Below are 56,627 nucleotides of genomic sequence, written 5' to 3' on the forward strand. Positions count from 1 at the left end.
CCCGGCACCTGAGGTGCCGGGCGACGCCGTTGGTGCCGGGTCAGTCGTCGCGGTGGGCCGCCCACCAGGCCTGGCCGGACTCGGGCAGGGTGTCGATCGGGTCGTAGTAGGCGTAACGCTTGTTGAGCGCTTCGAGGTCGGCGGACTCGATCGAGGTGCGGTAGTTCTTGGTCCAGTAGGAGATGCCGCGGTCGCGGTCGTAGTCGGTGAGCATGTGCACCCAGCGCTTGCCGACGAACGGGACGTCGCAGACGATCCGCGGGGTGGCGTAGCCGGGCAGGTAGCCCATGATGTCGTGCTGGAGCTGCTGGGCGTGCCAGACGGGGACCCGCCAGTGCTCGGCGTTGGGGATCATGTCGCACATGTAGAAGTAGTACGGCAGGATGCCGGCCTCGCCCTGCAGCGCGAAGCAGAGGTCGAGCAGGTCGGCGCTGGTGGCGTTGACCCCGCGCATGAGCACGCCCTGGTTGCGTACGTCGCGGACGCCCACGTCGAGGGCCGTCTGGGCGGCCTTGGCGACCAGCGGGGTCAGCGACTGGGCGTGGTTGACGTGGGTGTGGATGGCCAGGTTGACGCCGCGGCGGGCGGCGGTGCGGGCGACGCGTTCGAGGCCCTCGACGACGTCGGGCTGGAGCCAGTGCTGCGGCAGGCCCATGAGGGCCTTGGTGGCGAGCCGGATGTCGCGGATGGTTTCGATCTCCAGCAGGCGCATCAGGTAGGACTCGAGGTTGCGCCACGGCACGTTGGCGACGTCGCCGCCGGAGACGACCACGTCGCGGACGCCGGGGTGGGCCTTGAGGTAGCTGATGTGGGCGTCGTAGCGGTCGACCGGCTTGAGGGAGAGTTTGAGCTTGTCGACCGCGGGGGTGGAGTTGCCGACGAGGTCCATCCGGGTGCAGTGGCCGCAGTACTGCGGGCAGGTGGAGAGCAGTTCGGCGAGGACCTTGGTGGGGTAGCGGTGGGTGAGGCCTTCGGCGACCCACATGTCGTGCTCGTGCAGGCTGTCGCGGCTGGCGTAGGGGTGGGAGGGCCAGTCGGTGCGCCGGTCGGAGGCGACGGGGATCATGTAGCGGCGGATCGGGTCGGCGAGGAAGGCCTCGGTGCTCATCGGCTGGTGCGGGACCATGGTGTTGAGCATCTGCGGCGGCACCAGCATGGACATGGTGGCCAGGGCCTTCTGGTCGGCCTCGAGGTCGGCGTAGAAGCGCTCGTCGACGGTGTCGCCGAGCACGGTGCGCAGCTGCTTGATGTTCTTGACGCAGTTGACCCGCTGCCACTGGGCGCTCTCCCACTGGTCCCGGGTGACGTGGCGCCAGCCGGGGAAGCGGGTCCAGTCGGGTTCGACCAGGGGGCTGCGGCGGTATTCGTACGGCTGCCCGGCGGTCGGAACGGCGACCGGGGCGTGACGGGGTTGAGGGATGGTCTCAACCGGTTGGGTCTGGGTCACGGCCCCTCCTGAGGTGCTGCGGATGATCAACGATCTCGAAGGCTACTGGAAAATATCCGGTGAAGAAATTAGTCTGCCGTAAGTTTTCCCGCGACGCGAGCCCAGACCGGGGTTTCGAGCGGCTGAACATAGGGGGTCGGCGTGACGTCACCGGTGGGTCTGCACCGAGTCGTGGAACCGGCGGGGGTGCTGCCGCAGGCGGCGTGGCGGCTGGACGCCTCCCCGCGGATCGCCGCCAACGAGGTGCGGATCCGGGTGGAGCGGCTGAACCTGGACGCGGCGAGCTTCCGGCAGCTGTCGGAGAAGCACGGCGGGGACGGGGAGAAGGTCCGCGCCGAGGTGCTGGAGATCATCTCGACCCGGGGGAAGATGCAGAACCCGGTGACCGGCTCCGGCGGCATGCTCATCGGCACCGTGGAGGAGGCCGGGAAGCGGTCCCCGCTGGGGCTTCGCCAGGGCGACCGGGTAGCCACCCTGGTGTCGCTGACGCTGACCCCGCTGACGATCCTGGACGGGTTGGCGGCCTGGGACGGGCGCAGCGAGCAGGTGCCGTGCGACGGGTACGCGATCCTGTTCGCCCGGTCGATCGCCGCGGTGCTCCCGGACGACCTGCACCCGGAGCTGTCGCTGGCGGTGCTCGACGTGTGCGGGGCGCCCGCGCTGACCGCCCGGGTGGTCGCCGAGCAGGTGGCGCGGCGCCGCCGCGAGGGGGACGCCCGGCCGGTGAGCGTGGCGGTGATCGGCGGCGCCGGCAAGAGCGGCTCGCTGTCGCTGGCCGCCGCGCGGCGGGCCGGCGCCAGCCGTACGGTCGGGGTGGTGCCGGTGGCGGCGGAGCGTGACGCGCTGGAGGCGGCCGGCCTGGCGGATGTGGTGGCGCTGGCCGACGCGCGGGATCCGGTGGGGTTGTCCACGGCGGTGACCGGGGCGCTGAACGCCCCCGCGGACGTCACGGTGGTCTGCGTGGACGTGCCGGGCTGCGAGCACGGGGCGGTGCTCGCCACCGAGGACGGCGGCACGGTGATCTTCTTCTCGATGGCGACGAGTTTCGCGGCGGCCGCGTTGGGTGCGGAGGGTCTGGCGGCGGACGTGACGATGCTGGTCGGCAACGGGTACGTGCCGGGGCACGCCGCCCTGGCGCTGGACCTGCTGCGCGGCGAGCCGGGGGTGCGTCGGCTGTTCGAGGCCCGGCTGGCGGCAGACTGAGCGTCATGACGAATCCCTCGACCCTGTACCGCGGCGGAGTGCTGCACTGTCCGGCCGACCCGAGCGCGACGGCGTTGCTGGTGCGTGACGGGCGGATCGCCTGGTTGGGCGCCGACGCCGACGCGCCGGCCGCCGATCGGGTGGTGGAGCTGGGCGGGGCGCTGGTGACGCCGGCGTTCGTGGACGCGCACGTGCACGCCACGGACACCGGGTTGGCCCTGTCGGGGCTGGACCTGTCGGCGGTGCGGTCCGCGGCCGAGCTGCTGGAGGCGGTGGCGGCGTTCGCGGCCGGCCTGCCGTCGGACGCGGTGGTGTTGGGACACGGCTGGGACGAGTCGTCCTGGCCGCAGCCGGCGCTGCCTGACGCGGCCGCGTTGGACCGGGCGGCGGGGGGCCGACGGGTGTACCTGTCGCAGGCGTCGATCCACTCGGCGCTGGTGTCGGCGGCGTTGTTGGCGGCCTGTCCGGACGCGGCGGGCGCCGCCGGCTACGACCCGTCGGGCTGGCTGCGCCGCGAGGCCCACCACGTGGTGCGGGCGGCGGCGTTGGGCTCGGTGACCACGGCGCAGCGGGTGGCCGCCCAGCGCGCCGCGCTGCGGCACGCGGCGGCGTTGGGCATCGCGGCGGTGCACGAGTGCGGCGGCCCGGGTACCTCCGACGAGAGCGACTTCACCGGCCTGTTGGCGATCTCCGGCGACGGCGTGCCCGAGGTGTACGGGTACTGGGGTGAGCTGCTGGGTGCGGCGAAGGCCCGGGAGTTGGGCGCGGTCGGTGCCGGCGGTGACCTGTACGCCGACGGGGCGTTGGGTTCCCGCACGGCGCACGTGTCGGCGGCCTACCTGGACGGAGAGCCCGGGGCCTGCGGGCACGGCTACGTCAGCGCCGAGCAGGTGCGTGACCACCTGCTGGACTGCGCGGCTCATGGGCTGCAGGGCGGTTTCCACGCGATCGGTGACGCGGCCATCGGCACGGTGCTCGACGGGTTCGCGCAGGCCGCGCGGACGGTGGGTGTGGACCGGCTGCGGGCGGCCCGGCACCGGGTGGAGCACGCGGAGATCATGAGCAAGCCGCTCATCGCCGGGTTCGTGGAGTACGGGATCGTGGCGTCGATGCAGCCGGCGTTCGACCGGCTGTGGGGCGGGGCTGGGCGGATGTACGAGTCGCGGTTGGGGTTGGCGCGGTCGTTGGAGTCCAACCCGATGGGGGCGATGCACGCGGTGGGGGTGGCGTTGGCGTTCGGGTCGGACTCGCCGGTGACGCCGTTGGATCCGTGGGGGTCGGTGCGGGCGGCGGTGGCGCATCACAGTCCGGCGCAGCGGATGACGGTGCGGTCGGCGTTCGCGGCGCACACCCGGGGCGGGTGGCGGGCCGTGCACCTGGACAACGAGGGGGTGCTCGCGCTGGGCGCGCCGGCGACGTTCGCGGTGTGGGACACCCCGGCGGGGGTGGAGCGGGGTCTGCCGGTGTTGCAGGCCGAGGATCCGGAGGCGCGGGGGGCGGACGATCCGACGCCGCTGCCGGTGTGCCGGGCCACGGTGTTGCGCGGTGACGTGATCTATCAGGAAGGCGTTTCGTGAGCGAGCGGGCGAGCGGACGATCGGCACGGGGTGGCGCCGGCACGGCGTCGCCGAGCGGAGCGAGGGTGACGGCGTGACGGGCAAGCTTGGGTTGGATCCGGCGCTGGTGGCGCGGGCGCGGGAGTTGGCGCGCCGCGCCGGGCAGCCGGTGGTGGATCTGGCGCGCAGCCACACCACGGTGTCGGTGGAGCGGGCGGTGCTGCGGCTGGCCGGGGTGAGCGGCGCCGACCCCGACGGCATCCCGTGGGTGAACCGGCTCGTCGACGCGGTCGTGGCCGACGTCGGTCTCGGGCACGGGGTGGCCGCGCCGGTGTTCGACGCTCTGGCTCGGGAGCAGATCGGCGACGTGACGTTGTTGGCGCAGAAGGCGGCCGCCGGGTCGGTGCGGTTCGCCCAGCCCACCGGCAGGGCGGCCACCGCGGCCCGCCGGGCGGCCCGGAGGGCGGTCGGCGCGGGGGTGCGGCAGGTCGACCGGCGCCGCGCCGAGCGGGACCGGTTGGTGAAGCGGTACGGGGATCCGAAGCAGCGGCCGTGGATCTACCTGATCGTGGCGACGGGCGACATCTATGAGGACATTCCGCAGGCGCAGGCCGCTGCCCGGGCCGGGGCGGATGTCATCGCGGTGATCCGGTCCACGGGGCAGTCGTTGCTGGACTACGTGCCGGAGGGGGCGACCCGGGAGGGTTTCGCGGGCACGTACGCGACGCAGGAGAACTTCCGGTTGATGCGGGCGGCGTTGGACGTGTCGTCGAAGGAGTTGGGCCGGTACGTGCGGTTGACGAATTACGCGTCGGGGTTGTGCATGCCGGAGATGGCCACGCTGGCGGGGCTGGAGCGGCTGGACATGATGCTCAACGACTCGATGTACGGGATCCTGTTCCGCGACATCAACCCGATCCGCACGTTCGTGGACCAGCGGTTCTCGCGGCAGGTGCACGCGCGGGCGGGGATCATCATCAACACCGGTGAGGACAACTACCTGACCACCGCGGACGCGGTGGACGAGGCGCACACGGTGACGGTGTCGCAGCTGCTCAACGAGTATTTCGCGCACGAGGCGGGGTTGGCGGACTGGCAGTTGGGGTTGGGGCACGCATTCGAGATCAACCCGGATCTGCCGGAGTCGTTCCGGTTGGAGTTGGCGCACGCGTTGCTGGCGCGGGAGTTGTTCCCGGACGCGCCGTTGAAGTGGATGCCGCCGACGAAGCACATGACCGGGGACGTGTTCCGGGGCAACCTGCTCGACGGGTTCTTCAATCTGGTGGGCGCCATGACCGGGCAGGGCATCCTGCTGGTGGGGATGATGACCGAGGCGGTGGTGACGCCGTGGCTGTCGGACCGGGACATCGCGTTGCAGAACGTGCGGTACGTGTTGGGCGCGGCCGGGGGGTTGCACGAGGACTTCGTGCCGGCGCCGGGCGGGTTCATCCAGCAGCGGGCGCACCGGGTGCTGGGTGAGGCGGTGGACCTGTTGGCGCGCATCGGGGACCAGTCGTTGCTGACGGCGATCGCCGAGGGGACCTTCGGGATCATGAAGCGGCCCGCGGATCGGGGCAAGGGCCTCGACGGTGTCGCGCGGCACGAGGCCGACTACTACAACCCGGCCACGGAGATCCTGGAAGGGGACCGGGCGTGACGGCGTCGGGGGAGAAGAAGATCGTCCGGCCGTACGGGGACACCACCGGTGACGGCATGGTGCAGGTGTCGTTCACGCTGCCGGTGCCGTTGGACAAGCGCGCCGAGGGCGCGGCGGTGCAGTTGGCCAACAAGATGGGCATCGACCCGGCGATGCTGGTGCACGGCAAGCAGATGGGTGACGGGTTCAGCTTCTTCGTGGTCTACGGCCGGGTGAATCACCTGGTGGACCTGTCGGCGGTGCAGGTGGTGGAGCGGGACTTTCCGCTGCTGTCGGCCAAGGAGGTCAACGCGGTGGTGAAGCAGCGGCTGCGGCGCAAGTTGTCGGTGGTGGGGGCGTGCATCGGCACCGACGCGCACACCGTCGGCATCGACGCGATCCTCAACGTCAAGGGCATCGCCGGGGAGAAGGGCCTGGAGTACTACCGGGAGTTGAAGGTGACGAACCTGGGCGCGCAGGTGAGTGTGCCGGAGTTGGTGGAGGCGGCGCGGCGGGAGCGGGCCGACGCGGTGCTGGTGTCGCAGGTGGTGACCCAGCGCGACGCGCACCTGCACAACACCCGGGAGATGTCGGCGGCGTTCCGGGAGGCGATGCCGGCCGGGCGGCGGCCCCTGCTGATCGTGGGTGGGCCGCGTTTCGACGAGTCGATGACCGGGGAGCTGGGGGTGGACCGGATCTTCGGTCGGGGCACCACGCCGGGTGAGGTGGCGTCGTATCTGGTCCATGCGCTGATCACGGAGAAGAAGGCGGGAGCATGAGCGACGCGCGGCTGGGTGTGACGGTCACCCATCGACGGTATGTGCCGTACTCGCACGCCCACTACGCGGGCAACCTGGTCGACGGGGCGTACGCGTTGGGTCTGTTCGGGGATGTGGCCACGGAGGTGTGTATCCGTACCGACGGCGACGAGGGGTTGTTCGCCTCCTATTCGGACGTGCAGTTCCGGGCGCCGATGAAGGCCGGGGACGTGCTGGAGGTGGTGGCCACGGTCACCCGGGTCGGCACGCGTAGCCGCACCCTGGACTTCGAGGCGCGGGTGGTGTGCCGGGGCCGACCGGAGCGGGGTGAGTCGGCCGCGGAGGTACTGGCGGAGCCGGTCGTGGCGGTCACCGCGACCGGCACGGTGGTCGTGCCGCCGGCGGCGTGAACGTCGCGGTCTGCGCCGACGTCGGGTCGACGTACACCAAGGCCGCGGTGGTGGACCTCGACGGCGGCCGGCTGGTCGCGGCGGCGTCGGCGCCGACGACGGTGGGCAGCGACGTGCTGCACGGCCTGGACGCCGCCGTCGCGGCGGCCACCGCCGGGCTGGGTGTGCGCGACGTGCCGTGGTACGTCTGCTCGTCGGCGGGCGGCGGTCTGCGCCTGGCGGTGGTGGGCTACGAGCCGCTGGTCACCGCGCAGGCGGGCCGGCGGGTGGGCCTGTCGGCGGGGGCGAACGTGGTGCATGTGGCCGGTGGGCGGCTCGGGCGGGCCGAGCTGGCCGCGCTGCGCGCCGCCCGCCCGGACGTGGTGCTGCTGGTCGGGGGCACCGACGGCGGTGACGCGGAGACGCTGACGCACAACGCCACCCGGTTGGCCCGGGCCCGGTTCCGGGTGCCGGTGGTGCTCGCCGGCAACGCCGACGCCCGCGACGGGCTGCAGGCCGTGCTCGCGGCGGCGGGGGTGCCGGTCACGGTCGCGGACAACGTGTTGCCCCGCATCGGGGTGCTGGCCCCGGCGCCGGCCCGGGCGGCGATCCGGGAGGTGTTCCTGCGGCACGTCATCGGCGGCAAGAAGCTGTCCCGGGGTGCACGGTTCGCCCGCCTGGTGCGGGCCGCCACCCCGGACGCGGTGCTCACCGGGGTGGAGGTGCTGGCCGACGCGCTCGGCGGTGACCTGGCCGTGGTGGACGTCGGTGGGGCGACCACCGACGTGTACTCGGTGCTGACCCCCGACGAGCGGGACAGCGGCCCCGGCCAGGAGGTGGCGGGCACGCTGTGGCGGGCCCGCACCGTGGAGGGCGATCTCGGCATGCGGTGGAGCGCCCCCGGGGTGGTCCGCGCCGCCGCCGAGGAGCGCCTGCTGGCGCCGGGGGAGCAGGACGGGTTGGCGGCCGCGGCGGCGGTGCGGGCCGCGGATCCGGCGTTCCTGCCCGCCGACGCGGCCGAGCGGGCCGCGGAGCGGCGCATCGCCGCGCTGGCCGCGACGGTGGCGCTGCGCCGGCACGCCCGGGGCGTCGCCACCGGGGAACGCGCCGGTCGGGACCTGCGGGACGTGCGGCTGATGGTGGGTTCGGGTGGGGTGCTGCGGCACGCCGACCCGGGGGATGCCGCCGGTGTGCTGGGCGCGGTGCTCGCCGACCACGCCGGCGGGTGGCCGCTGCCGCGCGCCGCCCGCCCGGTCGTCGACGTCGACTACGTGCTGGCCGCCGGGGGGCTGCTCGCGGCGGATCATCCGGGGGCGGCGGCGGCGTTGTTGCGCCGTCACCTCGGCGGCTGAGCCGCCGGCGCGGCCACGCATCGAGACGCGCCGACGCGACACGCCGTGGTGCAACACACGACAGGCCCGGGTGGGTTGACAGCGGCGGGGGTCGACGCCGTACCGTCCTTGAGTCCTACTACGGGAAGCGGCTGTTGTTCGCTTCGTCCCTTCGCCTGCTGGCCGAGTGACCGGAAGGTTGCGGCGGCCAGGTCCAGCGGGCGGGGGTCGGCGGGGCGGCGCGGACCGGCCGCGGTTACCGGTGTACGGGCAGGATGAGCGGCACGGCCAGTAGACAACGGCCAGGCGGGGGCAGCCAGTCCACGTCGGGTCGGTCCGAAGGTCGCGGTCGCTTTTCCTCGCCCCACCGGCCGGGAAGGGCCTGGGAGCATCGGGGCGCGGCGCGAGCCGCGCCCCGATTTCCGTTCCGGCCCGTTGTTGCGCGCGCTGCCCCGGCCGGCACCGGGGTGACGGTCACGCCGGTGGGCCGGTGAGTTTGGCGGCCACGGCGTCGAGGACCCAGTCCAGACCGGTCGCGAAGGACGCGTCGGGGTCGACGTCCGTGCCGTCGTGCACGGCCTTGCTCAGGGTCGGGTAGCGGCCGGTGGCCAACATTCTCGTCACGTGCGGGCCGTGGGCGCGCTGCCAGTCGCGTTCGGACAGGCCGGTGGCCCGCTCGGCCCGCAGGTTCGCGATCTCGCGCCGGATCGCGCCGGTGAAGTAGGCGGCCACCGTCTCGACCGCGCGCAGCACGGTGTCGATGTCGGCCAGGCCGTCGAGGGCGGCCAGGGTGGCCTCGGTCACGGCGAGGCCGTGCGGGCCCAGGGCCGGGCGGCCGCCGAGCAGGTCGGCCAGCCAGTGGTGGCGCAGCGCGGCCTGCCGGGTGCGGTGGGCCAGCACGCACAGCGCCGCCCGCCAGTCACCGGGCTGCTCCTCGGGGAGGATCTCGGCCTGGACCTCGTCGAGCATGAGGTCGAACAACTCCTGCTTGGTGGCGATGTGGCCGTACAGGCGCATCGGGCCGGCGTGGAGCCGAGCGGCGACCTTGCGCACCGACACCGCCGCCAGGCCGCCCTCGTCGGCCAGCGCGACGGCGGCGGCGACGATCCGCTGCCGGTCCAGCGGCACGGGAGGAGCCGGCGGCTCCGGCCGGTCCCAGACAGTCACGGTCACCCCTCTTCTTGGCCGCACCCCAACCCAACCAATACAGTGTATCGGCATGAGACACCGTATCGCCGTGGTGGGTTGCGGCCCCGCCGGCCTCACCTTCGCCCGGGTCCTGCACCGCCACGGCCACCCCGTCACCGTCCTCGAACGCGACCACGCCCCCGACGCCCGCCCGCCGGGCGGCACCCTGGACCTGCACGAAGGCCTGGGCCAGCGGGCGCTGGACAAGGCCGGGCTGCTGGCCGCCTTCCAGGCGCTGGCGCGTCCCGAGGGGCAGGCCATGCGCATCCTGGACCCGGACGGGACCGTGCTGCGCGACTGGCGACCCGGCCCCGACGAGCGGGCCAATCCCGAAATCGACCGCGGGCAGCTGCGGGACCTGCTGCTCGGCCCCCTCGACGTCCAGTGGGGGCGGGCCGTCACGCGGGTCGTGCCGGGAACACCGGACGGCGTCCTGGTCCACGTCGCCGACGGGCGAGCCGAGACGTTCGACCTGGTCGTCGGCGCGGACGGCGCCTGGTCCCGGATCCGCCCGGCGGTCTCCCCGGCGACCCCGCACTACACCGGCGTCACCTCCGTCGAGACCTCCCTCGACGACGTCGACACCCGCCACCCGGAGCTGGCCCGGTTGATCGGCGACGGTTCGGTGGCCGTGTACGGGGTGAACCGGTCGCTGGTCGCCCAGCGCAACAGCGGCGGCCACGTCAAGGTGTACGCCCGGTTCCGCGCGCCGCTGGACTGGCACACCGACCTGGACCTGGCCGACGTCGAGGCCGTGCGGTCGCACCTGACGGCGCTGTTCCCCGGCTGGGCCGCGCCCGCCCTCGACCTGCTGCGCCACGGCACCGCGTTCGCGCACCGGCCCCTCTACGTCCTGCCCGTGGGCCACACCTGGCCGCACGTGCCCGGGGTGACGCTGCTGGGCGACGCCGCCCATCTGATGCCCCCACTGGGGGTGGGCGCGAACCTGGCGATGCTGGAGGGCGCCGAACTCGCCGAGGCCATCGCCGCCGGCCCCGCGGACCTCGACGAGGTGGTGCGCGCCTTCGAGGAACAGATGTGCGCGCGGGCCGGCAGGTGGGCGCAGCTCACGGCGGCCGGCCTGGAACGCCTGGTGAGCCCGGACCCCGCCGACGCCCTCGCCGTCTTCGACCAGGTCCAGCCGACCTGACCGGCCGGTTCGCGGGGATCGACCCGGCGGCGGCGCCGGGGCGAGTTGTGCGGTGGGCCCGGCACATCCGTTACCCTCATCCGCATCACCGGGGTCTCGATCCACAACGCGGTCGCCGGCCCCCGGTCAGTCGGCGACGAGAGGCAGAGAACAGCATGGCGGCGGTGTCAGGCCAGCGGCGGGCCGCCGCGGATCCGGCCGCTGCCCGGCACGGGGCGGAGGAGGATCTGCGGGCCCTGTTCGGGCAGTCCACCGCCGTGTTCGCGTCGCTGACCGGGCCGACGCACCGGGTGGAGACCGCGAACCCGGCGTTCTTCGCCACGATCGGCGAGGAACGGGCCCGCACCGGAGTCGCCCTCGCCGAACTGATGCCCGAACTGTCCGACCAGGGCTTCATCGCGCTGCTCGACGAGGTCTACCGCACCGGCGAGCCCTACACCGGCCGCGACGTCCGGGTCGTGCTCGGCACCGGCCTGCGCGCCCGGGAGGCGTACTTCGACTTCACCTACGAGCCGCGCCGCGACGCCGACGGCACGGTCTCCGGGATCCGGGTGATCGGGGTGGAGACCACCCAGGTCAAGCAGGCCCAACGGCTGATGGCCGAGCACCGCGCCCTGGTCGAGCAGATCGCCCGGCAGGCGCCGCTGGCCGAGGTGCTCGACGGCATGGCCCGCTGCATCGAGAAGCTCGCCCCGCACCAGGTGCTCGTCTCGGTGCTGCTGGCCGACCCCGACGGCCGGCACCTGCGCCACGGCGCCGCGCCCAGCCTGCCCGACTTCTACAACGAGGCCATCGACGGCATCGCCACCGGCGAGGGCGTCGGCTCCTGCGGCACCGCGGCGCACCGCCGGGAACCGGTCATCGTCACCGACATCGCCACCGACCCGTTCTGGGACGACTTCCGGGACCTCGCCCAGCAGGCCGGGGTGGCGGCCTGCTGGTCGACGCCGATCCTGGCCCGCGACGGCAGCCTGCTGGGCACCTTCGCCATGTACCACCGCACCCCCCGGGTACCGCAGGACGCGGACCTCGCCCTCGCCCGGGTCTTCGCCGGCACCGCGGCGCTGGCCATCGAACGCCACCACATCGAACAGGCGAAGGCGGCCGCCGACGCCCGGGCCCGAGCCGCCCACGACGAACTGGCCAGGGTGGTACGCGCCGAGCGGGAGTTGCGCGCCGAGGCCGAGCAGCGGGCCGCCGCCGCCGCGGAACTCACCGCGCGGATGCGCGCCGCCGCCGCCGCGCAGGCCGCCCGGCCCCGCCCCGAGCAGTGTCAGCTCGGCGGCGCCGCCGGCTGCACCGCACCGGCCGAAATCAAGATCGCCGACTCGTGGGGCGACTCGGCGTGGGGCTGCCCCATCCACGTCGAGGAAGCCATCATCAACGTGCGGTCGGCGTTCATCGCCAACGAGGACCTCGGCGGCCTCGGCGCCTACCTCAACCGCTGACCCGCACCCGCAACCCGCCGCCGCGTCAGCCCTCGCGCGCCCGGACCCGCCGCCGCGCCCGTCAGCGACCGTGGCGGCCCACCCACCGGCGGCCCGCGCGGCACCCGCCCAGGCCCCCCACCAGCCCACCGCGGGCGGACGCGCCGACCGGCCGGGTAGCCTTCGGCGCGTGATCGTGGTGAGGTGCCGGTGACGACGCTCGACCGGGAACAGCCCCGTGCCACCGCCGGGGCACGCGACGGCGCGGACCCGCGCCCGCTGCCGCTGGCCGCGGCCCTGCCGATGGCCCTCGCGGCCGGCGTGGCGCTGCTGGCCGCGTTCCCCCCGTACGGCAGGTGGGCGCTCGCGCCGGTCGGGGTGGCGCTGCTGGCCGCCGCGACGCACCGGCGGCGGCTGCGCGCCGGCGCCGGGCTGGGTTTCCTGGCCGGGGTGACGCTGTTCGCGCCACTGCTGGAGTGGACCAACCTGCACACCGGCTACCTGCCGTGGCTGCTGTTGTCGCTGTTGCAGGCGGGCTACCTGGCGCTGCTAGGCGCGGCCGGGGCCTGGGTGTCGCCGCTGGCCGACCGGTGGCGGTGGGGCTGGCCGGCGCTGACCGGGCTGCTCTGGGTGGGGCAGGAGGCGCTGCGCGACCGCACCCCGTTCGGCGGCTTCCCGTGGGGGCGGCTGGCGTTCAGCCAGGACACCTCCCCGCTGCTGCGGCTGGCCGCCCTGGGCGGCGCCCCGCTGGTCACCTTCGCCGTGGCGTTCACCGGTGGGCTGCTGCTCACCGCCGCCTGGCGGGACTGGCGGCGCCCCGCCGGGCAGTGGCGGCCGGTGGCCGCCCTGGCCGCCGCGCTCGCCGCGCTGCTGGCCGCCGCCGGCGGCGTGCCCACCGGGGTCCGCGGCGGCGGCGACACCGTCACCGTGGCCATCGTGCAGGGCAACGTGCCCCGCCTGGGGCTGGACTTCAACGCCCAGCGGCAGGCGGTGCTCAACAACCACGTCGACGCCACCCTGAAACTGGCCGCCGAGGTCACCGCCGGCACCCGGGCCCGCCCCGACCTGGTGGTGTGGCCGGAGAACTCCAGCGACATCGACCCGCTGCGCAACCCCGACGCCGGGGCGCGGATCTCCCAGGCCGCCGACGCGGTCGGCGCGCCGATCCTGGTCGGCGCGGTGCTGCTCGGACCCGGCGCGGGGCAGGTCCGCAACGCCGGCCTGCTGTGGCGCCCCGGCACCGGCGCCGACCTGGACCAGCTCTACACCAAACGCCACCCGGTGCCGTTCGCCGAGTACATCCCGCTGCGCAGGATCGCCCGGATGGTCAGCGCCGAGGTCGACCGGGTCCGCTCCGACTTCGTCCCCGGGGAGCGCGCCGGGGTCCTGGACGCCGGCGCGGTCACCCTCGGTGACGTGATCTGCTTCGAGGTCGCCTACGACGGCCTGGTCCGGGACACCGTCACCGGCGGCGGGCAACTGCTCGTGGTGCAGACCAACAACGCCACCTTCGACGTGGCGGAGGCCCGCCAGCAACTGGCCATGGTGCGGTTGCGTGCCGTCGAGCACGGCCGGGCCGCCCTGATGGCCTCCACGGTCGGGGTGTCCGGGTTCGTTTCCCCCGACGGGCGGGTAGACGGGGCGACCGGGTTCAACACCGCCGAGGTGGTGGTGCGGCAGATGCGGCTCGGTGACGGTTCCACCCCGGCCACCCGGGCGGGGGTGTGGCCGGAGGTGGCCCTCGCGGCGCTCGCCGTCGCGGCCCTGGCCGGCGCGGCCGTGCTGCGCCGCCGCCGGGAGGTCGCCCCCGGGTAGGACGACGGTGCCGGTACGCCGGCGGGGAGGCGGTACGACGGTGGGCGTGGCAGCCGACAGGCGGACGGCCGGCCATCCCGGGGTGGGACGGGTGCTGGTGGTCGTCCCCACCTACAACGAGGCCGACAACGTCAGCCGGATCGTGACGCGGATCCGGGCGGCGGCCCCGGCGGTGGACATCCTCGTCGCCGACGACAACAGCCCGGACGGCACCGGCGCGATCGCCGACGCGCTGGCCGGCGGCGACCCGCAGGTGCACGTGCTGCACCGCCAGGGCAAGGAAGGGCTGGGCGCGGCGTACCTGGCCGGGTTCGCCTGGGCCCGCCGGCGCGGCTACGACGCCGTGGTGGAGATGGACGCCGACGGCTCGCACGCCCCGGAGGACCTGCCGGCGCTGCTGGCGGCCGCCCGTAACGCCGACGTGGTGATCGGTTCGCGGTGGACCCGGGGCGCGCGGGTGGTGAACTGGCCGCTGCGGCGGCTGCTGCTGTCGCGCTGCGGCAACCTGTACGCGCGGCTGGCGCTGGGCATGCCGGTCTCCGACGCCACCGGCGGCTACCGGGTGTACCGGTCGAGCGCGCTGGACGCCATCGACCTGGCGTCGGTGCGCTCCCAGGGGTACGCGTTCCAGGTGGAACTGTCCCGGCTGGCGCACCGGGCCGGGGCGCGCATCGTCGAGGTGCCGATCACCTTCGCCGAGCGGGAGCACGGCGACAGCAAGATGAGCCCGCTGATCGTGGCCGAGGCGCTGTGGCGGATCACCAGTTGGGCGCTGCGGGACCGGCGGGTCGTGGCGCGGCGCCGTCCCGCCGCGCTGGCCCGGTGGCCGTGACCCGCCGGCGTGTCATGCTGGAGGGGCGTGAGGACACCGCCGGCTGATGAGGTGAGATGCGCCGAGGACTGAGGTACGTACCACCGGCCCTGCTGCTGCTCGCGGTGCTGGAGTTGACCGTGTTCATCCTGGTGGGCCGGGCGGTGGGTTTCGGCGCCGCGGTGCTGCTGGTGTTCGCGGCGTCGCTGCTGGGCCTGGTGCTGCTGCGTCGCGAGGGGATGCGGGCGTGGCAGGGCTTCCGGGCCGCCGTGGAGTCCCGGCAGCCGCCCGGCCAGCAGGTCACCGACGGTCTGGTGGGCCTGGTCGGTGCGCTGCTGCTGGCGCTGCCCGGCCTGGTCAGCGGCGTGGTGGGGCTGCTGTTGCTGGTGCCGCCGCTGCGCCGGCTGGCCCGGGGCGGGGCGCAACGCGCCGCGGAGCGCCGGGTGTCGTCGGTGGTCGCCGGTGACCTGTTCGGCCCGCGCCGGGTGCGGGTGCGCCGCAGCGCCCCGCCGTCGGACGCCGGGTCGCCGCCGCCGGCGGCGGGGCAGCCGGGCGGTGCGGTGCCGGGCGTGGCGCAGCCGGTGGAGCCGGGCCGGGCCATCGAGGGCGAGATCATCGAGCCCGGCCGGTCCTGACACCGGTGCGGACATGACGAAACGCCCCCGGGGGATCCCCGGGGGCGTTTCGGTTGACCGGTGCGCTCAGGCGCGGCCGCGGCGGGTGCGAACCTCCTGCAACCGCTCGGCCAGGATGTCTTCCAGTTCGGCGATCGAACGCCGCTCCAGCAGCATGTCCCAGTGGGTACGCGGCGGCTTGGCCTTCTTCTGCTCCGGCTCGCTGCCGTCGACCAGTCGGGCGACGCTGCCGTCGAACTTGCACTCCCAGGTCGTCGGGACCTCGGCGTCGACGGCGAACGGCACCTCGAACTGGTGGCCCTTGGCGCAGAGGTACTCGCGGGTCTGACGCGGCGCGAGCTCCGTGTTGCGGTCGGATTCGTAGCTGACCGCGCCCAGGCGGCTCCCGCGCAGCATGCGCTCGCCCATGATCGACTTCCCCTCGCTCGTGGTGCTGGTCTTCTCGGTGTAACGGTCCGTCTCCGCCGGGCCATTCCCGCCCCCGCGGGCAAGGCCCGCGCGGGTCGGAACCCTGCAAGGGTAGCCGGACAGAACGGCGGCCCGGCGGGCTCGTCCCCGGCCGGGCGAATAGGTGGAGTGATTCGACTGCCAACGGGGATGTTAACCGCCTGGACGGGTGCGGAGGTGACGATGAGCAGTGACGCGCCGCTCGAGGCCCGACCGCCCGGGGGAAAGACCTTCTTCGGCCACCCCCGGGCGCTGTCGACCTTGTTCCTCACCGAGATGTGGGAGCGGTTCAGCTTCTACGGGATGCGGGCCATCCTGGTGCTGTATCTGACCGCGTCGGTCGCCGACGAGGGCCTGGGGATCAGCGAATCCACCGCCAACGCCGTCTACGGCACCTACAACGCGATGGTGTACCTGATGGCGCTGCCCGGCGGCTGGATCGCCGACCGGCTGCTGGGGGCCCGGCGCAGCGTGCTCTGGGGCGGCGTGGTCATCGCCGCCGGCCACTACGTGATGGCCGTGCCCACCGGGTGGAGCGTGTTCGCCGGCATGGCGCTGATCGTGCTCGGCACCGGCCTGCTCAAGCCGAACATCTCGACCATGGTCGGCGACCTGTACGACCGGGACTCCCCGCGCCGCGACGCCGGCTTCTCGATCTTCTACATGGGCATCAACCTGGGTGCGTTCATCGCCCCGCTGATCACCGGCTTCCTCGGCGAGAAGATCAACTGGCATCTGGGCTTCGGCGCGGCCGCCATCGGGATGACCTTCGGCGTGCTCCAGTACGTGCTGGGCCGGCGCAACCTCGGCGACGCCGGCGCCCGGCCGGCCGACCCGCTGCTCGGCGCGGACCGGCGGCGGGCGCTGACCCGCATCGCGGTGGTCACCGTCGCGGTGCTGGTCGTCCTCGCCGTGCTCGCGCTGATCGGGCTGTTCACCGTCGACACCGTGGTCAACCTGCTCACCCTGGTCACCGTGCTGGTGACCATCGCGTACTTCGCCCGGATCCTGACCGACCGGGAGATCAGCAGGACCGAGCGCAGCCGGATGAAGGCGTACCTGTGGCTGTTCGTCTTCGCCGCCGCGTTCTGGCTGATCTACGACCAGGCCGGATCGGTGCTGAACATCTTCGCCGCGGACCGGACCGACCGGAACGTGAGCGGCTTCACCTTCCCGGCCTCGTGGCTGCAGTCGGTCAACCCCATCCTGATCATCATCGGCGCGCCGCTGGCCGCCTGGCTCTGGCTCAAGCTCGGCCACCGGGTGTCCACGCCGATGAAGTTCGCCGTCGGTCTGGTGCTCAACGGCCTGTCGTTCGTGCTCATGGCCGCCGCCGCGCAGGCCGCCGTCGGCGGCGACCTGGTCTCCCCGTGGTGGCTGGTCGCCGTCTACGCCATCCAGGTCGCCGGCGAGCTGTCGCTGAGCCCGGTCGGCCTGTCCGCCACCACCAAGCTGGCCCCGGTCAAGTACGCCAGCCAGATGCTGGGCCTGTGGTTCCTGGCCACCGCCGTCGGCGACGCGATCGGTGGACAGGTGGCCCGGCTGGCGCAGAGCTGGTCCGAGCCGACGTACTTCCTGACCTTCGGGCTGGCGTCGGTGGTGCTGGGGCTGGCCGCGGTGATGTTCACCCGGCAGATCCGCGGCCTGATGGCCGGCATCCACTGACCGGTCCGGCCATCAGGCGGCCGGGGTCGGCGGCAGCGGCAGCGGCAGGCCGGGCAGCCCGTCGATGCTGCTCGCCACGTGCTCCTTGCCGGCGAAGTAGGCGCTCAGCGACGCGTCGTCCTCCCGGGCGAAGCGCCGCCCGTGCAGGTCCCGGTCGGCCTGGTAGGTCATCAGCGGCACCGCGTACCCGCAGGTGTCGCGGATCAGCTCGGCGCGCACCAGGATGATCGCCCGCAGGCCGTGCTCGCTCGGGTCGATGGCGAAGTGTGGCAGCAGCGCCGGCCAGCGGGGATCGTCGCGGAACACCGGCTCGCCGCGCCCGTGCACCCGCACGATGTTCGGTGGGCCGTCGAACGCGCACCACATCAGCGTGATCCGGCCGTTCTCCCGCAGGTGCGCGATGGTCTCGGCGTTGCTGCCGGCGAAGTCCAGGTAGCCGACGGTGTGCTCGTCGAGGACCGCGAAGCAGCCGCGCAGGCCCTTGGGGGAGAGGTTGACCGTGCCGTCGCCGGCGAGCGGGGCGGTGGCGGTGAAGAACATCGGCTGCGCCTCGATGAAGGTACGCAGCCGGCCGTCGATACGCTCATACGTCTTGCCCACGCCTTGATCATCCTCCGGGATCGGCTGCTGGCGCTGCCCCGTCCCAGGTAGTGGCCGGTGCCAGGACACCTGCTCAACCGGGTGGACGAGTAGGTTCTGGTGCATGCAGGACGCACCACGCGCCATGATCGCCGACCAGCCCGCTGATCTCACCGCAGCCGTCCCGCCCGTACGGGTCTTCGTCGCCGGTGCGACCGGTGTGCTCGGCTCCCGCATTCTGCCCCTGCTCACGCGGGCCGGACACACCGTCGCCGGGATGACCCGCACCCCCGGGAAGGCCGAGCTGGTACGGTCCCTCGGCGCCGAACCGGTCGTGTGCGATGTGTACGACGCCGGTGCGCTCACGTCCGCCGTCGACAGGTTCCAGCCCGACCTGCTGCTGCACGAGCTCACGGATCTGCCCGACACCGCCGCGGAGTTGCCGGCCCGACGCGCCGGCAACGCCCGTATCCGGGTCGAGGGGACGCGCAATCTCATCGACGCGGCGATCGCGAGCGGGTGTTCCCGGCTTCTCGCCCAGAGCATCGCCTGGGCGCTACCGCCCGGCGACGGCGCCGCCGCCGTGCAAACCCTGGAGGACGCCGTCCTCGGTTTCGGCGGGGTCGTGTTGCGCTACGGCCAGTTCTACGGCCCCGGCACCTTCTACCCCGACTCGGCACCGGACGCCCCGCGCGTTCACGTCGCCGCCGCCGCCGCACGCACCGTCGCGGCGCTCAACCAGCCGAGCGGCATCATCACGATCGTCGACCACGAGCACCGCAGTCCCTCGGGTTGAGCCGTCGACGGCAGGACCGCAGCCATCCCGTCGGCGGGCCGAGGCGGTGGCCCTGCCGATGCCCGGCCACCGGCCGGCCTACGCGGGCCCGCTGGGGTGGGAGCCGAGCCGGGCCAGGGCGGTGGCCAGATCGCTGACCTGGTCGGCGAGCTGCGCGGCCCGCCGCGCAGCGGCGTCGCGGTCGGCTTCGGCGGCGCTCAGCCGTACCGTCAGCTCGGCCAGCCGGGCCTCGACGGTGGCGGCGGCCTGCCGCGCGGCGGCCAGGTCGGCGGCGAGCGCGTCCCGCTCAGCGGCGCGTGCCGCCAGCTCCTCGCGGGTGGCGGCGACGGCGGCGACCGCGGCCGCGCGGTCGGCCTCGGCCCGGTCCCGCGCGGTGCGGGCCTCCGCGCCGGCCCGCCGGGCCTCGGCGGCCTCCGCGCGGGCCTGCTCGGCCGCCGTCCGGGCGGCCTCGGCGTGGTCGCGGGCCCGGCCGGCCTCGGCCCGCCACCGCTCGGCGCGCTCCACGGCCTCGGCGGCCGAGCGGGTGGCCCGTTCGGCGTCGCCGCGGGCGGCGTCCCGCTCGGCGGTCAGGTCGGCGGCGCGCCGGCGCTCGCCCTCCAGTTCCGCCCGCACGGTACGCAGCTCGTGGCGGGCCGCGTCGCGGTCCCGCTCGGCCTGCGCCCGCAGCGCCTGCGCGGCACCGGCCTCGCCGCGGGCCTCGTCCCGGGCGGCCTCGGCGCGGGCCGCCCGCTCGACGGCCGCGGTGGCCGACGTGTCGGCGCGCTCGGCCCGCTCGACGGCGGCGTCGCGCTCGGCGCGGGCCGTCTGGGCGTCCTGCCGGGTCCGGGCGGCGCTCGCGGCGGCGTCCTCGGCGTCGCGGCGGGCCTCGTCGCGTTCGGTGTGCGCGGCGGCGACCTGGGCGGCGGTCTCGGCGCGGACCTCGGCGAGCTGCCGCTCCACGCCGGCGGGGGAGAGCTCGGCGTGCAGCGCCTCGGTGAGCGTCGCCACGATCTGGTCGAGCCGGTCCACCGCCTCCCAGGTGCGGGCCACCTGCCCGGGCAGGCCCGGGGCGTTGCGGTGGCGCATCCGCGAGTTGCGCGAGGCCCGCTGGCAGGCGCCGTCGTTGTCCCGGCAGTAGCGGAACGGCCGGCCGGCGCCGGGGCGCTGCGGCACCTCCCGTCCGCAGTGGGCGCAGGGACGGGTCTCGGGGGCGGGCTGGTCGTCCATCGGCGGCGAAGTCTAGTTGTCCCGGGCCGTCGCGGCGGTGCGGGTGTCGCCCGGTCAGCCGGCGGCCGCCGCGCCGGAGTCGGCGTGTGGCGCCCGGTCGGCGTCGGCGCGGGCCGCCGAGTCCAGTGTGTAGCGGCGTTGCAGCAGCACCGCCAGCACCATCAGCGCGGCGGGCAGCAGGCCGAAGCCGTACCGGATGGCGGCCAGCGCGGCCGGCGACTGGGTCACCGTCTGCCCGGCGGTGGAGGCGACGAACCCGCCGGCGGCCAGGCAGAGCGCGTAGGCGTACGCGCCGAGGGCGCCGCCGGTCGCGTCGACGGCCGTCCACACCCCGGTGTACGTGCCGGCCCGGTCGCCGCCGGCGGCCCGGATCACGTCGGGCAGCATCGAGAACGGCAGCAGTTGCATGCCGGCGAAGGCCACCCCGAGCACCGCCACCACGGCGACCAGCACGGGCAGCCCGGCCGGCCGGCCGACGGCGAGCACCAGCGAGCCGACCGCGAAGACCGACTGCGCGGCCAGCAACGCCCGCTGCTTGCCGATCCGGCCGGCCACCACGAGCCAGGCGGGGGTGACCAGCAGCGCGGGCGCCAGGAACGCGGCCATCAGCACCGTGGTCAGGGTCGGGCGGCCCAGCTCGTACTCGGCGTAGTAGGGCGTGCCGGCGAGCACCAGGTGGGTGGTGGTGGTCATGGCCAGGTAGGCGGCGACCAGCCAGCGGAACTGCCGGTCGCGCAGGCTCGCCGCCAGCGCCGGCCAGCCGCCGGGCGCGTGCGGGGCGGTCGGGGCCGCGGCGGTGCGCCGCAGCCGACCGATCCCGCCGACGCCGACCAGCATGGCGACCAGCATCCCGGCCGCCAGCACCACCCCCATCCGCAGGTAGCCGGCGCGGCTGGCGGTGTCCCCGCCGGTCAGCAGCGGCGCCAGCAGCCCGGAGGCGAGGATGCCGACGGTGAGCACCACCATCCGGAAGGCCATCAGCCGGGTGCGCTCGTGGTAGCCGATCCGCAGGTCCGCCGGGGTGGCCAGATAGGGCACCTGGTAGGCGGCGAACAGCAGGTTGCCGGCGATGAACAGCACCGCCACCCAGGCTGCGGCGGGCGCGCCGGTGAGGCCGCCGGGCACCGCGAAGAGCGCGGCGAAGGCCAGCGGCAGGGCGCAGCCGGCCAGCAGCAGGCGTCGCCGGTGGCCGCGGCGGGCCTGCTCGACGTCGCAGCGGTGCCCGATCCACGGGTGCAGCAGCACGTCGGCGATCTTGGGCAGCAGCAGGGTCAGCCCGGCCAGCCACGGGGCCACCCCGAGGATGTCGGTGAGGAAGTAGAGCAGCAGCAGGCCGGGCACGGTGAGCCAGACGCCCATGCCGAGCGAGCCGGTGGCGAAGCCGGCGAGCGGCCCGCGGGGCAGGGTCGCGGCGGCGTGCCGCTGGTCGAGCCCGGTCATGTCGGTGTCCTCCCCGGGCGCACGCCCCACCCAATCCAACGGATGATGGATTGTAGGGGGAACAATGGCGGGATGACCATGCCCCGACGGCGGCCGGGCCGGCCGCGCCGCGACGACCAGCGACCCACCCGCGACCTGGTGCTCGCCGCCGCCACCGCGCTCTTCGCCGAGCGCGGCTTCGACGCGGTCAGCCTGCGCGACGTCGCCGCGGCGGCGGGCGTCGACGTGGCCACGGTCGCCCACCACACCGGTACGAAGGGGCAGCTCTACGACGCCTGCTTCGCCCGCGTGTTCGCCGCCGAGCGGCAGGTCGTCGAGGCCGCCGGCGAGCGGGCCCGGGCCGCCCTGACCGCCGGGCCGGCCCGGGCGCTGCGGGCCCTGCACGACCTGGTCGACGTGTTCGTGGACTTCCTGGAGGACCGGCCGGAGACCACCGCGCTGTGGCTGCGCCGCTGGCTGGAGCCGCAGCGGCACGCCGAGCTGGACCAGCGCTACGCCGAGCCGCTCTACACGCTGGTCGAGCGGTTGCTGGCCGCGGCGGCGGCCGGCGGCGCGCTGGTCGAGCCCACCCCGCACGTCACGGTGCGCAGCCTGGTCTGGGCGGTGCACGGGCACGTGGTGGCGCTCGCCGCCGGCGGTGGCTCCGGGGCCCGGGAGCGGCGGGAGTTCCGGGCGTTCGTGCACCGCCTCCTCGACGGGCTGTACCCGCCGGCCACCCCTTGACGCCGGTCGCCGCGCCGGGGATTATCCATCAGGCGTTGGATTAAGGAGGCGGGCATGACGGCAGCACCCACGGTCGCGGTGGTCGGCGCCGGCGCGGCCGGGCTGGCCACCCTCAAGGCGCTCGCCGACGCCGGGGTGCCGGCCGTCGCGTTCGACAGCGCCGACACCGTCGGCGGCCTCTGGGTGTACGGCGCACCCGAATCGCCCGCGTACCGGACGCTGCACCTGAACACCAGCCGGGGCCGCACCGAGTTCGCCGACCACCCGATGCCCGGGCACTGGCCCGACTACCCCGACCACCGCCGGGTCGCCGGCTACCTGGCCGACTACGCCGACCGGTTCGGGCTGCGCGACGCGGTGCGGCTGCGGCACACCGTGCACCGGGTCGAGCGGGTCGACGGCGGCTGGACCGTGCACGCCACCGGACCGGACGGGCCGGTCCGCGTCGACGTGCCGGCCGTGGTGGTGGCCAACGGGCACAACCGGGTGCCCCGGCTGCCGGCGGCGTACCCGGGCGAGTGCACCGCCGAGCAACTGCACAGCCACGACTACCGGGGACCCGAACAGCTCGCCGGGCGGCGGGTGCTGGTCGTCGGCGGCGGCAACTCCGCCATGGACATCGCCGTGGACGCCTCGTACGCGGCCACCCGCACCCTGCTGTCGCTGCGCCGCGGCGTCTGGGTGGTGCCCAAGTACCTGCTGGGCCGCCCCTCGGACACCCTCAACGGGGCGCTGGCCCGCCGGCTGCCCTGGCGGGTGCGCCAGCGGATCAGCCAGGCGATGATCACCGCGACGGTGGGCCGACCCGGCCGGTACGGGCTGCCCGACCCCGCCCACGGCTTCCTCCAGGACCACCCGACCCTCTCCGACGGGCTGCTGTCCCGGCTCACCCACGGTGACGTCGAGGCCCGCCCCGGCATCGCCCGCTTCGCCGACAACCAGGTCGAGTTCACCGACGGGCGCACCGACGAGATCGACCTGGTGGTCTGGTGCACCGGCTACCGGGTGGAGATCCCCTTCCTCGCCCCCGAGCTGCTCGGCGACGGCGCCGACCGGCTGCCGCTGTACCGACACGTGTTCCACCTCGACGCCCCCGGCCTGGCCTTCGTCGGGTTGATGCAGTCCACCGGCTCGGCGTTCCCGCTGGTCGAGGCGCAGGCGCGGCTGGTCGCCGGGCGGCTCGCCGGCACCTGGACGCCACCGGACCGGGACCGGCAGGCGGCCGCCTGCCGCGCCGAACTGCGCGCCGCCACCGCCCGCTGGGGCCAGCGCCGCCCGCACATGCGGGTGGACTTCGACGCGTACCTGGCCGAGCTGGGGCGGGAACTGGCCGCCGGGCGCCGCCGGGCGCAGGTGCCGGCATGAGCGATCGCACCGAGCGCAGCGAGGGCCGTGAGCGCATGCCCACCCGGCACGGCATGAGCGGGCTGGCCGGCCGCCGGGTGCTGGTCACCGGCGCGCGGGGCACGTTCGGCCGACAGCTGAGCGCCGCGCTGACCGGCGCCGGCGCCCGGGTGGTCGGGCTCGACCTGCACCCGGACCAGGACGCCGAAGTCCCGGTGCTCGGCTGCGACCTGACCGACCCGGCCGCCGTGCCGCCGGCGGTGGCCGCCGCCGTCGACCGGCTCGGCGGGCTGGACCTGCTGGTCAACAACGCCGGGGTGGGCGGCCCCGCGCCGGCCGAGCTACCGCCCGACGAGGTGGTCCGGCGGCAGCTCGAGGTCAACCTGCTCGCCGCCTGGCGGACCACCGCGGCCGCGCTGCCCGCCCTGGTGGCCGACCGAGGCCGGGTGGTCTTCGTGGCCAGCCGGATGGCCGTGCTGCCGCTGCCGCTGGCCGCCGCCTACGGGGTCAGCAAGCGCGCCCTGGTCGCGTACGCCGACGCGCTGCGCCACGAGGTCGGCACGCACGTCGGGGTCAGCGTCGTCTACCCGAGCATGGTCGCCTCACCGATCCACGACAGCACCGTCGAGGCGGGACTGTCCCTGAACGGGGTGTCCCGGCCGGAACCGGTCGAGGGCGTGGTGGCCGCGATCCTGCGCGCCGCCACCGCCCGCCGCGCGCCCCGCGACGTCGCCACCACCGGGCGGGGACGCGTCGAGCTGGCCCTGGCCCGGCACGCGCCCGCCCTCGCCGACCGGCTGGTGCGCCGTACCGTGGCCGCACGGATCGCCGCCGGCGACCTGGACGGCGCCCCGCTGGCCGCCGGCATGGTGTCCCGGCACCGGGAGTCCCGTCGGTAGGGTGCCGCCATGCCCCTGTCGCCCTACATCGCCCGGATGCGCCAGCACATCGGACCCGAGCTGCTCCTGCTCTACGGCGTCAGCGCCGTGGTGACCGACGACGCCGGACGGGTGCTGCTGGCCCGCCGCGGCGACAACGGCCGCTGGTCCGTACCGGCCGGCACGGTCGACCCCGGCGAGCAGCCGGCCGACGCGCTGGTCCGCGAGGTCCACGAGGAGACCGGCATCCGGATCGAGATCGAGCGGGTCGCCGGGGTGGCCACCCACCCGGTCGTCTACCCCAACGGCGACGCCTGCGAGTACCTCAACGTCTGGTTCCGCTGCCGGGCGGTCGGCGGCACCGCCACCCCGGACGGCGACGAGTCCCTCGCCGTCGGCTGGTTCGCCCCCGATCAGCTGCCGGAGCTGGACGACTGGTCCCGGCTGCGGATCACCACGGCGCTGGGCGCGGAGCAGACCGCCTGGTACGCCGCGCCCGGCGAGCGCCACTCGGCGCTGGACCAGCCCGACAACCTGTGAGCGCCGGCCGTCATCGGCCGGCCGGGGCCGTGCTGTCCCGCACGGTCAGCCGCGGTTGCAGCAGCGTCACCTGCGGTACGGGCTCCTCCCGCAGCCGCCGCATCAGCAGGGTGACCGCCTGCCGGCCCACCTCCTCGGCCGGCACCGGCACACAGGTGAGCCCGGACTGCTCGGCGAACTGGTCGGGGCAGATCGCCACCACCGACACGTCCTGCGGCACCCGGCGGCCCAGCAGCGGCAGGCTGGCCAGCACCGGCCCGACCGCCGACTCGTTCTGCACCACCAGGGCGGACACGTCCGGGTGGCGCTCCAGCAGCTCCGCCAGGTCCCGGCGGACCGCCGCCGGGCCCTCCTCCACCGGCAGCGTGGCCGCCTCGACGCCGAGCCGGGCGGCGGCCGCCACCACCCCGGCGCGGGTGCGGTGGGCGAAGCCGGTGCCGCGCGCGTAGACGGCCGCCGGGGCGCCCAGCAACGCGATCCGCCGGTGCCCGGCGTCGGCCAGGTGCTCCACGCAGACCTCCCCGGCCCGGTGGAAGTCCAGGTCCACACAGGCCAGCCCGGTCGGGTCGGTGGGGTGGCCGATCAGCACGCTGGGCAGCGCCAGGTCCCGCAGCAGCGGCACCCGGGAGTCCTCCAGCTCGACGTCCATCAGCAGCACCCCGTCGACCAGCGCGCTGCCGGCGATCCGGCGCAGCCCGGCGGGCCCCTCGTCGGAGGTCACCAGCAGCACGTCGTGGTCGTAGCCGCGGGCGGTGGTGACCACGGCGGTGGCGAACTGCATCACCACGGGCACCTGCATCCCGGTGCGCAGCGGCAGGACCAGGGCGATCACGTTGGCCTTGCGGCTGGCCAGCGCCCGGGCCCCGGCGTTCGGGTGGTAGCCGAGGGCGCGCACGCTGGCCAGCACCCGGTCCCGGGTGCCCGCCGAGATGGTCCGCTTGCCGCTGAGCACGTACGACACGGTGCTCGCCGCGACGCCCGCGTGCCGGGCCACGTCGGCGATGGTGACCTGCTCCCCGGCGGCACGGCCGCTCATCGGGCCGCCCCGAGGCCGTCGCCGGTGACCGCGCCGGCCGGCGCGGCGCCGCCGTGCACGGTGAGCGCGCCGACCAGCCGGATGTCCCGGGCCGAGCGGCCGACCAGCAGCGAGTGGGTGGCGTCCTCGACCACCATGGCCTGCCGGTCGGCGTCCCACCAGGCCAGCTCGGCGGTACGCAGCCGCAGGGTGACGGTGGCCCGCTCGCCCGGTGCGAGGGTGACCCGGGCGGCGTCGCGCAACTGCCGCAGCGGCTGCTTGACCCGGGAGCGCCGCTGCCGGGTGTAGAGCTGCACCACCTCGGTGCCGGTACGGGAGCCGGTGTTGGTGACCTCGACGTGCACCTCGACCTCCTCGCCGGCGCGCACCGCGGCGGCGCCCGGGCGGAGCCGAGCGTAGTCGAAGCGGGCGTAGCTCAACCCGTGCCCGAACGGGTACAGCGGCTCACCCCGGTGGTACAGGTAGGTGGCGTCCGCGCCGATGATGTCGTAGTCGAGCAGGTCGGGCAGGTCGGCGGCGTCGGCGTACCAGGTCTGGGTGAGCCGGCCCACCGGGTCGGCGTCGCCGAGCAGCACGTCGGCCAGCCCGTTGCCGTGCTCCTGCCCGCCGTGCGCGCACCACAGCACCGCCGGCAGGTGCTCCTGCGCCCAGCCGACCGCGTACGGGTAGCTGCTGGTCACCACCAGCACGGTGCGCGGGTTGGCGGCGTGCACGGCCCGCAGCAGCGCCTCCTGCCCGCCCGGCAGGGCCAGGTCGGCGCGGTCCTCGGTCTCCCGGCCGTTGACCATCGGGTGGTTGCCGAGCACGACCACGGCCACGTCGGCGGCGGCGGCCAGCGCGGCGGCCTCGGCGGGCCCGTCGGCGACCAGTTCGGCGACGACCGTGGCGGCGCTGTCCCGGTCGGCCGTGACGGTGAGTCGCCCCGCCGCGTCGACGGTGACGTACCGGTCGGTGGCCAGGTGGTGCAGCAGGGCGGTGCCGTCGGGGCGGTGCTGGAACCGGAAGGTCTCCCGGACCACCCAGCCGCCCGGGCCGGACCGGTCGTTGACCAGCACGCCGTTGTCGTCGGCGCCGATGTGCCGGCCGTTGCCGACCGCGCGCAGCGCCACCACGTCGCGTCCCCAGTCGAACACGTCGAACCAGGTGGGCTCGTCGCCGAGGATCAGCGGCCCACCGTCCGGCCCGTCCGGGCAGCGCACGTACCGCTGGCCGAGGCGCAGCGCGATGCGGTCGGTGCCGGGGTGGGTGCTGACCTCGGGCAGCCGGGCGGCCAGCCCGGCGTAGGCGCTGACCGCGTACGGCAGGGTGCCGGAGTACCAGTCGGTGTGCACGGCGTCGGCCAGCGGGCCGAGCACGGCGACCCGGGGCGGCGTGGCGGGGGAGAGGGGGAGCAGGCCGTCGTTGCGCAGCAGCACCACCGACTGGCGGGCCGCCGCGCGGGCCAGTTCCCGGTGCGCCGCGCAGTTCACCACCTCGGCCGGCACGCCCGCGTACGGGTCGTCGCCGGGCGGGTCGAGGTCGCCCAGGCGCAACCGCAGGCCGAGGACGCGGCGGACTGCGCGGTCCACGTCGGACTCGCTGATCAGGCCGCGGTGCAGCGCGTCGGTCAGCCGCCGCACGGTGAGGCCGGAGTCGGTGTCGTCCTCGGTGAAGCTGTCGATCCCGGCGCGCAGCGCGGCGGCGAAGCCCGCCACGTGCTCGGGCAGGTGCCGCTGCACGCCGGCGATGTTGCCCACCGCGCCGGCGTCGCCGACCACCAGCACCTCGCCGTCGGCGAAGCCGCGCAGCTCGGCCTCGATGAGCGGGCTCAGGTGCGCGGGTACGCCGTTGACCCGGTTGTAGGAGGCCATCACGGCCACCGCGGCGCCGGCATCGAGCGGGGCCCGGAAGGCGGGCAGTTCGTACTCGTGCAGCACCCGGGGCGGCAGGTCGCTGGAGGTGGTGGCCCGGTCGGTCTCGTTGTTGTAGCCGAGGAAGTGCTTGAGGGTGGGCGCGGTACGCAGCCGAGTCGGGTGCTCGCCGCGCAGCCCTCGCGCGTACGCGGTGGCCAGCCGGCCGGTGAGCCAGGGGTCCTCGGACCAGCCCTCCTCGTTGCGCCCCCAGCGCGGGTCGCGCAGCGGGTTGACCACGGGCGCCCACACGTTCAGACCCACCCGGTCCGGGTCGGCCTGGTGCTTGGCGCGGACCTCGTCGCCGACGGCGGCGCCCACCGCCCGGATCAGCTCGGGGTTCCAGGTCGCGGCCAGCCCGATCGCCTGCGGGAAGACCGTCGCCGGGCCGAGCCAGGCGACGCCGTGCAGCGCCTCGGTGCCGGTGCGGAACGGGGGCAGGCCGAGCCGGGGCACCGGCGCCTGCCACTGGTGCAGCAGGCCGAGCTTCTCCGGCAGGGTGAGCCGGGCCAGTAGGTCGTCCGGGCGGTGGGGGGTGCGGTCGGTCATGGGCGGGGTGCCTTCCGTGGCGTGCGGTGCCGCCCGGCGGGGTCGAAGCGCTTCGACGACCGTGCCGACGAGTGGCGGCGCGCGTGCTGGCGGGAGCGGTGGTCGGCCCGGACGCTGGTGAAGCGCTTCGACAACCGCGGAAAAAGATGCCGCTCGGGCTGCCCTTGCCAGAGCCGGCGCTACCGAGGTTGGCACCCCCGGGCCGCCCGGTCAAGAGGGGCGACGGCAGTCGGAGCGGACCACCTCGGGGCGGTTCGGCGGGTCAGGCGGCCGGGAGCCGGCCCGCCTCCACCGTGGCCAGTGCGGCGGTCGCCCCGCCGAGCGCGGTCGCGGCGGAGCCGAGGCTGCTCGCCTCCAGCCGGCAGCCGCCCTCGGCAGGGGCCAGCGTGCGGGCGGCGAGTTCGGCGCGGGCGGCCGGCAGCAGCCACTCCGCGAGGGCCGCGAAGTGCCCGCCGACCACCACCACCCGCGGGTCGAGCAGGTTGGCCAGGACGGAGACGCCGTGCCCGAGCTGCCGGCCGAGCTCGGTCAGCCCGGCCAGCACGGCGTCGTCACCGCCGCGGGCGAGGGCCTGGATCCGGTCGAGTTCCGGCAGGTAGTCGGTGACCGGCCCGTCCTGCTCGGCGTCGGGCAGCAGGCGGCGGACCACGGCGTCCACCCCGGTGAGCGCGGCGAGGCAGCCGCGCCGACCGCACGCGCAGACCGGCCCCGCCGGGTCCAGCGGCACGTGCCCGATCTCGCCGGCGAAGCCCCGGCCGCCGCGCAGCAGCCGGCCGCCGCTGACCAGGCCGGCGCCGACCGCCACCCCGCCGGTCAGGTGGATCAGGTCGGCTGTGCCGGCGTACGGGCCGTGGCGCTGCTCGGCCAGCACGGCGAGGTTGGCGTCGGTGTCGACGGCCACGGTGAAGCCCGGCTGCCGCAGCGCGCGGCGCAGCTCGGCGGCGAGCGGCACGTCCCGCCAGCCCAGGGCGGGCGCCAGCGGCACCGCGTCGTCGGTGTCGACCAGTCCGGGCACGCCGACGGTGAGGCCGAGCACGGTGCGCCCCTGCGCGCCGATGCGGGTGATCGCGCGGCGGGCCAGCGCGGCGAGCGCCTGCACGGTCTCCGCGGCGGTGGCGGCCGGCGCGGCGAAGGCCCGCCGCCAGGTGAGCAGGCGGTTGCCGCCGAGGTCGACGCCGACCACCACCAGCTCGTCGGCGCCGATCTGCAGGCCGAGCCCGGCGTAGGGCGCGCCGTCGAGGACGAGCATGGTGGCCGGGCGGCCGACCCGGTTCTCGGTCAGCCCGGTCTCGCGCAGCAGCCGCCGGTCGATCAGCTCGGTGACCAGGCTGGAGACGGTGGCCTTGTTGAGGCCGGTGTGCGCCGCGATGTCGGCCCGCGAGCAGGGCGCGTGCAGGCGGACGTGCCGCAGGACCACGGCCCGGTTGGCCACCCGCACATCGCCCAGGTCGGTGGCTCGGGGTGGGGTGTGGATGCTGATCACGCGCTGCCCGCTTCCTGCGCCGACGGTCCCGGTGGTGCGGACCTCATCATCGCCTACCTCCGTGGCCGACCCGGGCCCGCCACCACCGGCTGTCTTGTGGGCGGCATCACCGTCGTCTAATTTGTTCGGCTAGAACCCCAACTAATCCTATGCGGATCCCCAGTCCTCACGAAACCCGTACCCACGAAGGGAGTGCGCCGTGAAGCCGTCCCTGCCGGGCGTATCCACCGACCGCCGGAGCGTGCTGCGGCTGATCGGCCTCGGCACCGCCGCCACCCTGGGCAGCGGCACCCTGGCCGCCTGCAGCAAGGAGGCGGGCAGCAAGGGCACCGCCACCAAGGCCGACGCCATCCGGTCGGTGCTGCCCACCTACAAGCCGGCCGAGCTGCTCAAGCCGGACATCCCGGGCGACGGGCCGATCCCCGACGGCTACCTCGCCTACCCCCGCCAGCTCGTGGACGCGGTCACCGAACAGCCCGGCCGTGGCGGCCCGGCGATCCGCACCATGAGCCCCTGGTGGGGGCCGACCCCGCCGACCCTGGGCAAGAACTCCTACCTCGCCGCCGTCAACGCCAAGCTCGGCGTCGACGTCGACCCGAGCCTGCAGGACGGCACCACCTACGCCGACAAGCTCAACGCCATGCTCGGCGCCCGCGACGTGCCGGACCTGCTCAGCATCCCGAACTGGGAGGTCGACAAGATCGCCCGGTTCTCCGACGCCGCCAAGGCGCTCTTCGAGGACCTCACCGACCACCTCAAGGGCGACGCCGCCGCGACGTACCCGTACCTGGCGTCGCTGCCCACCGGGGCCTGGGAGTACTCGGTGTGGGGCGGCCGGCTCTCCGCGGTGCCGTTCCCCACCGACGGGCCGTTCGGCTGGGCGCTGTTTCATCGCAAGGACCTGCTCGACAAGGCCGGGCTGGCCGCCCCGACGTCCCCCGAGGAATTGCACGAGCTGGGGCGCAAGCTCACCGATCCGGCCAAGGGCGTATGGGCCTTCGGCACGGTGTTCGACATGGTCCAGCAGTTCTTCGGCTGCCAGCAGATCTGGCGCAAGAAGCCCGACGGCGGCCTGGAGCACAAGTACGAGAACCCGGCCTTCGCCGCCGCGCTGGAGTTCACCGCGAAGCTGTTCGCCGACGGCCTGGTCCACCCGGACACCGTGTCCAGCAAGGGCGCCGACGAGAAGCAGTTGTTCAAATCCGGCAAGATCATTATGTACCAGGACGGCCTCGGCGCCTGGCAGGGCATGCAGAGCGAGCAGACCAAGGTGCTGCCCAGCTTCGACATGCAGCCGTTGCCGGTCTTCGGCGCCAACGGGGGCAAGCCGCTGATCTGGGGCAGCGAGAAGCCGATCTTCTTCACCTTCGTCAAGAAGGGCCTCGGCAAGGACCGGGTCGGCGAGCTGCTGCGGGTGCTCAACTGGTGCGCCGCCCCGTTCGGCAGCCGCGAGTTCGAGCTGCGCGAGTACGGCGTGGAGGGCAAGCACTTCACCCGCTCGGCCGACGGCAGCCCGGCGCTGACCGAACTGGGCCGCCGGGAGATGGGCGCCCAGTACACCCACATCGGCGGCCGGGTCCCGGTCAAGGTACGCAGCGCCGACACCCCCAACTACGTGCAGGAGTACCTCGGCTACTACAACAAGAACATCGGGCTCATGGAGAAGGACCTGTTCGCCGGGATCAAGCTGGAGTTGCCCGCCAACTGGTCGAAGCTCCTCCAGCCCACCGAGGACAAGCTGCGCGACATCCTGCGCGGGCGGCGGCCGCTCAGTGACCTGGAGGCGGTCAAGAAGGAGTTCTTCGCCACCGGCGGCGAGGAGGGGCGCGCGTTCCACGAGAAGGCGCTCGCCGACAACGGCCGATGAGCGGGACCCTGCTCCTGGCCGCGCCGGCGGTCGCCGGGCGCCGTGCGGTGACCGCATGAGCGCCCGAGGGACCGCCGGCGTGGTCGACACGCCGGCGACCGAGGTGCCCGTACCGCAGCGACCCAGGCCGCGGCGGCGCCGGTTGCGGGCCCGGCTGGCCCGCGACTGGCCGCTGCTGGCGATGACCGCGCCGGCCGCCGCGCTGCTGCTGGTCTTCCACTACCTGCCGACCCTGGGCAACGTCATCGCCTTCCAGGACTACAACCCGTTCCTCGGCGACGGCCCGCTCGACGCGTTCCTGGGCAGCGAGTGGATCGGCTTCGGCAACTTCGAGGTCCTCTTCACCGACCCGCTGTTCTGGGACGCGGTCCGCAACACCCTCACCATCACCGCGTTCCAGCTGGTGTTCTTCTTCCCGCTGCCCATCCTGCTGGCGATCCTGCTCAACAGCGTGGTCTCCGGCCGGGTGCGGGCCTTCGTGCAGAGCGTGGTCTACCTGCCGCACTTCTTCAGCTGGGTGCTGGTGGTCACGTTCTTCGTGCAGATGCTCGGCGGCGCCGGCCTGCTCGCCCAGCAGATGCGCGAGCTCGGGATGCAGCCGTGGGCGATCATGACCAACCCGGACACCTTCATCGTCCTGGTCACCGGCGAGGCGGTGTGGAAGGACCTCGGCTGGGGCGCGATCGTCTTCCTGGCCGCCCTCGCCGCCATCGACCCCAACCTGTACGAGGCGGCGGCCGCCGACGGCGCCGGACGGTGGCGGCGGCTGTGGCACATCACCCTGCCCGGCCTGCGGCCGGTGATCGTGCTGCTGCTCATCATGCGCCTCGGCGACGCCCTGTCGGTCGGCTTCGAGCAGTTCATCCTGCAGCGGGACGCGGTCGGCCGGGACGCCGCCGAGGTGCTCGACACGTTCGTCTACTACCAGGCCATCGTCACCCAGCAGTGGGGACTGGGCGCGGCCGCCGGCCTGTTCAAGGCGGTGGTAGGCCTGGCGCTGATCCTCACCGCCAACCACGTCGCGCACCGGCTCGGCGAGCAGGGGGTGTACTCGAAATCATGACTGTGACCACCGAGCCCGCGGCGCGGCGACGTCCGCGGTCCGGGCGAGCACCGTGGGAGGAACCACCATCGCCGCTCGGCGCGGCCACCAAGGCGGTGCTGCTGACCCTGCTCGTGGCGGCCGTGCTGCTGCCGCTCTGGACGGTGCTGGTGACCAGCCTCGCCTCCCGGGAGACCATCGATGCGGCCGGCGGGATGGTGCTGGTGCCCCGCGAGGTCGACCCGTCGGCGTACCTGACCATCTTCAACGGCGGGCAGATCAGCCGGGCGGTCTGGATCAGCACGCTGGTCACCGTGGTCGGCACCGCGCTGAGCCTGACGCTGACCGTGCTGGCCGCGTACGGGCTGTCCCGGCCCGGCTCGGTGGGGCACCGGGGGCTGCTCTTCTTCTTCCTGCTGACCTTCCTGATCTTCCCGGGGCTGGTGCCCAGCTACCTGGTGGTCGCCGGGCTCGGCCTCAAGGACAGCATCTGGTCGCTGATCCTGCCCAGCGCGATCAGCGTGTTCAACCTGGTGGTCATCCGGGCGTTCTTCCTGAACATCCCCGCCGAGCTGCTCGACAGCGCCCGCGTCGACGGGGCCGGGGAGCTGCGCATCCTCTGGCGGATCGCGTTGCCGCTGTCCCGGGCGGTGGTCGCCGTGGTCGGCCTGTTCTACGCCGTCGGCTACTGGAACGCCTACTTCAACTCGGTGCTCTACATCGACGACAACGACATGTTCCCGATCCAGCGGGTGCTGCAGAGCTACATCCTGGCCGGGCAGTCGCCGAGCGTCTCCGGCGCCGCGGTCAGCCTGCCCGGGATCACCGCCTACCCGCCGACGCTCGCGGTGAAGATGGCCGTCGTGGTGGTCACCGTGATCCCCGCGGTGATCGTCTTCCCGTTCGTGCAGCGACACTTCACCAAGGGTGTGATCACCGGAGCGGTGAAGGGCTGAGCGGCCCGGGTGGCGCCCGACCGTCCGGGCGTCGGGCGCCACCCGGGCGTCAGGCCGGGAACCAGCCGTCGAACGGGGTCACCGGCACCGGCGAGCCGTCGAGCAGCACCCGCCGTGGGGTGTCCGCGCCGACCACGCTCACCCGGCGTACGTCCAGCGGGCCGTCGACCCGGACCCGCACGGTGTCCCCGTCGCGGACCGCGGTGACCAGGGTGTCACCGCCCTCGTCGGACACCACGGCGCGGCCGTCCACGCCACCCCAGGAGACCAGGGTGACGTCCCGGAACGGCCCCTCCGCGACGGTGCCGGCCGGAGGCAGCACCGGGATCAGCGCGCCGTGGCGGACGTAGAGCGGCAGCCGGTCGATCGGCACGTCGACGCGCAGGTGACGGCCGCCGGGATGGCGCTGTCCGGTGGCCGCGTCGAGCCAGTCGGCACCGGTGGGCAGGTAGACGTCGCGCCGCCCGGACGGGTCGAGCACCGGGGCGACCAGCAGGTCGGTGCCGAGCCGGTACTGCAGGTCGACGGTCCAGGCCGTCGGGTCCTCGGGGGTGTCGAGCAGCAGCGCCCGCAGCATCGGCGTGCCGGTCCGGGCGGCCACCACCGCCGCCGACCACAGGTACGGCAGCAGCCGGTAGCGCAGCCGCAGCGCGGCCACCGCGTGTCGTTCCGCCTCGGGCGGGAAGTCCCACGGCAGCCGGCTGGTGGTGCCGTGCAGCCGGACCAGTGGGGACAGCGCGCCGAACTGGGTCCAGCGCACGTACAGGTCCGGCTCGGGCGTGCCGTGGAAGCCGCCGGTGTCGTGGCTCCAGAACGGCACCCCGGACAGCCCGTGCGACAGGCCGCCGCGCAGCGTGCTGGCCATTCCCGGCCAGGTGGCGTTGACGTCGCCGCTCCACTGCGCGCTGTGCCGCTGCCCGCCCAGGTAGGAGGAGCGCGCCCACACCGTGCGGTGCCCGGCCACCTCCTCGGTGACGCGGGCGACCACGTCGTTGAAGAGCAGCGCGTACACGTTGTGCAGCTCGACGCCGGTCATCCCGTTGTGGGCCACCGCGTCGGCGGGCACCCCCTCGGCGAAGTCGGTCTTGAACACGGCCACGCCCTGCTCCAGCAGCGGGCGCAGCAGCCCGGTGAACCAGCGCACCGCCGCCGGGTTGGTGAGGTCGACGATGGCGCAGACCGGATAGCTGCCGTGCCAGGTGTCGGCGACGTACGTGCTGCCGTCGGCGCGGCGCAGGAAGTAGCCGGCGGCCTCCGCCTCGGCGTACAGCGGGCTGCCGGTCATCAGGTACGGGTTCATCCAGAGGCAGACCCGGAAGCCCTGCTCGCTGAGGGTCTTGAGCATCCCGGCCGGGTCGGGGAAGGCCTCCTCGTCCCAGCGCAGGTCCGACCAGTTCCCGGCGACCTGCCAATAGCAGTCCAGGTGCAGCACGTCGCAGGGGATGTCCCGCTCCCGGATCAGCCGGGCCCGTTCGAGGACCCGCTGCTGGCTGTCGGGGAAGAAGCCGGAGGAGATCCACGCGCCGAACGCCCAGCGCGGCGGCAGGTACGGCCGACCGGTCAGCCGGTCGAACCGGTCCAGCACCTCGGCCGGGGTCGGCCCGGCCAGCACGTAGTAGTCGAGCAGGTCGTCGGGGACCAGCAGTTGCACGCTGCTGTGGGTGGCGGCGCAGACGTCGAACTGCACCGGCAGCCCGCTGTCGACCAGCACCCCGTAGCCCCGGTCGGAGAGGTAGAACGGCACGTTCTTGTGCGAGCGGTCCGACTCGCCGCCGAAGGCGTCGAAGTTCCACATCAGCGGCCGCTGGCCACGCTTGTCCAGCGGGGTGAACTTCTCCCCGAACCCGACGAACCGTTCGTCGCCGGGGGCGGTGAAGCTCTCGTGCCAGGCCACCGGCGCGCCAGCCGCGTAGGAGCGCCCGAGCGGCAGGGTGCGCCGGCGGCCGCTGATGTCGTGGGTGCCGGGGTCGGCGGCGAGCAGCAGCCGCCCGTCCGGGGCGAGGAACCGCAGCCCCCACGGGTCGAGCCGGATCTCGGCGAGCACGCCGCCGGCGTCGACGCGCACGTACCCGCCGCCGACGCTGACCCGGGCGGGCCCGGGCTGGGGGTGGACCAGGGTGAGCGCGCGGGCCGAGCGGCTGCGGGCGGCGAGGTCCTCGGCGAGGCGTACCCGGATGATCCCGTCCCCGGCGGACTCCACCCGGGCGGCCAGCGTGGCGCCGTCGTCGGTGGTGGCCGCCAGGGTGACCCCGTGCGGGTCGGTGCCGACCACCTCGGCCCGGGTGACGACGGCGGCCCCCTGCTCGCCGGGCGCCCGGGCCGGCAGCTCGGGCGGGTCGGCCACGAAGGTCTCGTACGGGACCAGGGGCGGGCGGTACGGCATGGGCGTCTCCTCGAAGGCCGGCCGGGGCGGTACCGCCAGTTTCTTTGGATTCCCAACTAACTGTCAATGTTGTAGCGCATTGACTTGCCCCCTTGCGGTTTCTACTTTGTACGGGATGTCAACCAACCCGGTGCGGGACGGCGATCGGCTCTGCTACGGCGGGGACTGGAACCCGGAGCAGTGGCCGGCCGAGGTGTGGCGGGAGGACGTCGCGCTGATGCGCCGCGCCGGGGTCAACCTGGTCACCGTCGGCGTGTTCGCCTGGTCCCGGCTCGAACCGGCCCCCGGCCGGCACACCGCCGACTGGCTCGACCGGGTGCTCGACCTGCTGCACGACAACGGCATCCGGGCCGCCCTGGCCACCCCCACCACCGCCCCGCCACCGTGGTTCACGCTGGCCCACCCCGACGCGCTGCCGGTCACCGCCGACGGCGTACGCCTGCACCACGGCAGCCGCGACACCTACTGCGCCGCCGCGCCCGCGTACCGGGCCGCCGCCCGGGACATCGCCGGGTTCCTCGCCGACCGGTACGCCCACCACCCCGCCCTGGCCCTGTGGCACGTGCACAACGAGTACGGCACCACCTGCCACTGCCCGCACGCCGACGCGGCGTTCCGCCGCTGGCTGGCCGACCGGTACGGCGACCTCGACACGCTCAACGCCGCCTGGGTGACCAGCTTCTGGAGCCAGCACTACTCGGACTGGGCGCAGCTGGCCACCCCGCGCGCCACCCAGTACCTGGGCAACCCGGGCCAGCTGCTCGACTTCCGCCGGTTCTGGTCGGACACCCTGCTGGCCGCGTACACCGAGCAGCGGGACCTGCTGCGGGCGGCCAACCCGGCGGTGCCGGTCACCACCAACTACGTCCTCGGCGACTGGGTGCCGGTCGACCACACCCGCTGGGCGTCCGAGGTGGACCTCGTCGCCATCGACCACTACCCGTCGGCGGTCGACGGCGGCGCGGAGGAGCAGACCGCGCTCGCCGCCGACCTGGCGCGCGGCTGGGCCCGGCACGGCGCGCGCGGGCGCGGCGCCGGCGACGACTCGTGGCTGCTGATGGAGAGCGCGCCCAACCAGATCCACGCCGCCGGTCGGATGCACACCAAGGAACCCGGCCGGCTGGCCCGGCACAGCCTCGCGCACGTCGCCCGCGGCTCGCGCGGGGTGATGTTCTTCCAGTGGCGCGCCCCGGCCGGCGGCGCGGAACGCTTCCACTCCGCCGTGGTCCCGCACGCCGGACCGGACAGCCGGGTGTTCCGGGAGGCGGCACAGCTCGGCGACCTGCTCGGCCGGATCACCGAGGCCACCGCCGGGCGGGTGGCCGCCGCCGTGGCGCTGGCCTGGGACGCGGCCAGCACCTGGGCGCTGCGCCACCCCGGCATGCCGTCCCGGGCGCCCGACCACCACGCCGAGGTGGCCGCCGCGCACCGGGCGCTGTGGCGGGCCGGCGTCGCCTGCGACCTGGTACCGCCCGGCGACCCGCTGGACGGCTACCGGCTGCTCGTGCTCCCCGCCCTCTACCTGGCCGCCGACGCCACCGTCGACTGGGTACGCCGGCACGTCGACGCCGGCGGGCACCTGCTGGTGACCTGGCTCAGCGGTGTCGCCGACGAGCACGCCCGGATCCGCCTCGGCGGCTACCCCGGCGCGTTCCGCGACCTGCTCGGCATCCGGGTCGAGGAGTTTCACCCGCTGGCCGACGGCGACCGGGTCGCGCTGACCGGCGGCGGGTACGGCGAGCTCTGGACCGAGACCGTCCACCTCGCCGGGGCCGAGCCGGTCGCCGGGTACCGCGGCGGTGTGCTCGACGGCCGACCCGCGATCACCCGGCACCACCGCGGCGACGCGCTCGCCTGGTACGTCTCCACCCGCCCCGACGACGGCACCTATCAGCGGCTGCTGGCCGGGGCGGCCCGCGACGCCGGCGTCGCCCCGGTCTGCCCGGCGGCGCCGCCCGGGGTGGAGGCGGTCCGCCGCCACGACGGTGACCGCAGCTGGCTGTTCCTGCTCAACCACACCGACCGGCCGCAGCGGATCCCCGCCGCGGGAACGGACCTGGTCACCGGAGTGACCGTGGACGAGGTGGTCACCGTCGCCGCCGGCGGCGTGGCGGTGCTGCGCGAGCGCCGCTGACCGTCCGGTCGGCGGGGTCGCCGCGGGTGGCGGGGGCGGGCCACACTACCGGGATGCCGATCGTGCTGCGCGCCGCGCCCACCCCGACCGCCCCCGGCCTGCTGCTGCGGCCCTGGCGGGACGGCGACGCCGACGAGTTGCTGGCCGCCTACCGGGATCCGCTGCTGCGCAGGTGGACCCGGCAGCCGCTGACCGGCCGCGCGGACGTCCGCGCCTTCCTGCGGCGCAGCCGGCAGGGCTGGGCCGCCGGGTGCCGGTTCAGCATCGCCGTGCTGGAGCCGACCGACACCGGGGAGCGGCTGGTGGCGCACGTGCTGCTCAAGGAGGTCACCCCCGGCCGGCCGTACGCCGAGGTGGGCTACTGGACGGCGGGGTCGGCCCGGGGACGCGGGGTGGCGCCGCGCGCCGTCGACGCGGTCAGCGCCTGGGCGTTCGCCCGCTTCGCCGCCGCCGGGCTGACCCGCCTGGAGCTGCTGCACCAGGTCGACAACCCGGCCTCCTGCCGGGTGGCGCAGAAGAGCGGGTACGCCTTCGTCGAGGTGCTGCCGGCCCGGCCGCCGTTTCCCCGCGACGGGCACCGCCACGTCCGGCACCGGCCCTGAGCGCCGCCGCCGGTCCTGGGCCCGAGTGGATCAGCGGTCAGCGGTCGGCGGACCGGTCTCGCCGTCGGCGGCGCGCGCCGGGCCGAGCAGGCGCAGCAGCAGCCGCGGTTCGCCCGGCCACGCCTCCAGCAGCACCGGGCGGGGCACCCGCCGGCCGGCGTAGCGCAGCGCCAGGGCCACCACGACGATGTCGTCGAGCGGGCCGATCACCGGCAGGAACTCGGGGATCAGGTCGATCGGGCTGGCCAGCCAGAGCCCGGCCAGCACGACGGCGACCCTGGCCCGGCGGGGCACCCGGGGATCGCGGCGCAGCCGCCGCACCGCGGTCAGGCAGTCGGGGATGAACGCGGCCAGGTCCCGCAGCAGGCCCGGCGGCAGCCGGCGGGCCAGCAGCACCAGCAGCGCCCAGCTCGCCAGCAGGCCGGCCACCCCCACCGCCAGCCCGATCAGCCAGTCGCGCCACACCGTCGGTCCCTCCCGCAGGGGTACGGCCGCTCGCCGGCCCACCCGGAATCTACGCCGCGCCGGCCCCGCCCGCGCGGCGGGAATGCCGGGCCCTCGGCAGGCGCTGACCCTGGTCAGGACCAGCGGATACGGTGGAACGCGGAGGTGACAGGGTGCCGACTGGTTGGGAGGCGGCGGTCGAGGCGCAGATCCGCTCGGCCCAGGAGCGGGGCGAGTTCGACAACCTGCCCGGCGCCGGCAAGCCGATCCCCGGGCGTGACCTGCCGTACGACGAGTCCTGGTGGATCAAGAGCTTCCTGGAGCGGGAGAAGCTCCCCGGCGACCTGCTGCTGCCCACGCCGCTGCAGTTGCGCCGCCGGGTCGAGCGACTTCCCGACGAGGTGCGCGACCTGCCCACCGAGGAGTCGGTCCGGGCGTACGTGGTCGAGCTGAACACGCAGATCGTGTCCTGGCTGCGCACCCCGACCGGCCCGCGGGTGGTGGTCCGCCCGGTCAACGCCGACGAGACCGTACGCCGCTGGCGCGCCGACCGGCAGCGCGCCGCGACCAGCGCGACGCCGGCCGCCACCGACGCCGCGGCTGCCCTGGCCGCCTCCGACACCGCGCCGCCGTACGTCGAGCGGACCCCCGGGGAGGCCGGACGACGGCGCTGGTGGCGGCTGCCCTGGCGACGCCGCTGACGGACCGGGCCGGCCCGCGCCCTCAGCGCAGGGTGAGCGCGGTCTCGGCGCCGACGCGGGTCAGCTTCTCCGGGTTGCGGACGTAGTAGAGGCCGGTGATCCGGCCGTCCTCGACCCGGGCCGCCATGATGCCGTCGAGTTCGCCGTCCAGGTAGACGACGAGCGCCGGGCTGCCGTTGACCACGGTCGGTCCGGCGGTGATCGTGCCGGTGAGCTTGCCCAGCCCGCCGACGAACATGCGGGCCACCTTCCCGGCGCTGCTGACCGGTCGCGGCACCGCCTGCTTCACGCCGCCGCCGTCGCCGACCAGGACGACGTCCGGGGCGAGCACGTCCAGCAGGCCCTGCAGGTCCCGGGTTTCGAGCGCGCGCTGGAACGACTCCAGCACGACGCGGGCCTCGCCCGGGGAGACCACCTGCCGGGGGCGGCGGGCCTCGACGTGCTGGCGGGCGCGGTGCGCGATCTGGCGGACCGCCGCCGGGCTCTTGTCCACGGCGGCGGCGATCTCGTCGTAGTCGACGCCGAAGGCCTCGCGGAGCACGAACACGGCGCGCTCGGTCGGCGAGAGGGTCTCGAGAACGAGCAGCAGCGCCATCGACACACTCTCGGCGAGTTCGACGTCCTCGGCCACGTCCGGGGTGGTGAGCAGCGGCTCGGGCAGCCAGGAGCCGACGTATGCCTCCTTGCGGCGTTTCATCGTCCGCAGCCGGTTCAGCGCCTGCCGGGTGGTGATCCGGACCAGGTACGCCCGCTGGTCGCGCACCCGCGCCAGGTCGACGGTGACCCACCGCAACCAGGTCTCCTGGAGGACGTCCTCCGCGTCGGCCGCCGAGCCGAGCAGCTCGTACGCCACGGTGAAGAGCAGGTTGCGGTGCGCCACGAAGGCGTCGGTCGCCGCGTCGGTGGCGTGGTCGCTCGTGTCGCCGGTCATCCGGAGGCCTCCGCTTCGCTGGGGTTCGCCCTCAGGACACCAGGGGAGCGGCCGGTGTGACAGTGACGCCCCTCACGGCGCCCGGGGACAGCCGTGCCGGCATTATCGGATAACCGGTAACAGTAATCCGTTAATTAGTCTCCACAAAAGGGACAGAACGGCGCTACACCATAATGACAGTTCTTGTGTAACGCCGGATCAGGCGGTCCGGCAGTGCGTCGACAACAGTCGACCGGTGACGTGGTGCGCGACAGGCTGCTATCGCTGGGCGCTGTCGGTGGTGAGGGAGCCACCCGCCCTACCACGCTCGACGGCGGCCTGGGTGAAGGCGACCCGTCGTTGAACCATCGGCGCAGCCGACATGACGATCGCCGCCGCAGCCGCCACGATGCTCGCCGCTGCGGCCAGTGTCGTCCAGTCCGCATTCGGTCCACCGCCGTACGAGATGACGGCGAGTTCTTCGGCCAGCGGATGCAGCCACAGCATGCCGATCGGGCAGAGCAGCACCAGCAGTGCCCAAGCGCCACGAAGGTCGTTGCGCGCCGCCAGCCCCACGCCGACGAGCAACGTCACCAGGAAAAGTGCCGTCCCGGCACCGGGCAGGACCTGGACGGCGGGCCAGCCGTAGTACCCAGTGAGCACGTCGCCACCGCTACGGGCAAAAATCGCCGCTACGGGTAGAGCCGCGGCGGCGCCAACCACGGGCAGCAGGCGAAGCCACACGGGCGGCTGGCCGGGAACGCCGAGCGCCACCAGTCCGAGGCAGACCTGTGCGAGTAGTACGAACAGCGGAGGCCGGGACCGGTCGACGACGGCGGCAAGCGGTACGACGCCGACGGTGAGGACAAGGGCGAGACCAATCGTCAGGCGGGTCCATCGGCCGGGTGTCACCACGTGCACCACCGCGGCGAGCAGCCATGCCGCCCACACGCCGAGACCGAGCGAGACGGACGTGCCGTGCTGCTCGAAGCCGAACCACGCCGTCGTCCACGGATTGAGCTCCAGTACGGCCCAGCCGCCGGCAAGAGCCGTGGCGGTCAACAACGCCAGCGTCGCGGCCAGCCGCACTCCGGGGTCGATTCCGGTGGCGCCGATCCCGCGTAGGCGCTGGCGTAGCCCGCCGCCGGCTACGTCAATCACGTCGGCGATGGACGGCCACCGCCGGTCCGACGAGGACAGGGCGAGGTACGTACCCACGATCTCGGTGCCGCGCGCGTCGCGGTAGCCAGCCGGATAGAAGATCGGACCAGTCGCAGATAGCGGCGTTCCAGGTCGCTCATGCGATCCCTCCGTTGAGTCGAGGCGTGCCTCGACGGGTACGTGTGTTCAACCGCGCGGTCGCGGCCTCGACGTTGCGGCGCATCCGCTCGGTCTCGTTGGCGAGCAGGTCTCCACCGTGCTCGGTGAGCCGGTAGTAGCGGCGCAGCCGGCTGTCCACCACTTCCTCCCGCTCGACGGTGACCAGACCCGCGTCGAGCAGCCGGTCGAGGGCGCCGTAGAGCGTGCCGGGGCGCAGCGACACGCGGCCGTCGGAAAGCCGGGCTACCTCGGTGATCAGTCCGTAGCCATGAAGCGGCTCCGCGGCCAACGCCGTGAGGATCAGGAATGTGGGTTCGCGTACTGGTGTCTCCACGCCATCAATATATCGGGTGCGAAGATATAACGTCAGAGTCATGAGGAGGGTCGTCGCGCACAGCGCGACGGCACTGCCGTCCGGTTTGGCCGTGCCGCCACAGGCCCCTGGTCGGCGCGTTCTGCTGCCCGCAGGCAAACTCGCTGAACCCGCGGGGCAGCAGCACGTTCTGCCGTACCGGGAATGTCAACTGCCGCGGGACAGGACCAGGAGGTCCAGGGCGTCAACCACGGGACCGGTCTCGGACTGCGCCGCCGCGCGCAACCGGGCCAGGCCCGCGGCGTGCTCGTCGTCGTTGATCAGTTGCAGCGGGGTGTGCGCCTCCCGGCGCAGCGCCGCCGCAGCTTCGCGGAGGGACGCCGCGCTCACCTGCGGGACCTGTTCGAGGCCGACGGTGCCGAACCCCGCCGCGGCGAAGGCCGCCTCGACGTCAGCCACGCTCGGGTAGCCGTCGAGCACGCGGACGGCTTCGGGAAAGTAGCGGAACAGGGTGATCGCCTGGTGCCGGCCGGCGAACGCGGCGCGGATCAGCACCCGGCCGCCGGGGCGCACGACCCGGCGCAGCTCCCGGGCCGCGCGGGCCAGGTCCGGCACGTGGTGGATGACCGTGGAGATCCAGGCGGCGTCGACGCTGCCGTCGTCGAGCGGGATGCGCTCGGCGTCGCCCGGCACCACCGGCTGGAACACCGAGCGGGCGCGCATCGCCTCGGCGGGCTCGACCGCGATGACCTCGATGCGGTCGTACCAGGCGGTGAAGGCTCGTGCCCACATCCCGGTGCCGGAGCCCAGGTCGAGCAGCCGCATGCCCGCCCCGGGATCCAGGTACCGGGTCACCGCCTCCCGCCAGGCCGACAGCCCGTCGTCGCTCAGGTGCCGGGAGGCCTCGAACGCTGCGGCGCCCGCAGTGTCGTACGCGATTCGCGCCATGCCTGTCACCCAACTGCTGGACATCCGAGGAGGCAAGGGTGCGGCGGTGTGACGAATCGCCCACGCCGAAGGGCCGCCGGTCGGACGGGGCTTACGTAAGGTCGGGCCATGGGCGCGGACTCCGCTGTGCGGCGCTGGCTACGGCAGCGTGGAGCTGAGACGATCCCGCACCCCGGCGGCACTCTCTACAGCCACCTGTGCCGGGTGCACGACCGCCTCGCTGAGCTGGGGTGTGGCGTTGACGCGCAACTGGCCGGTCTCGCGCACGCCGTCTACGGCACGGACGGATTCGATGTGACGCTGCTCGACCGGACCGACCGAGCCACGCTGCGGAAGCTTGTCGGCGACGACGCTGAGGCATTGGTCTACCTGTACGGGGCATGCGACCGCGGGCGGACCTGGCGGAAGCTGGCAGAGACCGGTGAGGTCGTCGACCGCTTCACCGATCAGCGGTGGCACTTGAGCCCCGGCCAGGTGCAACCCTTTGTGGATCTCAGCATCGTCAACGAGCTGGACGTCATCGAGCAGGATCCTGCTACCGCCGACAGGTACGGCGAGTACTTCCGCTCCCTGTTCGCGGCCTGGGCACCGATCGCTTCTCCGCAGGTCACCAGCGAGGCGCAGCGACTCCTCGGCGAAGGTGACCGAAGCTCTTCGGCGTAGGCCCAGGCTTGACGGTCCGTACCGGCACCAGAAGACCGCAGTCGGTTCACGATGCCAGCAATCCGCCCCCCGTGCCGCCCACTGCGGATCGTGGTCGAACACCACCTGGATGAGGCCGACCACCCGGCCGGTCGCGTCGGCGTCGGCGTCGGTGAGGCGTAACCGCACGGCGGTGTCCCGTTCGTTGTGCCGGTGAGACGACGCTGGCGGCTCGGGGCGGGAAATCGATGTCGCTGACGAGCGGTGATCGGTACGAAGATCGGGTGCCCGTCCTCGCGCTCTCCACCGCCGTCCTGCTGCTCGGCATCGCGGACTCGATGGTCAATTCCTACCTCGTCCTGTTCGGCGCCGATGCGGTCGGACTGACGCCGCTGCAGATCGGCGTGTGGGCCTCGGTGGCCGCCATCGCCGGGATCACGATCAGCTGGTGGCTGGGACGGCTGTTCGACCGCCGGCCCGCGCGAACGTACGCGATCATCGTGATTCTCCTGGGCGCGGCGGGTTACCTGCTGCTGCCCGAGGTCTCGAGCTTTCCCGTGCTGCTCCTAATGGCGGCGACGGTGCTGGGGGCGATGGGGGCGGCCTTTCCGCAGCTGTTCGCCCTGGCCCGCGCGGTGTTCGGCGAGGGCGCCGGGCGGCGTTCCGCGCCGCTGCTGCGCTCGGCCTGGTCCCTCGCGTGGGCCGTCGGGCCGTTGCTGGGCACGCTCGTGCTGTCCAGGGGTGGCTATTCGTGGCTGATGTGGACGGCCGCCGGGGTGTTCGTGGCCGCCGCGCTGACCGTTGTCGTCGTGCCGCGGCCTCGGTCCGTGGCGGTTGCGAACGCGTCGCCGGGCGGCACGCCGATCCTGCTCACCGTGAGCGTCACCCTCTTCTTCACCGCGATGTTCGCGGGCGGTCTGGCGCTGCCGCTGTACGTCACCCGTGCCCTGCATCAGCAGCCCGCGTCGGTCGGCGTGCTGTTCAGCGCCTGCGCCGCGGTCGAGGTGGTGGCCACGCTGGGGTTGGCCGTCGTCCCCGCCCAGGTCGATCAGCGAATGCTGATCCTGGGCGGCTTCGGCTCGCTCACCTGCTATCACGTGCTGACCGTCGTGTCCTCGGGCCTGCCGATGCTCCTGCTCGGGCAGGTCCTGCGCGGCGTGGGGATCGCGATCGTCGGGGCGGCCGGCATCCGCTACTTCCAGGACGTCCTCGCCCCGGCGACCGGCCGCGCCACCACGCTCTTCGCCAACGCGTCCACCGCCGGGCTCCTGGTTTCCGGCATCCTGGCCGGGGTGGCGGTCGAGCACTTCGGCTATCGGACGACGCTGCTGCTCTGCGCGGTGGCGGCCGCGTCGGGCGGGGTCGCTTTCGGCCTGGGTTCCCGCCGCCGGGTCGGTAGCCGGGGCCCGGAGAAGATACCCAGTAACGCTTGAGGGGTACGCGACCAGCGCTCCGCAATCCTCGGGGAGAGCCGGGTGCGTTGGTTGCTGGCGTCAGCTGCCGAGGCGGCAGTGGGGCACCGATCCGGGTGGGGCGCGGTGCTCGCGCTGCCGGTTCTCCGCCAGCGCCACGTCGAGGAATGCACCCACGCCGACCTGGGTGGCGTCGGCCAGGCGGTGGATCAGGAGGAGTCGGCGCCGCAGCTGTTCGGGCGTGCCGGCCACTTCGACCGCCGGCGGCCGGCGCGCGCCGAGCTGGTACGACCTCCGGTGCGTCCCGTCGCTGCGGGGCGGCGGGAGGTCGGCGGCGGGTGCGATGAGGAACGGCCAGAGCTCCTCCCAGGTCGGGTCGAGCTCCTCGACCAGCAGGGCGGCAGTGTCCTCGAGGACCCGGCAGGTCCACGGGTGGGGCAGCCGGGACAACCGGCCGACGGCGGCCCGTACGCCCGCCTCGTCCGAATCGTCGGCCGCGCGTACGCCGGCGACCACGGCGTTCCACAGTTCCTGCTCCGCCGGGGACGGCGGCTGTCTCAGCACCATCTCTGCTCCGCTTCTGGCGACTGTCCGGGTGCGGCGACCGTGATCCCGGCTGGTTCGAGGGTGGCCGGCACGGGCCCGTAGGAGGGCGAGACCCGTGCCGGCCGCGGTGATCACCCCAATCACCGTTCTCCCGCCGGCGCCGGGTCGACCGGATGGTGTCCGGGAGACCTGCGCCGGCGAGGGTCCACGTCGGACACCGTCTGCCGGGTGTCCGGGTGGCGAGCCGGGATTCCGCGATCCCGGGAGTCGCCAAGGTGAATCAAGTATGCGATATCTTTAACGAATTATGACGATTTGAAACGCCGGGAGTTCGCGTGTCGGATCGTCAGCGGAGGGCGGTCATGTCGGCCTCCCGCCGGTCGGTGTGGGCAAGCGGATGCTCCGCCGGCCTCCGCGCCGGGCGCCGCGCGTCCGGGCGTACCGGGCGCGTCCAGGGCAGCAGCCGGGGAGCCCGTCGAGCGCTCAGGTCCTCGATCCAGCCGAGGGCCAGCAACAGGCCGGTGAGCAGCACCAGCGCCACCGCCAGGTAGCCGAGCTGACCGATCCGCCAGATTCCGGCGAGGTCCCCCACGGCGAAGCAGACCGCGATGGCGGCGTTGTGCCAGAGGTAGATGGTCAGGGCGCGGCTGTTCAGCGCCGTGACCAGGCGGTCCAACGGTCCGATCCGGGCCAGCCAGCCCATCGGCGGAGCGCCGCGCAGCAGCACCAGCACCACCCCGAGCGACCAGAACGCCTGCGCCACCGGGATGTCGTTGAGGTCGCGACCGGCCGCCGGGTGGGTGAGGACCCAGCCGGCCGCGATGGCGAGGCAGAGCGCCGACACGGCCAGCAGGGCCGGCAGAGCGATCCGCCGCAGCCGCCCGTCCCGGTGCGCGAAGCCCGCGATCCAGCACGCGCCGAAGGTGGCCAGGTCGGTGAGCACCGACTCGGCCCGGGAATCCGTCGTGGACACCGCCGTCTGCAGCAGCAGCACACCGCCCAGCGGGACCAGCACCGACCACACCGGCCACCGCCGGTACAGGGCCAGCAACACGGGGGACAGGAGCACCAGCCAGAGGTACGTGACGAGGTACCACAGCACGCCGGTCACGTCGACCGCCCAGCCGCTGCCCGGCGGCTGCACGAGCGGAACCACCCAGGCCAGCAGCGCCGGCCAGGCGGGCCGGTCGGACCAGCCGTGCCACAGCATCAGCGGCACCAGCACGAGCCCCAGCGCCCAGAGCGCCGGCAGCAGGCGGCGCAGCCGGCTGCTGACCGCGCGCTCCGGGGAGCGGTCCAGCGAGGCGGCCATCAGCGAGCCGCCGAGGGCGAACATCACCCCCATCGCGGGGAAGGCGAAGCTCAGCCAGGCGGCCCCGAACATGTGGTACGCGATGACCCGACCCAGCGCCAACGCCCGCAGGGCGTCGAACCAGCGGTCCCGTCCGCCCGGTGCGGCGGCGATCGGCGTCCCGGCGGGACGGGTGTGCCCCACCGCGTCACCGGCCCGCTTCAGCTTGCGCCAGCCCAACCGCCGGCCGGTCAGGGCGGTCAGCAGGGACCGGGCCAGCACCAGGTACATCAGCTGCCGGTAGGCGAACTGCTGCAACGGCAGGGCGAGCAGCGGGCGGACCGGTTCCCGGTCGAGCCGGAAGGCGATCAGGGCGGTGGCCGCCTGCACCGCGAGCATGACCAGCCACGCCACCGCCGTCTTGCGGGTGTCCAGGAAGAACAGGCCGTAGACGGCGAGCAGGTCGAGCACCGGGCCGAACAGCGGGAGCACCACGCCGAAGAGGGCGAGCATCGGCAGGCCGAACCGGCCGAACCGGCCCGAGGCGCCCCGGTCGAACACCGCGCCGCGGTGCTTCCACATGGCCTGGAGGGTGCCGTAGCTCCACCGGTAGCGTTGCCGCCAGAGGTCGCTCAGCGAGGCGGGCGCCTCGGTCCAGGCGCGGGCCCGGTCCTGGTACACCACCCGCCACCCGGCCCGCAGGATCGCCATGGTGACGTCGGTGTCTTCGGCCAGCGTGTCGCCGCTCATACCGCCGATCATGGTGAGGGCGCGGCGGCGGAAGGCGCCGATGGCGCCGGGCACGGTGGGGATGCAGCCCAGCATCTCGTAGAAGCGGCGGTCCAGGTTGAAGCCGACGACGTACTCGATGTGCTGCCACTGCCCGAGCAGCCGGCGCCGGTTGGTCACCTTGACGTTGCCGGCCACCGCGCCGATGCGCGGATCGGTGAACGGCTCGACCAGCCGCCGGATCGCGTCCGGTTCGAAGACGGTGTCGGCGTCGACGGTGACGATGATGTCGTGTGACGCGTACAGGAGGCCGGTGTTCAAAGCGCTGGCCTTGCCGCCGTTGGGTTTGCGGATCACCCGGACGCCGGGCAGGCCCAGCGCGTCGACCAGGTCGGCGGTGCCGTCGGTGGAGCCGTCGTCGACCACGATGACCTCGATGCCGGGGTGGTCGTTGGCCACCAGCGACCGGACCGTGGCGACGATGCCGGCGCGTTCGTTGTACGCGGGCACGATCACCGACACCGGCGCGCTGGTCACGCCCCAGGGCCAGCGGTGCGCCCGTCGGCGCCGGGCGAGCCGCCTGGCGAGCAGCAGCAGTGGCAGCGTTCGGGCCAGCACGAGGATCCCGACCCCCACGAAGAGCAGGGTGAGGCCGCCCAGGATCAGGTCCGCCAGCCGGATCGCCCAGTTGACCGGGGCTGCCCGCCAGTGGTCCATCGTCGACGCCGGGACGTTGCCAGCGAACAACGGGCCCGGTCCCGCCTGGTTCATGCCACCGCTGACGGTGGTGAAGGTGTAGCCGCGGGCCTGCATCAACGGGATGAATCGGTCCAGCGCCGCGACGGTCTGCGACCGGTCGCCGCCGGCGTCGTGCAGCAGGACCACGGCCCCGGCGTCGCCCACCGGGGTCAAGTTCCGCACGACGGCGTCCACGCCCGGTCGGGCCCAGTCCTCGCCGTCGAGGTCGTTGACCACCGACAGGTAGCCGAGCCGGGCGGCCTCGCGGATCACCGGCCAGTTCGCGTCGTCGACCGCGCTGGGCACCGACGAGTACGGGAAGCGCAGCAGGCTCGTACGCACCCCGGCGGCGTGCACGATCGCCATCTGGGTCTGTGCGTACTCCATCCGCCGCCGCCATCCGGGCAGCAGGGTGACGTCCGGGTGGGTGAAGGTGTGCACGCCCAGCTCGTGGCCCTCGGCGGCGATCCGCCGGACCAGGTCCGGGTGGCGGGCGACCTCCGCGCCGATCACGAAGAAGGTGGCCGGGGCCCGGTGCCGGCGCAGGACATCGAGCACCCGCGGCGTCCAGACCGGGTCGGGTCCGTCGTCGAAGGTCAGCGCGATGGTCCGCGCCGGCAGCCGGTACGCGCGCGGCGGGTCGCTGCGGGCGTCGAGCACCGGCCCGCCGCGCAGGACCTCCGCCGGCACGGAGCCCTGGTCTTCGGCCGCGCGCACCTGGTCGGGCCGGAACCGGTTGTTGGCGTACGCCTCGACCAGCAGCACGGACCCGACCACGAGCGCCAGGGAGGCGCAGACGAACCGCCCGGCGAGGCGACCTCTCGGCCGGGTCATCCCGCGGTTCCGGCGTCAGGTGGTGACGACGGGGCGGGGTCGGCCGCCGGCGGCGGCGTGGGTGCCGCGGTGGCCGACGGTGCGGGCTTCTCGGGCAGCCGCACCGGCGGTACGGCCGGCACCCGCGGCACCTTCACCGGCGGCACCACCGGGGCGGGGATCCCGGCTCCGGCGACCGGCGGAGGGCTGGTCCTCCACGTCGCGGTCGGCCGGGGCGCGGCGAATGCCGGACCGGGTGCGTGCCAGGTGTCCCCCTGCTCCGGCTCGGGGCTCAGAGCGTCCGATGGGGATGGCGTGGGACCGGGCTGGATCGTCGGTGGGGTCTCCGGTGTGCCGCCCACCGACAGTCGGCCGGGCAGCAACGGCGCGGCGGGAGCGGGGAGCAGGCCGCTCGCGGCCATCGGCAGGTAGCTCAGGGAGGCCACGGCGACCAGCACGCCCGTGCGCCGGACCCGTCGGCGACGGGCGCCGGTCGCGTCCACGAACACCGGTTGGGCGGGCGGGACGGCTGCGGGGATGGCGGGTTGGCCGCCGGCAGCGGCGTCGAACCACGTGGGAGATGACACCCGCTGAGGTTATTGGTGAGGTTGTTACTAAATGTGCGGTTCTAAAGGTGTGGATCGCGCCGAATGTTTCACCATTCGCATATCCGGCCGATGAGGTTCTTTGACCCCAGAGGACGCAGTCGTGCCGCCACGGACCAAACAGGACGGCGGGGCACTTTCGTCATCGACGCGGCGCCGCCCCGGGTACCGACCCCGGAGCGGCGCCGGTGTGCTCAGCTCTCCGTACGATCGTCGATCTCGGTGTCGGACTCCCCGGGCCGGGCGCCGATCGCCTCCTCGGCGGCGCGCCCGCCGGTGCTCTCGTCGCCCAGCGTCAGGCTGCTGCGGGGCAGACCCGCCAGCCCGGCCGGATCCTGGATCTCGCCCTGCACGCCCCGGTCGTCCTGGCGGCGATCCTCGATCTCCGTGCCCGATTCCCCGGGCCGGGCGCCGATCGCCTCCTCGGCGGCGCGCCCGCCGGTGCTCTCGTCGCCCAGCGTCAAGCTGCTGCGGGGCAGACCGGACAGGCCCGCCGGGTCCTGCGTCGGCTGGTCCGGCCAGTCGGCGTTCTGCGCGCCGGCGCCACCGACGGACTCGCGGCGTCCGGCACCTCGCGCGTGGTACCGGCCGGCGTCGGTGCCCGGATCACCCGGGTCGGCCAGGCTCGTGTCGACCGGTCGGCTGTCCGGATCGGCCAGCCCGGCCCGGCGCAACATGTCGACAAGCTCATCGTGCGGCATGCGCTCGGTGTCCGTAATGCCGGCACCGCGCGCGATCGACCGCAGGGTGGTCAGGTCCTGATCAGCGAAGGTCTCGGCCATGCCGGTGGCTTCCCGCCGGGCCGGCAGCGGAAACCTGCGCCGCTCAGGCGCGTGCCCCGCCCAGGCCGAGCAGCACCGCCAGGCCCAGGGCGCTGCGCGGGGCGTACGGCACCCGCCACAGCCCGCCGTGCGCGGCCGCGTACGCCTCGTCCCGCCACGGGTGCTCGTGCGCCGGACCGCCGCCGGTGCGCAGGTCGTGCACCAGCAGGGCCGCCATCAGGGTGTTGCTGGTCGCCGGCTCGAACACCTCGATGCCGAACCGGTGCGCGCCCGCGTACGCGGCGGCCAGGACCCGGTTGCGCAGCACCGACCGGGTCCGGGTCGGCGGCGCCACGGTGAACGACACCGTCGCCCCGGCGTCGCGGGCCACCGCCGCCCGCCACCGTTGCAGCCGCTTGGCCAGCGCGTAGTTCGGCCCCTGCTGCGGCACGAGACTGTCGTTGATGCCCGGGTCGGCCTGCGGCGGATAGTTGCGGTGCAGCAGCCGGCCGCCGGAGAGCACCCGCAGCGACCGGCGGGCCGGACCCCGGGCGGCGTAGCCGCGTTCGGCGTGCGCGACGGCCTCGGCCGGGACGGCGTACACGTCGGTGGGGGTGGCCAGGAAGGCGAGCGCGACGTCCGGGCGTTGCTGCCGCAGGTGGACGGTGAGCGCGTCCACGGCGGTGGCGACCCGGACGTTGGTGGCGCCGTCGGCGTACACGTAGTTGCCCAGCACCAGCCGGCCGTCCAGGCCGCGCAGCCACGCGGCGGCCTGGGGGAGGCGGTGCAGCAGGTCCGCGCCGGCGCCGGCGGTCAGGGCGGCGTCGTCCCGGCCGGTGCCGGGACGCACCGGCAGGTGCAGCCGACCGCCGCGCCGGTGCGCGGTGCGCAGCACCCGGCGCCAGATCTCCGGGCGGGGCAGGTCGACCGCCACCACGTCACCGCCCCAGCGCAGCAGCGACGGCAACGGGCCCATCTCGGCGCCCGCGCCGAGCACCACCACCTGCTGGTCCCGCAGGTCCAGCCAGTCCGGGTTGGCCAGCACCGCGCGGACGGCCTCGGCGCAGCTCGGCTCCACCACCCCCGCGGCCACCCAGGCGTCGAGCCGCCGGCGCAGGTCGTCGCCGCGCAGCCGCTGGCCCCGGTACGGCACGGACAGCTCCCGCTCCACCTCGCCGGCCCCGACCACCGTGGCGGTCTCCAGCGGTTCCGCCTCCGCCAGGTCGAACGCCTCGCCCAGCGGCACTTCCGGGCCCCCGGCGGGCAGGTAGCGCATCCGCGCGTGCAGGGCGGCCAGCCCGTCCCGGGCGATGGTCAACGCCGACTCCCGGGCGGGCAGACCGGCCTCGACCAGCCGCCGGAAGTGTCCCAGGTAGCCGTGCCGCCAGTTGGTCTCGTGCTCGGCGGCGCGCGCACCGACCGGGTCGACCGCACGCAGCGCGTCGGCCACCACGGCCCGGCCCAGCGCGCTCGTGCTGCGCGTGCCACCGGTCTCGGGGAACACCACCCCGCTCGGCCCCTCCACGCTCACCCTCCTCGCGTCGTCCCGGACGCCGGGGCCCACTCTGCCCCATCCCGGGCAGGTCCGCAGCCGGGCCCGCCCGGGGCGAGGTAACGGCCCGCGCACGAAATGGTCACGGAACTCACGTTCGGGTCTCGGTCCGGGCGCCAGGCTCACGCTTGGGTCTCGGCTCGGCCACGGCGGGAGCCGCCAGCACGTCGGTCTGCGTCAATGACCGAAAGGGATCCGGTGCGCCCCGACCGGATCACCCACCCCCAACCCCGCCGGGAGGATCTGATGCTCCACTGGAGACGGTCACCGCTGCTGTTGGTGGCGCTGGTCGCCGCGACCGCGATCGGTGCCTGCACCGCCGCCGACACCGGCGCCCGCAGCGGCACCGCCGGGGCACCGCCCCGCCCGTACGACGGCACCCCCTGGTCGGGCGGCGCCGACACCTCCACCGAGCGGGACCCGCTGTCCACCTTCGCCGTCGACGTCGACACCGCCTCCTACGGCTACGCCCGGCGGCTCATCGCCGACGGCCGGCTGCCGGAGCGGACCTCGGTGCGGCCCGAGGAGTTCGTCAACTCGTTCCGCCAGGGCTACCCCGAGCCGGCCGGCGACGGTTTCGCGGTGCACGTCGACGGCGCCCGCCCGCCCCGCACCCAGGAGGGCGGCGACGGCACCCGGCTGATGCGGGTCGGGCTGCAGACCCGCGCCGAGGACCGGGCATCCCGGCCGGACGCCGCGCTCACCTTCGTCATCGACGTGTCCGGGTCGATGGACGAACCCGGCCGGCTCGACCTGGTCAAGGACGCCCTGCACACGCTGGTCGACCAGCTGCGCCCCACCGACTCCATCGCGGTCGTCGAGTTCAGCAGCGAGGCCCGGGTGCTGCGGGAGATGACGCCCGTCTCGGACGCGCGGCGGCTGCACGACGCCGTCGACTCGCTGCGTACCCGGGACAGCACGAACCTCGAGGCGGGCCTGGTGCTGGGCTACCGGGTGGCCCGCGACGGGTTCCGCGCCGGCCGGACCAACCGGGTGATCGTGCTCTCCGACGGGCTGGCCAACGTCGGCAGCACCGACGCCGAACCCATCCTGCGCCGGGTACGCGACGAGGCGGAGAAGGAGATCGCCCTGCTCGGCGTCGGGGTCGGCAGCGACTACGGCGACCGGCTGATGGAGCAGCTCGCCGACCGGGGCGACGGGTTCGTCGTCTACGTCAGCGAGCGCGAGCAGGCCCGGAAGATGTTCGTGGACCAGTTGCCGGCCGCCCTCAGCGTCCGGGCCCTCGACGCCAAGGTGCAGGTGAGCTTCGACCCGGCGGCGGTGCGCTCCTACCGGTTGATCGGTTACGACAACCGGGCCGTCGCGGACGAGGACTTCCGCGACGACCGGGCGGACGGCGGCGAGGTCGGCCCCGGCCACAGCGTCACGGCGCTGTACGCCGTCCAACTCGCCGAGGGCGCGCCGGCCTCGGCCCGGGCGGCCCGGGTGCAGGTGCACTGGACCGATCCGGGCGACCACCGGCCGGCCGAGACGTACCAGTCGGTCCGGGTGGCCGACCTCGACCCGGCCTTCGACGCCGCGTCGCCGCGCCTGCGCACCTGCTACGCGGCGGCCTTCTTCGCCGTGGCGCTGCGCGGCTCCGACGACGGCGCGCAGCCGCGGCTGGGCGACCTGGCGACGATCGCCGACGGCGCGGCCACCGCGACCGAGGACCCGGACGTGCGGGAACTGGCCCGCACCATCCGGGCGGCCGAGGAGCTGCGCCGGTAGCCCGGGCGCCGGTGTCGGGGTGAGGCCCTCAGCCGGTCCCGGCGCGCAGGCTCCGGGCCAGGGTGGGGATCATCACCGACGCCGCGACGAGGTGCAGCCCGAGGAGGGCGGCGACGGTGGCGGTGTCCGCCCCGGAGAGGAAGGGCGGGACCAGCGAGATCGCGGTCAGCGACACCGCCGTCCACCGGAACCGTTCGGCGGGGCGAGCGGCCCAGCGCAGCAGCGCGGCGGCGATGACCACGCCCACGATCGAGAAGAAGCTGGTCACCACGGCGAAGCCGGGCAGCGGGATCGCCTCCCCACCGGCGGGGATCTCGAAGTCGACGCCGCCGGCCCGGGCGAGCGCGGCGGCGAGGGTGGTGGCGGCCGTCGCCGCGAGGGCGGCGATCAGGCCGGTGCCGGCGAGCCGGCGGAATCGGTGGCCGCGGTGGGTCCGGCGCGGTGCCGGGCCGGCGATGGTGTCGTTCCTGCTGTTCATGGCGCTGCTCCCGGTCGGTCGCGGGGGTCGGAGTGGGTGGACGGGTGGGGGAGGGGCCTGGCCCGGGGTCACTCGGTGCCGTCCGCGGGCAGGCGTTGCGGCAGCCCGAGCCGCGGGAACTGGTCGGCGTGGAAGATGATGATCTCGGTGATCGCCCCGCCGGTGATGCGCAGCACGTCGATGGTCAGCGGCAGGTACCCGCCTTCCGACTCCCGCCAGTGGTAGAAGGCGATGGCGGGCTGCCGGTTCACCGCGGTGGGGACGGCGCGCAGTCCCGTCATGCCCTCGAAGCCGTCGGCGATCCAGTTGGTCACCACCGCGTCCCGGCCGACCTGGAGGCCCGGCGTGGGTGGCATCGCGCAGCGGACGTCGTCGCGCAGCAGCGTGGTGAGCGTGGCGATGTCGGTGGCTACGCTGGCCTCGGTGAAGCGGCGCACCAGCTCCCGCGTCCCGGCGTCATCCTCGGCGCCGGTCCAGTCCTGCCGCTCGGCGGGCAGGTGCTCCCGCATGCCGGCGCGGGCCCGCTGCAGCGCGCTGTTCACCGAGTTGACGGTGTCCCCGAGCAGCTCCGCGACGTCCCGGGCCGGCCAGCCGAGCACGTCGCGCAGGATCAGCACGGCCCGCGGGCGCGGCGCGAGGTGCTGGACCGCCACCAGGTACGCCAGCTCGATCGTCTCCCGGGCGAGGGCGACGGTCTCCGGCTCGTCCGCGTCGGCCGCGGGCAACTCGTCGAGCAGCCGGTCCGGGTAGGGCTGCAGCCACCGCACCTCGCCGCCGGTCGCCGGCTCCGGGCGGCGCCGGGCGAGCAGGTCCAGGCAGGTGTTGGTGGCGATCCGGTACAGCCAGGCCCGGAACGGCGCGCGCCCCTCGAAGGTCTCCCGCCGCCGCCAGGCGCGCAGGAACGTCTCCTGCACGGCGTCCTCGGCGTCCTCGAACGATCCGAGCATCCGGTAGCAGTGCACGTGCAGCTCCCGCCGGTGCCGCTCGGCCAGCCCGGAGAACGCCGGCTCGTCGACCTCGCCCAACCCGCTCACGCCCAGCTCCTCCAGCCGTGTGTCCAGCCTCATCCCGGGCCATCCTTCCGTCCCGTCGTGTCCTGTCACAGGTGTGACGGGCGCGGGCGGCACAACTCATCACCGGGCGGGCCGGCCGGGCGATGCCGGCCCTTTATGCTGCCCATATGTGACGGTTCGTAGGGTCAGGTCCATGCGCGTGTCAATTGTCGAGGACCAACCAGTTCGCCGGCCCACCCCGGCCTCCGCCGGAAAGCGGCAGCGGGCCACCAGACTCGCCGGCGCCGCGCCGTCGGCCAGCCCGCTGCGGCTGCCCGGCCCGGCGCGCGGGCCCCGCCCGGAACCGGGGACGCCGCGGTGACCGGCGCCGAGCGGGGACAGCTGGACACGGCGGAGATCCGACCGGCCGGTGGCGGTCGGGCCGGCGGCGCCGGGGCGTGGGGCGCCGGCATCCGCCGGGCGGTACGCGCCGCCGCCCGGCCCGGCCCCTGGCGGCGCGGTCGGCTGCTGGCCGCGGCGGCGCTGCTGCTGGGGCTGGTCCTGCTGCTGCACGCGAGGATCCCCAACCGGATCGGGAACCTCGGCAGCCTGGTGGAGACGTTCCTGCCGTGGTTCGGCCTGCTCATCCCGGTGCTGCTGGCCGGGGCGCTGTGGCGCCGGTCCGCCGCCGCGGTGGCCGCGCTGCTGCTGCCGGCCCTGGTGTGGCTGAGCCTCTTCGGCGGGCTGCTCGGCGACCGGTCCCGGCCGGGCGGCTATCTCACGCTGGGCGAGCACA

At 74.4% G+C, this 56,627-nt stretch carries 48 protein-coding genes and 1 pseudogene (1 of these 49 running past the window's edge); 27 read left to right on the forward strand and 22 right to left on the reverse strand.

The window, feature by feature from the left end:
* Positions 1–40: 40 nt before the first annotated feature.
* Complete coding sequence (locus tag AB0I11_RS16230) at positions 41–1,447, reverse strand: lysine 2,3-aminomutase (RefSeq protein ID WP_357320098.1); 1,407 nt, start codon at positions 1,445–1,447, stop codon at positions 41–43.
* Positions 1,448–1,600: 153 nt separating this feature from the next.
* Between AB0I11_RS16230 and AB0I11_RS16235 the strand changes: the two genes are divergently transcribed.
* The 6 genes from AB0I11_RS16235 to AB0I11_RS16260 all read left to right on the forward strand — a co-directional run bounded on the left by AB0I11_RS16235 (position 1,601) and on the right by AB0I11_RS16260 (position 8,341).
* Positions 1,601–2,650: a zinc-binding alcohol dehydrogenase gene (locus AB0I11_RS16235; RefSeq protein WP_357320460.1), complete on the forward strand. Its 1,050-nt coding sequence runs from the start codon at positions 1,601–1,603 to the stop codon at positions 2,648–2,650.
* Positions 2,651–2,655: 5 nt separating this feature from the next.
* Complete coding sequence (locus tag AB0I11_RS16240) at positions 2,656–4,227, forward strand: amidohydrolase family protein (RefSeq protein ID WP_357320101.1); 1,572 nt, start codon at positions 2,656–2,658, stop codon at positions 4,225–4,227.
* 73 nt (positions 4,228–4,300) lie between these two features.
* Complete coding sequence (locus tag AB0I11_RS16245) at positions 4,301–5,863, forward strand: lysine 5,6-aminomutase subunit alpha (RefSeq protein WP_357320103.1); 1,563 nt, start codon at positions 4,301–4,303, stop codon at positions 5,861–5,863.
* Positions 5,860–6,621 (forward strand): OAM dimerization domain-containing protein, encoded by a 762-nt coding sequence (locus tag AB0I11_RS16250; protein ID WP_357320106.1) that lies wholly within the window; start codon positions 5,860–5,862, stop codon positions 6,619–6,621. The genes AB0I11_RS16245 and AB0I11_RS16250 overlap by 4 nt, the downstream gene beginning before the upstream one ends.
* Positions 6,618–7,010 (forward strand): hotdog domain-containing protein, encoded by a 393-nt coding sequence (locus AB0I11_RS16255; RefSeq protein ID WP_046562813.1) that lies wholly within the window; start codon positions 6,618–6,620, stop codon positions 7,008–7,010. The genes AB0I11_RS16250 and AB0I11_RS16255 overlap by 4 nt, the downstream gene beginning before the upstream one ends.
* Positions 7,007–8,341: a glutamate mutase L gene (locus tag AB0I11_RS16260; protein WP_357320110.1), complete on the forward strand. Its 1,335-nt coding sequence runs from the start codon at positions 7,007–7,009 to the stop codon at positions 8,339–8,341. Before AB0I11_RS16255 ends, AB0I11_RS16260 begins: the two co-directional genes overlap by 4 nt.
* 453 nt (positions 8,342–8,794) lie before the next feature.
* On the opposite strand, the gene AB0I11_RS16265 is transcribed toward AB0I11_RS16260, so the two are convergent.
* A complete protein-coding gene (locus AB0I11_RS16265) occupies positions 8,795–9,493 on the reverse strand; it encodes a TetR/AcrR family transcriptional regulator (RefSeq protein ID WP_357320113.1) in 699 nt (232 codons plus the stop codon).
* A 46-nt stretch (positions 9,494–9,539) separates the two neighbouring features.
* Here AB0I11_RS16265 and AB0I11_RS16270 point away from each other — a divergent pair, with 46 nt between their 5' ends.
* The 5 genes from AB0I11_RS16270 to AB0I11_RS16290 all read left to right on the forward strand — a co-directional run bounded on the left by AB0I11_RS16270 (position 9,540) and on the right by AB0I11_RS16290 (position 15,346).
* Positions 9,540–10,658 carry an NAD(P)/FAD-dependent oxidoreductase gene (locus AB0I11_RS16270; RefSeq protein ID WP_357320116.1) on the forward strand — a complete coding sequence of 373 codons (1,119 nt, stop codon included), beginning with the start codon at positions 9,540–9,542 and terminating at the stop codon, positions 10,656–10,658.
* 155 nt (positions 10,659–10,813) lie between these two features.
* Positions 10,814–12,106 (forward strand): GAF domain-containing protein, encoded by a 1,293-nt coding sequence (locus tag AB0I11_RS16275; protein WP_357320119.1) that lies wholly within the window; start codon positions 10,814–10,816, stop codon positions 12,104–12,106.
* Between the two features lie 258 nt (positions 12,107–12,364).
* Positions 12,365–13,900, forward strand: a complete 1,536-nt coding sequence (gene lnt, locus AB0I11_RS16280; protein WP_357320463.1) for an apolipoprotein N-acyltransferase — start codon at positions 12,365–12,367, stop codon at positions 13,898–13,900.
* A gap of 40 nt (positions 13,901–13,940) precedes the next feature.
* Positions 13,941–14,732 (forward strand): polyprenol monophosphomannose synthase, encoded by a 792-nt coding sequence (locus AB0I11_RS16285; RefSeq protein WP_357320122.1) that lies wholly within the window; start codon positions 13,941–13,943, stop codon positions 14,730–14,732.
* 56 nt (positions 14,733–14,788) lie between these two features.
* Positions 14,789–15,346, forward strand: a complete 558-nt coding sequence (locus tag AB0I11_RS16290) for an FxsA family protein (RefSeq protein ID WP_357320125.1) — start codon at positions 14,789–14,791, stop codon at positions 15,344–15,346.
* Between the two features lie 66 nt (positions 15,347–15,412).
* Here AB0I11_RS16290 and AB0I11_RS16295 read toward each other — a convergent pair whose 3' ends face one another.
* Positions 15,413–15,754: an RNA polymerase-binding protein RbpA gene (locus AB0I11_RS16295; RefSeq protein WP_046564157.1), complete on the reverse strand. Its 342-nt coding sequence runs from the start codon at positions 15,752–15,754 to the stop codon at positions 15,413–15,415.
* Between the two features lie 222 nt (positions 15,755–15,976).
* Here AB0I11_RS16295 and AB0I11_RS16300 point away from each other — a divergent pair, with 222 nt between their 5' ends.
* Positions 15,977–17,458 carry a peptide MFS transporter gene (locus AB0I11_RS16300; protein ID WP_357320128.1) on the forward strand — a complete coding sequence of 494 codons (1,482 nt, stop codon included), beginning with the start codon at positions 15,977–15,979 and terminating at the stop codon, positions 17,456–17,458.
* A gap of 12 nt (positions 17,459–17,470) precedes the next feature.
* Here the strand turns inward: AB0I11_RS16300 and AB0I11_RS16305 are convergent, their stop codons facing one another.
* The gene (locus tag AB0I11_RS16305) at positions 17,471–18,058 is read right to left on the reverse strand and encodes a pyridoxamine 5'-phosphate oxidase family protein (protein ID WP_357320131.1); all 588 of its coding nucleotides are present in this window, start codon (positions 18,056–18,058) and stop codon (positions 17,471–17,473) included.
* A gap of 103 nt (positions 18,059–18,161) precedes the next feature.
* Between AB0I11_RS16305 and AB0I11_RS16310 the strand changes: the two genes are divergently transcribed.
* Positions 18,162–18,833: an NAD-dependent epimerase/dehydratase family protein gene (locus AB0I11_RS16310; protein ID WP_357320134.1), complete on the forward strand. Its 672-nt coding sequence runs from the start codon at positions 18,162–18,164 to the stop codon at positions 18,831–18,833.
* A gap of 78 nt (positions 18,834–18,911) precedes the next feature.
* Here AB0I11_RS16310 and AB0I11_RS16315 read toward each other — a convergent pair whose 3' ends face one another.
* Both AB0I11_RS16315 and AB0I11_RS16320 read right to left on the reverse strand, forming a co-directional pair.
* The gene (locus AB0I11_RS16315; RefSeq protein ID WP_357320137.1) at positions 18,912–20,039 is read right to left on the reverse strand and encodes a hypothetical protein; all 1,128 of its coding nucleotides are present in this window, start codon (positions 20,037–20,039) and stop codon (positions 18,912–18,914) included.
* 54 nt (positions 20,040–20,093) lie between these two features.
* Entirely contained in the window at positions 20,094–21,479 is a 1,386-nt protein-coding gene (locus AB0I11_RS16320; RefSeq protein ID WP_357320140.1) for an MFS transporter, read from the reverse strand.
* Between the two features lie 78 nt (positions 21,480–21,557).
* Between AB0I11_RS16320 and AB0I11_RS16325 the strand changes: the two genes are divergently transcribed.
* From AB0I11_RS16325 to AB0I11_RS16340, 4 genes are read left to right on the forward strand one after another with little or no spacing between them, the layout of a single operon-like run.
* A complete protein-coding gene (locus AB0I11_RS16325; protein ID WP_357320466.1) occupies positions 21,558–22,202 on the forward strand; it encodes a TetR/AcrR family transcriptional regulator in 645 nt (214 codons plus the stop codon).
* Positions 22,203–22,256: 54 nt separating this feature from the next.
* Positions 22,257–23,567: an NAD(P)-binding domain-containing protein gene (locus AB0I11_RS16330; RefSeq protein ID WP_357320143.1), complete on the forward strand. Its 1,311-nt coding sequence runs from the start codon at positions 22,257–22,259 to the stop codon at positions 23,565–23,567.
* A 53-nt stretch (positions 23,568–23,620) separates the two neighbouring features.
* Positions 23,621–24,445 (forward strand): SDR family oxidoreductase, encoded by an 825-nt coding sequence (locus AB0I11_RS16335; protein ID WP_357320469.1) that lies wholly within the window; start codon positions 23,621–23,623, stop codon positions 24,443–24,445.
* A 9-nt stretch (positions 24,446–24,454) separates the two neighbouring features.
* Positions 24,455–24,964, forward strand: a complete 510-nt coding sequence (locus AB0I11_RS16340) for an NUDIX domain-containing protein (RefSeq protein ID WP_357320146.1) — start codon at positions 24,455–24,457, stop codon at positions 24,962–24,964.
* Positions 24,965–24,974: 10 nt separating this feature from the next.
* Here the strand turns inward: AB0I11_RS16340 and AB0I11_RS16345 are convergent, their stop codons facing one another.
* The 3 genes from AB0I11_RS16345 to AB0I11_RS16355 all read right to left on the reverse strand — a co-directional run bounded on the left by AB0I11_RS16345 (position 24,975) and on the right by AB0I11_RS16355 (position 29,921).
* Positions 24,975–26,000, reverse strand: coding sequence for a LacI family DNA-binding transcriptional regulator (locus AB0I11_RS16345; RefSeq protein WP_357320149.1), 1,026 nt, complete (start codon positions 25,998–26,000; stop codon positions 24,975–24,977).
* On the reverse strand, positions 25,997–28,438 hold the full coding sequence (locus AB0I11_RS16350) for a glycoside hydrolase family 3 C-terminal domain-containing protein (protein ID WP_357320152.1): 2,442 nt from the start codon (positions 28,436–28,438) through the stop codon (positions 25,997–25,999). Before AB0I11_RS16350 ends, AB0I11_RS16345 begins: the two co-directional genes overlap by 4 nt.
* A gap of 262 nt (positions 28,439–28,700) precedes the next feature.
* Entirely contained in the window at positions 28,701–29,921 is a 1,221-nt protein-coding gene (locus AB0I11_RS16355; RefSeq protein ID WP_357320155.1) for an ROK family transcriptional regulator, read from the reverse strand.
* Between the two features lie 199 nt (positions 29,922–30,120).
* Here AB0I11_RS16355 and AB0I11_RS16360 point away from each other — a divergent pair, with 199 nt between their 5' ends.
* From AB0I11_RS16360 to AB0I11_RS16370, 3 genes are read left to right on the forward strand one after another with little or no spacing between them, the layout of a single operon-like run.
* Entirely contained in the window at positions 30,121–31,788 is a 1,668-nt protein-coding gene (locus tag AB0I11_RS16360) for an extracellular solute-binding protein (RefSeq protein WP_357320157.1), read from the forward strand.
* A 55-nt stretch (positions 31,789–31,843) separates the two neighbouring features.
* Positions 31,844–32,851: an ABC transporter permease subunit gene (locus AB0I11_RS16365; protein WP_357320161.1), complete on the forward strand. Its 1,008-nt coding sequence runs from the start codon at positions 31,844–31,846 to the stop codon at positions 32,849–32,851.
* Positions 32,848–33,786: a carbohydrate ABC transporter permease gene (locus AB0I11_RS16370; protein ID WP_357320164.1), complete on the forward strand. Its 939-nt coding sequence runs from the start codon at positions 32,848–32,850 to the stop codon at positions 33,784–33,786. The genes AB0I11_RS16365 and AB0I11_RS16370 overlap by 4 nt, the downstream gene beginning before the upstream one ends.
* A 49-nt stretch (positions 33,787–33,835) precedes the next feature.
* On the opposite strand, the gene AB0I11_RS16375 is transcribed toward AB0I11_RS16370, so the two are convergent.
* Positions 33,836–36,169: a TIM-barrel domain-containing protein gene (locus AB0I11_RS16375; protein WP_357320167.1), complete on the reverse strand. Its 2,334-nt coding sequence runs from the start codon at positions 36,167–36,169 to the stop codon at positions 33,836–33,838.
* A gap of 115 nt (positions 36,170–36,284) precedes the next feature.
* On the opposite strand from AB0I11_RS16375, the gene AB0I11_RS16380 reads away from it, so the two are divergent.
* Positions 36,285–38,303, forward strand: coding sequence for a beta-galactosidase (locus AB0I11_RS16380; RefSeq protein WP_357320170.1), 2,019 nt, complete (start codon positions 36,285–36,287; stop codon positions 38,301–38,303).
* A 53-nt stretch (positions 38,304–38,356) separates the two neighbouring features.
* The gene (locus tag AB0I11_RS16385) at positions 38,357–38,905 is read left to right on the forward strand and encodes a GNAT family N-acetyltransferase (RefSeq protein WP_357320173.1); all 549 of its coding nucleotides are present in this window, start codon (positions 38,357–38,359) and stop codon (positions 38,903–38,905) included.
* Positions 38,906–38,935: 30 nt separating this feature from the next.
* Here AB0I11_RS16385 and AB0I11_RS16390 read toward each other — a convergent pair whose 3' ends face one another.
* Positions 38,936–39,370, reverse strand: coding sequence for a DUF1232 domain-containing protein (locus tag AB0I11_RS16390; RefSeq protein ID WP_357320471.1), 435 nt, complete (start codon positions 39,368–39,370; stop codon positions 38,936–38,938).
* A gap of 152 nt (positions 39,371–39,522) precedes the next feature.
* Here AB0I11_RS16390 and AB0I11_RS16395 point away from each other — a divergent pair, with 152 nt between their 5' ends.
* Positions 39,523–40,050: a DUF1992 domain-containing protein gene (locus tag AB0I11_RS16395; RefSeq protein WP_357320175.1), complete on the forward strand. Its 528-nt coding sequence runs from the start codon at positions 39,523–39,525 to the stop codon at positions 40,048–40,050.
* Positions 40,051–40,072: 22 nt separating this feature from the next.
* Here the strand turns inward: AB0I11_RS16395 and AB0I11_RS16400 are convergent, their stop codons facing one another.
* The 4 genes from AB0I11_RS16400 to AB0I11_RS16415 form a co-directional block, all read right to left on the reverse strand.
* Positions 40,073–40,981 carry an RNA polymerase sigma-70 factor gene (locus AB0I11_RS16400; RefSeq protein ID WP_357320178.1) on the reverse strand — a complete coding sequence of 303 codons (909 nt, stop codon included), beginning with the start codon at positions 40,979–40,981 and terminating at the stop codon, positions 40,073–40,075.
* A gap of 258 nt (positions 40,982–41,239) precedes the next feature.
* Positions 41,240–42,178, reverse strand: a complete 939-nt coding sequence (locus AB0I11_RS16405; RefSeq protein ID WP_357320181.1) for a hypothetical protein — start codon at positions 42,176–42,178, stop codon at positions 41,240–41,242.
* Between the two features lie 79 nt (positions 42,179–42,257).
* On the reverse strand, positions 42,258–42,614 hold the full coding sequence (locus AB0I11_RS16410; protein ID WP_357320184.1) for a helix-turn-helix transcriptional regulator: 357 nt from the start codon (positions 42,612–42,614) through the stop codon (positions 42,258–42,260).
* Positions 42,615–42,800: 186 nt separating this feature from the next.
* Complete coding sequence (locus AB0I11_RS16415; RefSeq protein WP_357320187.1) at positions 42,801–43,541, reverse strand: methyltransferase domain-containing protein; 741 nt, start codon at positions 43,539–43,541, stop codon at positions 42,801–42,803.
* A gap of 108 nt (positions 43,542–43,649) precedes the next feature.
* Between AB0I11_RS16415 and AB0I11_RS16420 the strand changes: the two genes are divergently transcribed.
* Together AB0I11_RS16420 and AB0I11_RS16425 are read left to right on the forward strand one after the other, a co-directional pair.
* Positions 43,650–44,204 carry a DUF6817 domain-containing protein gene (locus AB0I11_RS16420; protein ID WP_357320190.1) on the forward strand — a complete coding sequence of 185 codons (555 nt, stop codon included), beginning with the start codon at positions 43,650–43,652 and terminating at the stop codon, positions 44,202–44,204.
* 227 nt (positions 44,205–44,431) lie between these two features.
* Complete coding sequence (locus AB0I11_RS16425) at positions 44,432–45,616, forward strand: MFS transporter (RefSeq protein ID WP_357320192.1); 1,185 nt, start codon at positions 44,432–44,434, stop codon at positions 45,614–45,616.
* Positions 45,617–45,676: 60 nt separating this feature from the next.
* Here AB0I11_RS16425 and AB0I11_RS16430 read toward each other — a convergent pair whose 3' ends face one another.
* From AB0I11_RS16430 to AB0I11_RS16450, 5 genes and pseudogenes are all read right to left on the reverse strand, one after another.
* Positions 45,677–46,162 carry a hypothetical protein gene (locus AB0I11_RS16430; protein ID WP_357320195.1) on the reverse strand — a complete coding sequence of 162 codons (486 nt, stop codon included), beginning with the start codon at positions 46,160–46,162 and terminating at the stop codon, positions 45,677–45,679.
* 325 nt (positions 46,163–46,487) lie between these two features.
* Positions 46,488–49,733, reverse strand: a complete 3,246-nt coding sequence (locus AB0I11_RS16435; protein WP_357320198.1) for a glycosyltransferase — start codon at positions 49,731–49,733, stop codon at positions 46,488–46,490.
* Positions 49,730–50,299 (reverse strand): hypothetical protein, encoded by a 570-nt coding sequence (locus AB0I11_RS16440; RefSeq protein ID WP_357320200.1) that lies wholly within the window; start codon positions 50,297–50,299, stop codon positions 49,730–49,732. Before AB0I11_RS16440 ends, AB0I11_RS16435 begins: the two co-directional genes overlap by 4 nt.
* A gap of 455 nt (positions 50,300–50,754) precedes the next feature.
* Positions 50,755–51,099 (reverse strand): annotated as a pseudogene (locus AB0I11_RS16445) (hypothetical protein); the annotation flags it as partial.
* Positions 51,100–51,142: 43 nt separating this feature from the next.
* Positions 51,143–52,603, reverse strand: a complete 1,461-nt coding sequence (locus AB0I11_RS16450; RefSeq protein ID WP_357320203.1) for a hypothetical protein — start codon at positions 52,601–52,603, stop codon at positions 51,143–51,145.
* A 273-nt stretch (positions 52,604–52,876) separates the two neighbouring features.
* Between AB0I11_RS16450 and AB0I11_RS16455 the strand changes: the two genes are divergently transcribed.
* Positions 52,877–54,361, forward strand: coding sequence for a von Willebrand factor type A domain-containing protein (locus tag AB0I11_RS16455; protein WP_357320205.1), 1,485 nt, complete (start codon positions 52,877–52,879; stop codon positions 54,359–54,361).
* Positions 54,362–54,389: 28 nt separating this feature from the next.
* Here AB0I11_RS16455 and AB0I11_RS16460 read toward each other — a convergent pair whose 3' ends face one another.
* Together AB0I11_RS16460 and AB0I11_RS16465 are read right to left on the reverse strand one after the other, a co-directional pair.
* Positions 54,390–54,839 carry a DUF6069 family protein gene (locus tag AB0I11_RS16460; RefSeq protein ID WP_357320209.1) on the reverse strand — a complete coding sequence of 150 codons (450 nt, stop codon included), beginning with the start codon at positions 54,837–54,839 and terminating at the stop codon, positions 54,390–54,392.
* 68 nt (positions 54,840–54,907) lie between these two features.
* A complete protein-coding gene (locus tag AB0I11_RS16465; protein WP_357320212.1) occupies positions 54,908–55,906 on the reverse strand; it encodes an RNA polymerase subunit sigma-70 in 999 nt (332 codons plus the stop codon).
* 303 nt (positions 55,907–56,209) lie between these two features.
* Between AB0I11_RS16465 and AB0I11_RS16470 the strand changes: the two genes are divergently transcribed.
* Positions 56,210–56,627: the start of an endonuclease/exonuclease/phosphatase family protein gene (locus tag AB0I11_RS16470; protein WP_357320215.1), read on the forward strand. Its footprint extends 674 nt past the window's final position; 418 of the gene's 1,092 nt are visible here — the first part of the coding sequence; its start codon is at positions 56,210–56,212; the stop codon falls past the right edge of the window.

It is taken from the genome of Micromonospora sp. NPDC050495, from assembly GCF_040655175.1.
In the GTDB taxonomy this organism is placed as follows: domain Bacteria; phylum Actinomycetota; class Actinomycetes; order Mycobacteriales; family Micromonosporaceae; genus Micromonospora.

Bases quoted from the DNA above. Each gene is read 5' to 3' on its own strand.
- AB0I11_RS16340 (WP_357320146.1), top strand. From the start codon at position 24,455: ATGCCCCTGTCGCCCTACATCGCCCGGATGCGCCAGCACATCGGACCC.
- AB0I11_RS16400 (WP_357320178.1), bottom strand. From the start codon at position 40,981: ATGACCGGCGACACGAGCGACCACGCCACCGACGCGGCGACCGACGCC.
- AB0I11_RS16365 (WP_357320161.1), top strand. From the start codon at position 31,844: ATGAGCGCCCGAGGGACCGCCGGCGTGGTCGACACGCCGGCGACCGAG.
- AB0I11_RS16295 (WP_046564157.1), bottom strand. From the start codon at position 15,754: ATGGGCGAGCGCATGCTGCGCGGGAGCCGCCTGGGCGCGGTCAGCTAC.
- AB0I11_RS16325 (WP_357320466.1), top strand. From the start codon at position 21,558: ATGCCCCGACGGCGGCCGGGCCGGCCGCGCCGCGACGACCAGCGACCC.
- AB0I11_RS16375 (WP_357320167.1), bottom strand. From the start codon at position 36,169: ATGCCGTACCGCCCGCCCCTGGTCCCGTACGAGACCTTCGTGGCCGAC.
- AB0I11_RS16330 (WP_357320143.1), top strand. From the start codon at position 22,257: ATGACGGCAGCACCCACGGTCGCGGTGGTCGGCGCCGGCGCGGCCGGG.
- AB0I11_RS16315 (WP_357320137.1), bottom strand. From the start codon at position 20,039: ATGGACGACCAGCCCGCCCCCGAGACCCGTCCCTGCGCCCACTGCGGA.
- AB0I11_RS16465 (WP_357320212.1), bottom strand. From the start codon at position 55,906: ATGAGGCTGGACACACGGCTGGAGGAGCTGGGCGTGAGCGGGTTGGGC.
- AB0I11_RS16425 (WP_357320192.1), top strand. From the start codon at position 44,432: ATGTCGCTGACGAGCGGTGATCGGTACGAAGATCGGGTGCCCGTCCTC.
- AB0I11_RS16435 (WP_357320198.1), bottom strand. From the start codon at position 49,733: ATGACCCGGCCGAGAGGTCGCCTCGCCGGGCGGTTCGTCTGCGCCTCC.
- AB0I11_RS16460 (WP_357320209.1), bottom strand. From the start codon at position 54,839: ATGAACAGCAGGAACGACACCATCGCCGGCCCGGCACCGCGCCGGACC.
- AB0I11_RS16240 (WP_357320101.1), top strand. From the start codon at position 2,656: ATGACGAATCCCTCGACCCTGTACCGCGGCGGAGTGCTGCACTGTCCG.
- AB0I11_RS16380 (WP_357320170.1), top strand. From the start codon at position 36,285: ATGTCAACCAACCCGGTGCGGGACGGCGATCGGCTCTGCTACGGCGGG.
- AB0I11_RS16385 (WP_357320173.1), top strand. From the start codon at position 38,357: ATGCCGATCGTGCTGCGCGCCGCGCCCACCCCGACCGCCCCCGGCCTG.
- AB0I11_RS16290 (WP_357320125.1), top strand. From the start codon at position 14,789: ATGCGCCGAGGACTGAGGTACGTACCACCGGCCCTGCTGCTGCTCGCG.
- AB0I11_RS16345 (WP_357320149.1), bottom strand. From the start codon at position 26,000: ATGAGCGGCCGTGCCGCCGGGGAGCAGGTCACCATCGCCGACGTGGCC.
- AB0I11_RS16415 (WP_357320187.1), bottom strand. From the start codon at position 43,541: ATGGCGCGAATCGCGTACGACACTGCGGGCGCCGCAGCGTTCGAGGCC.
- AB0I11_RS16335 (WP_357320469.1), top strand. From the start codon at position 23,621: ATGAGCGGGCTGGCCGGCCGCCGGGTGCTGGTCACCGGCGCGCGGGGC.
- AB0I11_RS16320 (WP_357320140.1), bottom strand. From the start codon at position 21,479: ATGACCGGGCTCGACCAGCGGCACGCCGCCGCGACCCTGCCCCGCGGG.
- AB0I11_RS16275 (WP_357320119.1), top strand. From the start codon at position 10,814: ATGGCGGCGGTGTCAGGCCAGCGGCGGGCCGCCGCGGATCCGGCCGCT.
- AB0I11_RS16300 (WP_357320128.1), top strand. From the start codon at position 15,977: ATGAGCAGTGACGCGCCGCTCGAGGCCCGACCGCCCGGGGGAAAGACC.
- AB0I11_RS16255 (WP_046562813.1), top strand. From the start codon at position 6,618: ATGAGCGACGCGCGGCTGGGTGTGACGGTCACCCATCGACGGTATGTG.
- AB0I11_RS16370 (WP_357320164.1), top strand. From the start codon at position 32,848: ATGACTGTGACCACCGAGCCCGCGGCGCGGCGACGTCCGCGGTCCGGG.
- AB0I11_RS16270 (WP_357320116.1), top strand. From the start codon at position 9,540: ATGAGACACCGTATCGCCGTGGTGGGTTGCGGCCCCGCCGGCCTCACC.
- AB0I11_RS16310 (WP_357320134.1), top strand. From the start codon at position 18,162: ATGCAGGACGCACCACGCGCCATGATCGCCGACCAGCCCGCTGATCTC.
- AB0I11_RS16350 (WP_357320152.1), bottom strand. From the start codon at position 28,438: ATGACCGACCGCACCCCCCACCGCCCGGACGACCTACTGGCCCGGCTC.
- AB0I11_RS16420 (WP_357320190.1), top strand. From the start codon at position 43,650: ATGGGCGCGGACTCCGCTGTGCGGCGCTGGCTACGGCAGCGTGGAGCT.
- AB0I11_RS16455 (WP_357320205.1), top strand. From the start codon at position 52,877: ATGCTCCACTGGAGACGGTCACCGCTGCTGTTGGTGGCGCTGGTCGCC.
- AB0I11_RS16430 (WP_357320195.1), bottom strand. From the start codon at position 46,162: ATGGTGCTGAGACAGCCGCCGTCCCCGGCGGAGCAGGAACTGTGGAAC.